Here is a 53,613-nt window from a genome sequence, read left to right on the forward strand (position 1 = left end):
AGAAAAAGTGCTGGTCCAGGTGTTCGGAATAAACCGAAACAAGCGTTCGCAATCACCGAAATACGCATTCTCATCTTTTATTTCTTGAATAGATGCTAAAACCGTTTTATAAATATTACTATAATGACCAGTTATATCTTTAAGCAAAACACTAGAGTATGAGATATCAAAACCATCGGAAAATCGTCTTATAGGCTCTCGTTTCAAAGTAACCTTACTATTATCATGTTTTACTTGGTAACCACATGCCTTCCAACTCTCATCACTCAACCATTGCAATCTCTTTTTTTCAAAAAGCCCCATACCCATTGAATGAGCAAGCATCAGAGTCCTTGGATCAGTTCTATAACATTTATTTAAAGTATACTTAGGAGTTATATCAGACTCTTCAGGCTCATCAAAAATACTCTGAAATATATCACCAGAGATATAAACACTTTCACGTGTAGAAACATTTAATAAACCTATAAAACTTTCTGGAAAATCTTGACTTTCATCTAAAAAAGAATAATCGAAAGCATATAAATCAGGATGGTTTTTCTTAATATGTTCAGCAAGTCTAAAATAAACACCTGAAACATCTATTCCGCGATAAAAAGTCTCATAATCATAATTATAAAAATCACAAAGGTACCTATATGTACCTGAGTTTATATCACCTTTCCCTCCCCATCCATGGATACACCAGAGCCTTTTTTGCCAATGTATTTGCTTTTTAACTTGCATAAAATCAAAGAATGAAGGTATTCTTTCTCTTAAATTTTTAGCTAAAATTTTATTATGACAAGTAAAAAGAATCCTTGATTCATCTGATGATAAATAGACTTCCTTTAGTTTATGAAGTAATAGCTCAGTCTTCCCAGTTCCTGATAGCCCTTGCATTCTTATCACAGGATCTTTAGATTTATCGTAGATAAAATTAGTTTGGTCAACATCAAAAAGCATTATTTTATTTTTGACTATATCAAGAAGATTATCTTTCTCTTCAATATCAATTTTCTTGACATCATTTATACTACCTGTAACAAGAGAAATTATAAGTTCTATTTTTCTTTTTTCATTTAGATCATCAACCTTATTATTTCGCATCAATTCATCAATGCTAGTTACTTCAGAATAATCAACTTCTACAGAAACTTCTTTCCTCCATTTTTTTGGACGCCCTATTTTTTCCTTGTATTCAAAATTATCTGAAATAACACCTAAATCTTCACAAAAATCATCACAAAAATCATCAAAACTTTCTTCATCACCTAAATTTATAAAACAAATTTTATATCCAGGTGAAAGAACAACAACAACATCATCAAATTCATATTCATATTTTCTATCGAGAGATGGAGTATCAACCAAAAAAAAACTTGAGAGAGATTTTTTTTAGACCATACCCTATAGTCTTTAACTATATTCCTTTTTATTTCCGACTCTTCCAAACCAACATAAACACTTTCGCTTAACATAGAAACATCCTTTCACCAATAGAATTGAAAAAGCCAATTCTAAATAAAATTTTCTTTAAAAATTAAATATCGGCAGCCATATAATTTAGATCTTTTTCTTTCTCTATAGCTAGAATTTTAAATTTAGCATCACTTACAAAATCAGAAACATATAAAAAAGAATGATCATATGTATATATATGAGACTTATCTTTATGCCTACTCATAGCAACATACATATTAGCTCTATCCATCACTTTTGTATGGTAAACAAATGTATTTCCATCGACTGTTGTGCCCTGCGAACTGTATACTGTCAGCGCATATGCATGACACAAGTTCGTCCCTTTTTCATCCGCATATTCTGAGGATAAAAAGCTCACTTTACGGCCATCATCCGCTCTTATTGAAAACTCTACATCTTCGCTTTCAACAATTCGAATAGACTCTATAGTTCCTAACGTACCATTAGTTACACCAAGTTTTCTATAATCATTACGACAAAACTTAATACGGTCACCTTTAGAAAACTCAGTTTTAAACGACTTGTCAGCCACGCTACACGAAAGCGAAATATTTTCCTGGCCTACTCGCCCTTCTGATATGTGAATATCCCTAATTGCTTTACTAATTTCTTGAACATCAGTCCATCGCTGTGCAATGACAAGAGAGGCTTTTTCAGGGTTGGCTTTTTGATACTTATGCCAATCATCCACTAACGCTTTTTTAGTATTTTCTGCATTCTCGTGAAAATGAAGACATCCTTTCTCATCAAGCGTTTTAAGTGCCTTTTCTGCTTTTCCGTCCCTTAGATCTGCCACCACCTCACGAGCCCACGCTGTTCGTTGCCTGCGTATATTTTCAATACGCTGTGTACCAATTACTTCAGGATTTGATAGATAGCGCAGTGACCCACCTCTATTGATCGCATCAAGCTGCTTGTCTTCACCAGTAAGGATCAATTTACACTGAGCCTGATAAGCACAGTGCGTTAGCTTTTGTAGATCAGTACTCGGTAATTGACCAGCTTCATCAACAACTAAAACTCCCGTAGATGATAGAGGGTTAGTGCCATTCGTGATTTTATTAATCAGTGAGGCGACTGTTACTGATTGAATACCTGTCTCTTCTTGAAGGTTATCTGCCGCCTTTTTTGCAATACTGGCACCTAAAACCTTGTAACCCCTCTCATTATAGGCATGTCTTGCTGCTAACATTAAGGTCGTTTTTCCTGCACCAGCAGAGCCTTGCACAATCGAAATATCAGGCCCGTTTAGAGCATTGTATACAGCTTCTATTTGCTCATCATCAAAAGGGAAAACGAGCTCCGACTCAGCCTTTTTCAAAGCTCTTTGAATTTCAGGCTCAGATAGGCTTTTAGTAAAACGACGCGATAAATCACGTGCGGTTTGTATCATCATGCGCTCACAATTTAAAACCGATTTAGTAGTGTATTGAGGTTCAAACGGATTTTCTGCACTTAACTCTACAACCTCCTGATCTCTGATCAATCGCTTAACGTTTTTCTCGCACTCAGCAGCGTTACTTCCGCTCTGAACGGATTGAATAGCTGTTTGATAAAATAGGTCTTGAGGCCTAAAAGTCGCCTTTTTGTCAGTAATTGAATACAGAATTTGATCGTCTTCTGGCAATTCAGCATCCAAAAGAGCTTCAGCTTGTATAGACTGTAGAGTCTCAGTATGAAAGCCCATACTATCCATTTCACTTTGCCAACTTTTTAACAATGCTTGATGATCAACTAACCCTTTCTCTTTTCGGGTATCCAGTTTTATTAAATCTCCCGCTTTGCTAGCACTACTATCGACTCCCTGTTTTTTTAGCTCCTCACGAATAGATTTTGATCTTTTTGAAAAATGCTCGCACAGCTCTTTATCAACACCACTGACATGAAATGAATCCTCATCTCTTTCAATCTGAAAGCCTAGCTGTTTCATCTGTGCTGCTAATTCCGCTCGATATAACGCACCCGCCGCTTTTTGCCATTGATAAATTTTGCGGGACTCAACACTACCCCAACTATCATCTGCTCGTGGTGCTACATTACAGATCACAGCGTGTGTATGTAATTGCGGGTCTTGCTCTCTCGACGTGCAATGATTAAAAGTTGCAGCAACTAACCCAGCCGTGCGCTCTAAAGTCTCTCCAGCCTTTCCTCGTCTCGTAAAAGCTGCATAACGCTCTAATGCATCAATACCGCGCTTGGCAGCTATTGTTTGAGCTTCCTGCACTTTAGTTCTTAACTCATCATCAGCTCTAGCCCACACAACAGAGACCGACTTAGGCGCGCTAAACGTGCAATCCCACCCTAATCGACGTTTATCTGAATATGCATTTTGAACAAGAGGAGCGCCCGAAGGCGCACCTCCATTGATCAAAGCCTCTAAGGACTCCTTTTCTACGGTTTTACCATGCAACTTCAGACTACGACACCCTAGCCCATAAAATTCGCCAGGTGGTTCTCCTGAGCCGAGGTAGTAGTCCTCGGCTGCGAGGTTGGTATAGTATGAAATCGTTCGGATTGGAGAGATCGTAAGCATTATGAGCGCCCTCCAAACAATTTATTTGTAGGTTGACTCTCTTTTTTTGGACGTTCAGTTAACCATTTAGCAGGAACGTGCTCCTCCGCAATAGTTTTTTTCTTATAAAGCGGCCATTGCAAACGAAATACACCTTCCCAACTTGGCACCATAAGATAGCCTATAACACCTTTTTTGGTTGGCATTTCAATGTGAGTTAAATCATGTTCACTAACAACAGGTTCACTAGACCGCTGCCATGTTTTTTCTTTACCAACCTGTGATGGCCGCTCAACAATGCGATCACCGAGCATATTGGAAACATATTCAGATTCTCCCCCTGCACTACCTACGCGCATAGCAACCACAACAGAAAATAGGTTTAAAATCGTATCAGCATCATTTTGATAATTTTTCTTGATCTGTGAAATTGATTGAGTTCCAAAAACAGCTCGTCCGCCACGCGCTCGCGCTAACTCCAGCCACATTTTAATACTCGGGTTTGGTGGAAGGTTTGCCATTTCATCAATAAACAACCAAGTATCTCGAACATTTCTCATGGGTTGAGATAAAAAGTGCTTTGTCATCAGCGACAATAACGCGTTGCACAATGGTGCTCCAATCGATTTATATCGCGGATCAGACTGCACAATGAGCGTATTTCTTACTTTTTTATGATTGCTATTCACCCACTCTCGAATAGAAAATCTTGGCTTATCGGAATCTCGCCACGCTACAGCCAGAGTCTCGATCCAGCTCAGCTCTGCTATTAAATTGACGTAAAAACCTTGGGTTGTTTTAGAACCTTCTACAACAAATGATGCAGCAATAGGATAATGACGTTGCAATAAAGACAGCATTTCAGATTGGGATAGCTGAATACGTTGCGTAATACTATCCCAGCCCCAAGGTTCTCCCTCTTCCAAAAGACTCACTAACATCCCAGTAAAAATTAGTTGAGCTCCCTTTATCCACATAGGGTCATTCGAACCGCTATCTGGAATTAAATTACTTGCGACCATTTCAGCATCATGTTCATTGAGAACATCGTTAGCAATATCCCACATGAATGACCGACCATCCCAAGGTGCAATCAAAATTGTTTTTTTGCTCAAGAAAAAAGAGGTAAATTCCTTCTTTTCATCATAAATAAAAACCTTGTCGCCTCTATTCATAGCCTGATCTATCATTGGTAAAATAACTGTATTTTTACCTCCACCCGCAGTACCTAAAACTAAAACATTTGACTGTTCCTCTTTTTTTGTTAGGGAAAAATTTGGATAAATATTAATGCCCCTGCTTTTTCTTCCTGCCTTTTTGAGAGTCTTTTTTGCCTTTCTCTTAGCAATAGATATCGCTCTTTTCCCTATGTAAAGCCTAGCGCCCTCAACATGTCTACTAAGATCAAGACCGCCTTCTACCCAAGCTAGTTTTTTTGTTAATTTATAAGAAACCAGCAATGAAAATAATAATGGAATTATTAAATGAAGGTAGAAATGTGTTACTAACCTTTCTCTTTCTAACCAATCCCAATAGTTATTCCAATCGTAGCCAGAGCCACCTAATACTAATTTTTTAAATAAACTAACAAAGTATTTTGAGTACTCTAAAATCCCCCCCCACCACGTTAGCCAATTCCATGTGAGCCATATAGAACCCAAAAATAAAAATATAAAAATAATTCCAAATAATAGAAAAATCGAATTCCAATCCTGTGTTTTTTCGTTTGGTGTAGTTCTCATTATTAATTACCTCCGCTTAAACGCTGTCTAGCAATCTCACACTCGTGGTCTGATAAGTTTGCTACGGCACAAACAATAGAAAACGTTTTGTGAGTGATGCGACGTTCTAGATCTACGAACCGTTGGTCTAGAGATAGCTGTTCGTCATTAGATGAAATGATGGTTCGAATATGCTCCGCTACAGACTCATTTTTCTGTTCTGCATCATTCACGATGCGGTTATAATCTGACGTTGAAAAACGTACAGTGATTGCCCTACTTACACTTTTTTTAGACATAAGAATCCCTTGAGCGTGATTTCAATGAAATCCGCTTTAAATAATTGAATTTGTTAAATTTTTAATAATAGAATTATGAAATCAATTCGCTAACTGGAATCAGTTACTCTGTAAGTAACTCAAGCGATAGCTCTGGTTTCAACAAATCACTGGATGCATCGTCAGGTGCGTTGGGGTCTGATAGAAAAACAGTTAATTTATTCATCTTTCAACTCCCCACAATGAGTAATCGTACGACGATCTAAAAAATCCTCTAGATCAGAAACACGATACATTGCTCTACGTCCAATCTTCACATAACGCAATCCATAGCGCCCATTGCAAGCCCAGAGACTCAAAGTCTGTGAGCTGACTCCAAGGTATCGCGCTGCTTGCTCACGATTGACCAAACTTGATTTAATTTTATTTGTCACAATAACGTCTCCTTCTGGTTGACGGAGATAGATTACGACCAACAACTCAGCTGCGCACTTTTAGAATGTTAAAAAAAAGTGCGCCTGACCACATAGCAGCTCAGTGAGGGAATAAATAGGAATGGCAGATTTAACCGAAAACGACCAAATAAAAAACGAACTTATTACAACATTGAACCATATTCGTACCGATGACAAAGACGTCTATATAAAAATGAGTGACTATTGCAAAGACTCGGTGGATCGGCTTATAGAATATTGTAATAAATCTGAAAACTTTTCTTTAACTCATACTCGCCAAGGAAAATATGAACCTTTTCTAAAAAGGCTAAAAAATGAAATTAAAAAAGTGATATTAGGGATAGAGAGAACTTATCTGACTTTCCATGATGAAAACCGTCAATACATGGATATAACAATGTTAAAATGGATACAAATTAAAATCGATGCCCCCGATTTTTTGACCATATCCTATTGGTCAAAACAAGATAATGAAGAGCTATACAGCATAGAAAGATATATAGATATATTTACGGATCAACTAAAGTCAAAATCAACAGAAAATTTGATAAAGATAATTTTTCAAGATCTAAGAATATTAAAGTTTTTAATTATAGATACTTACGATGTAATAAATAAGTTTAATTTCTTATCTCGAATCAACTCATCAGGAAAAATACAGCTCTCCGCCAACGCTACTCAAAACAGACAAGAATCCCTCAATCATAAGCTAAAAAAATTTGAACTATGTAAGTACTGCTACAGAACATCAGCAGGTAATGAGGTTTGTGATCTTCACAAAACTAGTCACTATGATGGAAATAAGAATTATACAATGGCGCGAAAGGTCTTTAGCTCATTGGAAGGTAAAGAAGGGGAAATAAATGAAGATCTCAAGGAAGCCTTAGAGGAATATAAATCGCTGAGAAAGGCAGTCGGTTTTAAAGAGTTTCAGTTAATTGGAATTAATACTCCCATTGATAAAATCATTGGTATTTCATTCCAAGTTAATGAAGGCATAATTTTTATAGTTGACTCTTTACTTTATGGAGATTGGGATAAAACCGGTAAGCCTATCTTGTTGAAATTTGTGAGTTCTCTAGCTCACCTAAAAGAAACTCTTAGTCAAATCATCGCAAATTCAGTATCTTTTGAAGATGTCACAAAGAAGCTCTATTCAGTGGACGGACTGCACAATACTTACGAAACTTCACTTCACCCTTACTGGTTGCTACAGGCTCTCAATATCGAAAACCTCGTGCTCCAAGTTGCAAATACGAAAAAATTAGAAAGAAACGAAAGGGATAAGCGTTACTACTCAAAACACACAGAACAAAAAATGACCTATATTGATATAGTAAAGTCCGAAATCAGTGAAGGATATATGGAACTAAAACCCAGCCAAACAATAAAAAGTAAAGCTTCAAATGTACGCAAACGGATCAACACTTACAAAGACTCAATAGAGATGTAGCACCCATGTAGCACGAACAATAAAAAAACCCCGATAAGTCAGTCTTCACCAACCTATCGGGGCTTATTTTATATGGTGGGCCTGCCCAGACTTGAACTGGGGACCTGCCGATTATGAGTCGGATGCTCTAACCAACTGAGCTACAGGCCCTAAAAGCGTTGCAGATTATATCGACATGATCGCCGCTTGCCAAGAAGTCGATGCCATTTATATGTAATAATTTTTCGAAAGTGGTTGATTATCTGACGTTTTTTCAACCAATCACTTTGTCTATCTACTACACCACTGTCTTCAACTCGGCTTTTGATTCGCTCTTACTTATCAATTAACACGCTCAAATGCGTGCTGAATGTCGGTATAGGTCACTTTTGCTTGAATCGCTTCTAGGGCAATAAAATGCAGCAGTTCTTCACGGGTGGTGCAAGCGTCTGGCAGGATGCTGACTTGGTAAGGATCAGCAGCATCTGAAATCGCCGTGTGTGTCACGCAGTTTTGCGTCATCATGCCGCAGATCACTAGGCGATCTACCGCTAGCTCTTCTAGTACTTGCGTCAGGTTTGTCTCTTGAAACGCATCGGCGTGTGTTTTTGTGACGATAGGCGCATCTGGTGCGGCGTCTAAAATGGCTTGATGCAATTTAACCCCTTCGCTGCCTTCAGCAAATAGTGGTGATTCACTTTCAGCCACATGTTGCACCAGGACTACAGCGGTATCTTGCTCTTTCGCGGTTTGAATGGCGTTAAGGATTTCTTTTAAGACCTGCTCTGTATTCCATAAAGGAAAGCTTCCATTGTCGAAATAATCGTTTTGTACATCGATGACTAATAATGCGGTGCGGCTCATGGTCGACTCCTATTCTGTTGTTTGCAAAGATCGTTATCAAGAACCCTAGCATCGCAAAACGATGGGTTCCATTACAGTGTCAAATTTGCCATATTAAAAGCCAAAATTGACAAAATGAGTATTTCCCTTGAAACATTATCAAATCGCTGTGCTTGCTTATCCTCATTCTCTCTTGTCGGCGGTTTATGGTTTTGCCGAGACGTTCGAACTTGCCACTGAAGCCTGCACAGAGATAGGCTTAGAAGTTCGCATCACCACGCATATTTTGTATGAAGCCGACCTGCTCAACAAACAAGCAACCCAACAACCTTATCACGCGGTGTTATTGCCTCCCAGTTTGGAGAAAGCCAGTTACAGCGAGAAAAATGCCAGCATCAATGATTTTTTAATCGCACAACATCGACAAGGCGCCATGCTTTGCAGTGCCTGCGCTGGGGCGTTTTTCTTGGCTTACACAGGTATTACGGATAAACGACTGATGACAACACACTGGGCGCTGGAAGGTTTGTTTAAAGAACACTTCCCCAAGCAAGCAATGGACACGTCGAAGATATTGATTAACCAAGGCGATGTGATCAGCGCCGGTGGCATGATGTCTTGGGTGGATTTGGCGATGGAGCTGGTACAAGCCTTGATGAATGTCAATATTGTTCGTCAGCTAGGCAAAACGTTAGTCGTTGATACCGGCAAAAGAGAACAACGCTATTATCAGCAATTCCAGCCAAATTTCGATCATGGCGATGCGGCGATTCTGGCGGTTCAACATCATTTACAAGGGCATTTTGCCGAACTGCAACGCACCGAAAGCATGGCCGCTCTCGCCAAACTCACACCGAGAACCTTTTTAAGACGTTTTTCCAAATGTACTGGATTCAACCCCAATGAATATTTGCAGCGACTTCGTATTCAAGCCGCTTGCGACAAGTTGGAGGAAACAACACAGCCGTTCGAAAGCATCGCCCTGGAGGTAGGATATGAAGATGTAGGGAGTTGTCGTAAAGCCTTTCAAAAAATTATGGGGCTAACGCCCAGCGCTTTTCGGCAACGTTTTGTGTCTTCTATAACAGCCAATTAAGCGATTAAGGAGCATAAAATATAAAAGCAAAATCACCTACGTGGTTTTGCTTTTTTCTATCTATTAGTCGTGCTCAATCTACAACTATCAGTCAACAATAAACAGAGTTGCGCCTTCTGTTGTGGAAGAACGATGCGGTTCGGCATCGTCGGCCACTTGATAGCTCATGCCTGCGGATAAAACAAAGGTACGACCGTCTTTTAAGACCGTTTTCAGCTCGCCACTCATGCAAAAAAGAATGTGACCTTTGGTACACCAGTGGTCGGCTAAATAACCCGCCGAATAAGTCACGATCCGCACACGAATATCGCCAAATTGTTTGGTCTGCCAGTAGGCAAAGCCACTTTCACCTTTGTGGGTGGTTTTTTCCACGCCTTGCCAATCGGTAACACCAAAGGGTAAATCGGTAATCTTCATATTAACGCCTTAAAGTCTTTCTATTCGTTACAAAATACCGCCCATTTGCACGGCATAACATAACCAGTAGTAAGCGTTAGCAAGCGGCGTTGGTCAAGCACTATCTTAACGGTTTAAGTAATCTCGATTTGATAACAAAATGTTTCAGCAGCACCATGGGAAATACGGTATTCCAAGGGCGTTTTATCGTAACCATAAGCCACCCGCTCAATCACCGCAACGGGGCTGTTTTCTGCGATGTTTAACGCTCCCGCAATGCGCGTATTGGCCGATTGGATCGTTAAGGTTTCTCTTGCTGAGGCGATAAGTTGGCCACATTCTTGTTCGTAAAATGGGTATAACAAATTACCAAATTCGGATAAATCTAAATCGATCAGTCGGGAAAAAAGTGACTCAGGTAGCCAAATTTCTTCCGTTAGTACCACACGCTCTTCCAAAAATCGCAGGCGTTCGAGACAAATGGCGTGGTCCCTTGTATTAAGGTTTAACGCATCAGCAATGTGCTTAGACGGTTGTTTCATGGTTTTTGATAACAGTTGGCTTTTCGGCATGACAAAACGGCCATCCGACGACATTTGACGGAAAAAACGAAACAACGAAGCGTTGAAATCTGGTCGACGCACAAAGGTGCCACGACCTTGGCTTCTATAAAGCAAACCATCGTTCACTAGCGTATCCACCGCCTTACGGATCGTACCAATGGCCACGCCATAGCTTTTGGTTAATTCACTTTCTGTCGGAATGGGCTTCTCCGGCAACCAAATTCCTGCGCTGATGTTCTCTAGCAATTCATCACGTACCTGTTGATACAGCGGCAAACGTTTATCCCGCCCATGCTTGAAAAAAGTCATTGTCGTCTCTTGTTTGTAAGCTCTTATTAGCAAGCTCTTGTTGGTGAGCTCTGTTTAGTAAGTTCTTGTTGATAAGTAAGGCCCATTCTAATGCTCTGTTTACAGAACGTCCACGATTGTTGACTTGTTGGTCATATAAACATATATTCATATATATGAATTACAAAAAATTACACTAACCTTTCACATTGAATAATAAAAATGACAAAACACGATTCTCCGATGACGCATCAATCACCATTAATAACAGGCATTGATACTCATGCGCACCTATTTCGCACCGACCTTCCCATGGCCGAACAGCGTCGATACGCACCTGAATACAATGCACTGGCCGAAGATTTTTTAGGCCAATTAGCCAAACATAATGTGTCTCACGGTGTGTTGGTTCAACCGAGCTTTTTGGGTACAGACAACCGCTTTATGCTGGCCGCGTTGCGCGAATACGCGACACAGTTAAAAGGCATTGCCGTTGTCGATCCAAGCATCAGCGATACAGAGCTGGACGATTTGAACGCAGACGGCGTGGTTGGCATTCGTCTTAATCTTATTAAAAAGCCGCTGGAAGATTACACCTCACCGCTTTGGCAGACTTTTTTTGGCAAATTGGCACAGCGCAACTGGGTGGTAGAAATTCAGCGAGAAATCGACGATTTAGCCAGTTTTCTACCGGCTATTTTAGAATCAGGCGTAGAGATCATTGTCGATCACTTTGGACGGACTTCAACGGGCATTCAAGTATCCAATCCAGCCCATCAAGATTTCTTAGACTTATTAAGCAGCGGTGCACCTATCTGGACCAAGGTGTCAGCGGCCTATCGCTGTGATGCCAACCTTGAGCAAGCACAAACCATGTTAGCCACTTTGCGCTCAGCTTATGGACACTCAGAGCTTTTATTGTGGGGCAGTGATTGGCCACATACCCAGTTCGAATCACAAACCGATTACCCAGAACAATACCAGTTTATGGAAGCATTACTGCCAAACATGGATGAACGCAAGCAGATCCTGATAACGAACCCAAGCAAGCTATTTAAATTTTAATTGCCAACCAGGCAGTGTAAAAAGGAATCATAAAAATGAGTCTACTTGTTGTTGGAGCCATTCTACTCTCCATCATTCTCGGCTATAAAACCCGTATTAATATCGGACTGTTTGCCATTGCCTTTGCCTATTTGATTGGCAGCTTTGCACTGGGACTAAGCCCAAACGACATCATTAAAATGTGGCCGCTGAAGATCTTCTTTATTATCTTCTCTGTGTCTTTGTTTTATAGCTTCGCCATCATCAATGGCACCTTGGAAAAACTGGCCGAGCATCTCATGTATCGTTGCCGACATTTCCCCCATCTGTTGCCTTACGCCATTTTCATTACCACAACGATTATTTCGGCTTTGGGCGCAGGCTACTACACGGTATTAGCCTTTATGGCACCCATTACCCTACTGCTTTGCCAACGTACTGGCATGAGCATGGTGATTGGCTCAATGTCGGTGGGTTATGGGGCGCTAACGGGGGCAAACTTTATGTCTAGTCAGAGCGGCATTATTTTCCGCGGTATCATGACGAACGCCGGCGTCACGGAAAACCAAGCCTTTATCAACTCCATTGGTATTTTTCTAAGCACGGCAATCATACCTTTCATCGTGATTACGGCGCTGATTTTCTTCACCAAACACCGTAGCACGATCGCCAAAGGCGGCTTTCAAATAGAAGCGCCCACGGCGTTTAATAAAGAGCAACGCCAAACACTCATACTAACGCTTGTTATGATGGGCTTAGTATTGCTTGCGCCAATTTCACATCTGGTATTCCCTGATAATCAGACGATTACCTTCATTAATTCAAAAATGGACATTGGCTTAATTGCCAGTGTGTTCTCTGTCATCGCGCTGTTGCTGAAACTAGGTGATGAACGCAAAGCCATTGCTTCTGTGCCTTGGTCAACGCTTATTATGATCTGTGGTGTGGGTATGCTGATCTCGGTTGCTATCAAAGCCGGTACCATTGACGACCTTGCCTCTTGGATTGGCACGTCTATTCCAGCGGTATTCGTTCCTGTTGTGTTTGGGGTTGTTGCCGCGTTTATGTCTCTGTTTGCCAGTACCTTGGGCGTGGTGACACCTGCGCTTTTCCCAATCGTGCCATCCATTGCACAAAGCTTGTCATTGGATCCTATGATGCTGTTCATCTGTATCGTTGTTGGTGCACAGGCCACGGCCATTTCACCTTTTTCTTCCGGTGGTAGTTTAATGCTGGGCGCTTGTCCAACAGAAGAAAGCCGCACCAAGCTCTTTCCACAGCTTCTGTTCCGTGCCGCACCATTGGGATTTGCCGCCGCTTTATTCTTTAACTTGCTAATCACCTTCGTGCTTTAGCGCACCTTAAACCTCTTTGGGCGTAAGCATTACTAAGGTGCTGCGCCCTTTTTTTATAGGAGATACCTGAATGACTCTTTCTCTGCGCACTCGTTTATTGAGTGTCAGTATTTTAGCGGTCGTCATCACAACGGCCTACCTCATTACCGAAACGACTTTGTCGCTCACCCAACAAATGCGTGACTCTTTATTAAAAGACGTGCGTCACTTTGCTGGTGCCTATGGTGACAACACCAGTGAGTGGTTAAATAGCCGCAAAGTCATTGCTGCATCGCTTGCCAATACCTTGGAACGCACGCCTGAACAATCCCCCTATATCGCGATCAAACAAGCCTTTGATAGCGGCCAATTTGCGCTAACCTATTACGGTAATAACGACGGCAATATGTATCGCCAAGATCCCGCCCTAGATGCCAAACGACCTGACTATGATCCTCGCGCGCAAAGCTGGTACATTGACGCGATCAATAAAGGCAAGGCCAGCATACTTGGACCAAATCTAAGCTCTACCACCAAAGATTTGGTGATTATTCTAACGAACCCAGTTAACCGAAATGGACAACTATTTGGTATGGTGGGCGCCAATCTCAGTTTGGATCAGCTGTCTAAACAAGTTGGCGAGCTTAACGTCCCAGGGTCAGGCTTTGCCATGATGGTGGCGTCTAACAACGACATTATCGCCCACCCAGACAGAGATATGGTGATGCAGAAAGCCGAATCTATCTCTTCGATTTTTGCCCCTAAACTTCTGTCTAATTTGATCAAAGAAGACAAGTTAGTGGAAGAAACCCTAGACGGTAAAGAAGTGTTTGCCTACGGACAAGCCATTCCAGGCACCGATTGGTCATTGGTCTTTACTATGGACAAAAGTGAACTCATGGCACCTGTCTATAAAGTCTTGGTTCGCCAAATGGTCACCGCCTTGCTTCTTCTAGTTGGTTTTATTTGCTTTTTATACTGGTTGTTCAAAGTCCTCTTTAGTGACCTAAATCGGGTTTCTAATGCGTTACAAGATATCTCAAAAGGCAAAGGCGATTTACGCGCTCGCATCGAAGTAAAACGCGACGATGAAATTGGCGTATTGGCACAAGGTTTTAACGATTTTGTTGGCCATATGCACGGTGTGGTTGAACGACTGAAAACACTGTCCAAAGACGTGGCAGACGAAGCACACAAAGTATCGAATTCCTCAACACAAAGCGCTTCGCGTGTGGCGACTCAGCAACAAGAAATCGACATGGTGGCGTCTGCAGTGACTGAAATGGCAGCGGCTACCCACGAGATCGCTGGCAATGCAGAGCAAACCGCTAAAGCTGCGGGTCACTCTGTGGAACTGGGTAACAAAGGCAGTGCGCAAGTACAAAAAAGCCGTCATTCTACCTATGAACTGGCCAACGAAGTCAGCGCCGCAACACAACAGATAGCCGATCTAGATAAGCACGCCCAACAAATCAGCGGCATTCTCGCTACTATTATAGGCATTGCGGAGCAGACCAACTTATTGGCATTAAACGCCGCTATTGAAGCCGCACGGGCAGGTGAACATGGTCGTGGCTTTGCTGTGGTCGCCGACGAAGTTCGTACCTTGTCACAGCGCACCCATGCCTCGACCGAAGAAATTCAAAAAATGATCGAGTTACTGCAAGAACAAACATCGAGAGCCGTTGTGTCGATGCAAAACAGCAGTGCAAAAGCTCAAACCAGCGTGGCCGATGCCGATGCTGCCACACAAAGTCTAGAAGAAATCGCTAACGCCATTATTAGTATTTCTGACATGGCGACACAAATCGCCACTGCCGCCGAAGAGCAAACCGCTGTTACCAATGAAATCAGCCAAAACAGCGAGATCATTCGTCAAGTCGCTGCGGACTTAGCCTCAGAAAGCCAAACCGGTGTGGAACAATCGAAACGGCTTAGTCAACTGGCCAAACAAGTCGACACCGAAGTGGGCCAGTTCCAGATCTAAGCAGCCTTTCTTCAAGAGGATAACTTGCTTGTCGAGCCTTTAGTCCGACAAAAAACTCGTGACGACAAATCACGTCTTGTCGGGCTGAAGCCGCGACCTACAAAACCCTATACAATTCAGTTAGTTACTTACCTAAATATACCTTACTTCAAGTCATCAATATTGGTTAATACCCACGCACTGTTGTGCTGGGTAAAGCCAATTTTAGGGTAATACGCTACGGCTTGCGGCGCAGACAATAAAATCAAAGAGCACTTAGACTGTAAGGCTTCCTTGGTCATTCGAATCAGGGTTTTACCGATCCCCGATGCCTGTACGGATTCATCCACCGCTAAGTCTGATAAATAGCAGCAAAAGGCAAAATCTGTCACCGAACGCGCCACACCAACAAGCGCCTCACCCTGCCATGCGGTAATCAGCAGATTAGCGTGTTTCAACATGGCTTCAATGGTCTCAGTATTATCAATGGGACGACGCGCGCCCAACGTCGTTTTCGCCAGCAACTCAACAAATTGCTGAGCCGTAATAGCCTGATTAATCTTGTACTGGATAGACATAAAAAAACACCTTTGGCGATGCGATAAAAAAGCAGCATAGAATAATCTGTGCGTTTATAAAATACGTAAATGCTTACCTAAAGTTAAGAGTTTAAACAACAGCGCACACTCAACAGGCATCATCAACGCTCTGCCGACAACACTCGCAATGCCACCCCTGCGGCGGAAGTACGGTTTTCGACACCGAGCTTTGGGAAGATTTGCTCGAGGTGTTTGTTAACCGTGCGCGGGCTCATTTCGAGAATTTCCGCGATTTCGCGGTTGGTTTTACCATTGGCAATCCAGTGCAATACTTCCGATTCTCTATCAGTCAAATCCAGTGCCTGCTTCAGTAATGCTGGCCCTGAGAGTTTATCGCCGTCTTCCAGCCTTAAAAGCACTTCTTTTTGCTCGGTGACGCCCATCATTTTCAGCGCCAGAGGATAGTCCAAACCACTGAGTTTCAAGACATTCCCCAACTTTCCAACAGGCAAAGGGGGCTGATGAGCCAACCAAAGGCGTATTTGCAACGCCAATTGTGTGCTTTGCCACTCACTATTGGCCCGTGCTTTCGCGAGTAACGCGTACGTTTGTGGTGTGGCCCAAGTAATTTCACCGGCGTAATTGGTTGTCATTAAATATTGCCCCATGCTATCAAGGGCCGATTGCGCGTTGTTACTCAAACGCGCATTCGACAAATGCACACGCATGCGAGCAATCAGTTCATTGGGCTGAATCGGCTTGGTGAGATAATCTACCCCACCCGCTTCCAAGCCGCGCACAATATCGTCTGTGTCACTTAATCCCGTCATAAAAATAACCGGAATCGACGCCAAACTTTGGTCGGCTTTTAATGCTCGACAGGTGTCAAAACCGTCCATATTGGGCATGATGGCATCGAGCAAAATAATGTCAGGACGAATCCGTTTCGCAATGGTTAACGCCTGTCGGCCTTCAAGAGCGACCAGTACATCCATATGAGCCGCTTCCAAGGTGTCATGAATCAGGCTCAACGCATCTGGCGAGTCGTCGACCACTAAAACAATGTCACTCTTACTACTGGGATTCATCATTCGGTTTCTCACTGACATCACACATTAACTGTGAGTTTGTTTGTATATATTGAGCAATCGCATCGAACTGAAAACCTTGATACAAGCTTTCCAATTGCTGTAAATGACTTGGGGCAATCACGTCTTTTTTGGCCAGCAGATCCAACACACCACGCACGCCTTTTTTGTAGCCCATTTCGGCAAACGCCATCAGCTCTCGCACGCTTTCATGGTCTGGAATCCGAGCAGGAGAACCATGATAACCCTCACTTTGTATCGGAATCGGTTCGGTTGCCAAAGTAGTTGAACCGCTCTCTTGGGTCTCTTGATACAGCCACTCCAACGCTAACCAATGCTTGATTGCGTCCAGTAAGGCGCTGTTGTTGACCGGTTTAACCAGATATTGATTAAACGCCGCTTGCTCATCAGGTTGACGCAGACTTTCTTGGGCATCAGCGGACAACATCACTATCGGCACTCTGTAACCTAAATCACGCATTTTTTTTGCTAATGTCAATCCATCCATTCCCGGCATAGACACATCCAATATAAAAAGATCCGGCGAGCAGGATGCCAGCTCATCCAGACAGCTTTCTGCGTCTGAGGCTTCCAATACATTAAACCCAAGCGGCACGAGAATATCAGACAGCAATCCGCGCACCACAGGATCATCGTCGACCACCATCAAGGTACGCTGATAACCTTGGTAACTCACAATACGCTTATGTTCATACATACTGGCATCGCCTTGACTCACCCAAGGCAACATCAGACTGACACGAAACTCACTGCCCGCGCCCACCACCGAATGCACTTGCAAATCGCCGCCCATAATATCGGTCAATAATTTAACGATAGTCAGACCCAATCCGGTGCCGGGTAAATTCCCCGTACTGACATCTCGAACCCGTTCAAACGGATCAAAAATACGCTGCAAATGCTCTTCTTTTATGCCCAGCCCCGTATCTCGAATCACAAACTCCGCCACTTGGTTGCGATAATTCACTTCAAATAAAACCGACCCTTTAGGCGTGTATTTCACCGCATTTGACAGCAAATTAATTAATATTTGCCGCAAACGCTTTTCATCCGTAATAACATGCTGAGGCAAAGGCGCCAGAATTTTTGCCTGAAATTGCACCCCTTTACTGCGCGCTTGCATGGCAAACATACTGTTAAGCTGATCGATGAGTTTGGGCAAATCCACCGTATTGCGATACAGATCAAAACGCCCGGCTTCAATTTTTGAAATATCCAATAAGCCTTCAATCAAATCCGCCAAATACAACCCGCTACGATGGATAATATCCAAACCATTTTGATGCCCAGAGGGCGTATTGGCTTTTTCAGACAAAAGCTGTGCATAACCAATAATGGATTGCAGCGGCGTGCGTAACTCATGGCTAATACCAGTAAGATAACGACTTTTCGCTTCATTTGCCCGCTCGGCTTGCTCTTTGGCGTGCTGTAAAGCTTTGTCGGTTTCTTGGTGAGCATCGACCTCGCGAATCAACTTTCGTGTTTGTCGATTCGACTCTTTCTGCGCCACAACTCGACTTTCATGAGCCAATAAAAACAACCAAGACAACACCCCAGAAACAATTAATAAAGTGAAAAACAAAGCCAACATGGTGTCTTGTAAGAGTATTTCCTCACTCACTGACTCTGGTGCCATTTGTCGATAAATCAGCATCATCAGTGCCGCGTTAATAATGTTAATCACCAACAACAAAGACGCAAACCGTCCCAATCGTGAACGCACGGCTTTTACCAAGCTCTTTGGTAAAAATAGTCTTAAAAAATAATCACTCTGCTGAGCAATGCCTGCTTGAGGCTTGCAACTGTCCAAGCAGCGCACATCCAAAGAGCAGCACAACGAACAAATTGGTAACATATAGGCTGAGCAAAAACTCATGTCTTCCGTTTCGAACGCATTTTCACAGATCCCACAGGTCAAAGTGACATAGCTGGGATTGCGCTGCTTTGCTAGCTCGATCATTGGAATCAGTTCTGGGCTTTGACGCGCAAGGTAATATTTGCCCTTGGTGAGCCACGCAATCAGTGGCACAAACACGAAACAAGCCCCCAGTGAAATAAAGTGACACAAGCTTTTCGCCACCTCCCCAAAGACACCTAAATAACTCACCAAACCCAAGGTGGTGGCGATCAACATGGAACCCGTTCCCACTGGATTAATGTCGTATAAGTGCGCCCGTTTAAACTCCACATAATTGGGACTTAATCCCAAGGGTTTGTTGATCAATAAATCCGCCGACAAACTGCCAAGCCAGCTCACCGCCGCGATGGCAAACACGCCCAAAATCGCGCCCAACGCTTGATAAATGCCTAATTCCATCAGCAATAAGGCAATGGTCACGTTAAACACCAACCAAACCACACGACCCGGATGAGAATGGGTTAAACGCGAAAAGAAATTCGACCAAGCAATAGAACCCGCATAGGCGTTGGTTAAATTGATTTTCATCTGACAAATGAACACAAACACCGCCGCCAAAATCAGTGCTGTGGTGGGCGATGTGGTTAAAAAGAAAAAGATGCGCTGATACAAATAGGTTGGATCAGTGGCTTGAATATCAGTAGCGCCATCGGAAATGGCCAAATAAGCCAAGAACGAGCCCAATAACATTTTGATGGCACCAATGAACACCCAACCAGGACCTGCCAAAATCAGCCAAAACCACCAGCGACGACGGTTATGCTGCGTTTTTTTAGGGAAAAAACGTAAATAGTCGACTTGCTCGCCAATCTGCGCCATTAAGGCAAACAACACAGAGGCCGCGGCACCAAACAAAATCCAATCAAAATGCGTACTGTTCGGTACATCTACTGGCGCATACTGGGTCCAGCCTTCAAAGTTTTGATATTCCTGAGTCACTACCACGCCAATCGCCGCGACTTGCAACACCAGCCAAATCCATTGCGTGCCATTTTGAAAACGACTGATTGCGCGAATACCGTGTGTCACAATGGGAATCACAAAGATGGCCGAGAGTGCATAACCCAAGGCCAAGGGGATGCCTAACAACACCTCCATGGCCGACGCCAAAATAGCCGCTTCAATTGCGAAAAAAATAAAGGTGAAAGTGGCGTAAATCAGCGAGGTAACGGTCGAGCCAAGATAGCCAAAACCCGCGCCTCGGGTCAGTAAATCTATGTCCAAGCCATGCTTGGCGGAATAATAGGCAATCGGGAAACCCGTCACAAAAAACACCGCCATCACGGTGAGAATGGCCGCTATCGCGTTGGTAAAACCGTACGCCAGAGTAATAACCGCGGCCAACCCTTCAAGAGCCAAAAACGCCGTCGCACCGAGCGCCGTATGACCAACTCGCTCGATGCTCATGGCATGACCTTGCTTAGAAGAACTGTCATGCCTAGAGGTATAACGCAAGGCATAGTCTTCCATGGTTTGGTCGGCCACCCACTTATTATAATGGCGTCGCACTTTAAAAATCTTTTGCGCCGCCGTCATAAAATCTTACGCTCAAGCCATAATATGCAGCTCATAGGCTTATACAAAAGCAAGCACCAAACCCGCCACGGCAATCACAGAACCACTCACACGAGTCACTAAAGAGGTACCAATTTTTGCCATCCACTGACCAAAACCTAACCCCACCACATGCAAGCCAGCCGTTGCCAAAGCAAAACCCAGCGCATATTGCAGACCATTAGCATTCAACGGCATTTCCATACCGTGAGCGGCACCATGAAACAAGGCAAAACCACCGGCAATCGCCATGCAAACCACTGTTGGTAAACGCTTAGCGAACAACACCAAAGCGCCCAATACGATGACAGACAAGAGAATCCCTTGCTCAACAAATGGCACGCTCAAACCCGCCACGGCTAAGCCACCACCTAACAACATAGTCATAACAAACGCGGCCGGAATCGCCCACAAAGCGCGACCACCCATGCTCGCTGCCCAAAGACCAATCGCCACCATAGCTAAAAGATGGTCCAAACCACCCATTGGGTGAGCAAAACCCGTCATAAAGCTAGAAGCCTGTTCATGCCCCGGATGAGCCAGAACAGCACCTGACGCCAATAGCGAAGCCGCAACCAATAACCCTTTTGTTTTCAATGTACTTTTTTTCAGTGCATTCATAATCTTTCTCCAAATACTTGATCAATCTGAACTAAACAACCGCTTTCGCCGCTGGTAACTCTTTTGCTTCCAACATGCCTTCCGACACAATAAATTTAATGATGTCGTCCAAGCCTTGGGCTTTTTTAAGATTCGAAAAAATAAACGGACGCTCACCACGCTGGATCTTGGCATCGTGCGCCATCACATCCAAAGACGCGCCAACCAAAGGCGCCAAGTCGGTTTTGTTAATAATCAACAAATCGGATTTGGTAATACCTGGGCCACCTTTACGAGGAATCTTATCCCCCGCAGACACGTCGATCACATAGAGAGTCAAATCCGACAGTTCAGGACTAAAAGTCGCACTTAAATTGTCACCACCGCTTTCCACAAACACCAGATCCAATTCACCATGGCGTTCTAACAATTGATCAATCGCCGCCAAATTCATCGACGCGTCTTCACGAATCGCCGTATGCGGACAACCGCCCGTCTCAACCCCTAAGATACGATCTGCATCCAAGGCTTGATGCTGGGTTAAAAACTTCGCATCTTCTTGGGTATAAATATCATTGGTCACCACGGCAATGTTGTAGTGGTCACGCATCGCACTGCATAAAGAACGCAGCAACGCGGTTTTACCCGATCCAACCGGACCACCCACACCAATTCGTAACGTTTGTTTTTTCATACTAGGTTCCTTTTAAAAATACATTAGAAATCTTATGGTTGTTATTTCTGTTCACAACATTACAAAACCAAAAACGTAGGTCAGATGAGCCGAGGAACGAGGCGTAATCTGACAATGCGTATACGACCAAAACGGCACATTACGCTGCGCTTATGATGCCCTACCAAACCAAAACAGCATTTAACCCAATCAATCCAAACGCACCAAACACGTAGGCCGGATAAAAATACACTTAAGAACGAAACAGCCGCGAATATTGTGTTTCGTGTTGCGCACTGGCAATGGCGATGGCGGGTAAGCCTGCGCCAATGCGGTCTTCTTCAATGGTTAACGACATGGCAATGGCCTGTCGAATATCTGTCTGTAACTCCCCTAACAATTCTTGCGCTTGGGTTTGCCCAAGGGGAACCAATTTGGTCGCGGCGGCGATTTGGTTTTCCAACCAAGACCAAGCAAAGCCCAGTGAAGCCAGATCGGCTTTCAGGTTCCAATGGCTCGCGGCAATGGCAAACAAGGTGACAAAGCTCATCTGATCTAAGCGCTTAAACGGTGTCTCTATGTGCAAACTGCCCATTAAACGAAACAAGGCTTCGCCCATGGCGGTGTCGTTTAAACGCAGCTCTTTGGTTTCTCGGCAAGCCAAAACCAAGTCATTTAGCTCGAACAGTCGCTCGGCATCATTGTGTTTTGCCGCCACCATGCAACGCTGCAATACGGGCAAGTCGATTCGCGCCACAGATTGCTGCAGCTGCAAACCAATCCAGTCGGACACCTCGGCTTTGTTTTTTACCCAGCCTTGGTCAATGGCGTATTCCATACCTTGGGAAAAGGCGAAACCGCCCACTGGCAAACCGACGCTGCTTAACTGCAAAAGCCGCAACAAACTAATATCAGTGGTGGCAATGTTAGTGGTGACTATGCCCATGACTATAAGCTCCAGATTCTGGGACAAACACGCCCTCTTCATGGGTCACGATCAAGCCCAGCATGTGCAGCATGTCTTCTAAAACGTGGTCAGGTTTGATACGCAACCAGCGTTCGCCAATCTGGATTTTGGTGTGGCGATTGCCTAAGTGATAACAAGCTTTCGAAAAAGCTTCCCAGTCTTCGCAGCTAGCATGAGCCACGTCTTCCACCGCGCCATTAACTTGCACTATCTTGCCGCATTCAGACTTTAAAAATTCACCAACTAACAAGGGCTTACCACGCTCAAGAAAAACACGAACTTCTTCGTTGTTATCGCCCACCAGCTTTAAGCGCCCACGATCACGCTGTTCGTGCGTTAAGGTTACTGTGGTATGAACGGGATCGTGACAATGAGTACCTAATCTTTCGTAAATATCTAGCATCGTATGTTCCTAAAAAAACGTTCCTAAAAGAGTCTCTAAAAAAGACTTCTCTAGAATAATGTATACAGCTGAGCCAAGGGCAAGACTTCCGCAGGCTCACAGGTTAATAATTCGCCATCCGCGCGCACTTCATAGGTTTGCGGATCGACGGTAATGTTCGGCAGCCAGTCGTTGTGAATCATGTCGAGCTTGGAAATATTGCGCGTGTTTTTACAGGCCACCAAAGTACGATCCAAACCAAGGGATTCTTTTAGACCATTATTCAGTGCCGCCTGAGAAACAAAGGTCACGGAGGTCGCCGCCGCTGCCTTGCCGAACGCGCCAAACATAGGACGATAATGCACGGGCTGTGGCGTCGGAATAGAGGCATTTGGATCGCCCATTGGCGCACTGGCGATCATGCCGCCTTTGATGATCATCGAAGGTTTCACTGCAAAAAAGGCAGGACGCCATAAGACCAAATCCGCCAGTTTGCCTGGTTCAATCGAGCCCACTTCGTGGCTGATGCCGTGGGCAATCGCTGGGTTAATGGTGTACTTAGCAATGTAGCGACGAGCACGGAAATTGTCCGCCCCCAGCGCTTGGTCTTCTGGCAATAAACCAAACTGCTGCTTCATTTTGTGGGCGGTTTGCCAAGTACGCGTCACCACTTCACCGACTCGTCCCATGGCTTGGGAATCAGACGAAATCATACTGAACGCGCCACGATCATGGAGAATGTCTTCTGCGGCAATGGTTTCTTTGCGAATACGCGAATCGGCAAAGGCCACGTCTTCTGGAATATTGCTATCTAAATGGTGACACACCATCAGCATGTCTAAATGCTCGTCTACCGTGTTGCGCGTATAAGGGCGCGTTGGATTGGTCGACGATGGCAAAACATTTGGATTACCCGCCGCGCGAATAATATCGGGAGCGTGACCGCCGCCTGCGCCTTCTGTATGGTAGGTGTGAATCACGCGATCTTTAAAGGCATCAATGGTGCTGTCGACAAAACCCGATTCGTTCAAGGTGTCGGTGTGAATCGCCACTTGCACATCGTATTTTTCCGCCACACTCAAACAACAATCAATCGACGCGGGCGTGGTGCCCCAATCTTCGTGTAGTTTCAGACCACAAGCACCCGCCTCCAGCTGCTCTTCTAAGGCTTCTGGCAAACTGGCGTTGCCTTTACCCAAAAATCCCAAGTTCATCGGCATGCTGTCGGTAGCTTGTAACATCTTGCCAAGATACCAAGGACCCGGCGTACAAGTGGTCGCTTTGGTTCCCGTTGCAGGCCCTGTGCCACCGCCAATCATGGTGGTGACGCCAGAGGTTAAAGCTTCTTCAATTTGTTGCGGACAAATAAAGTGAATGTGCGCATCGATGCCACCGGCGGTCAAAATAGAACCTTCGCCAGCGATAACTTCGGTACCCGGCCCAACCACAATATCGACGTTATCTTGCACGTCTGGGTTGCCGGCTTTACCGACTTTAAAAATGCGGCCTGCTTTGATGCCAACGTCGGCTTTCACAATGCCCCAATGATCCAGCACCAAGGCGTTGGTAATCACCAAATCTACGGCAACATCATTGGTCACTTGGCTTTGTCCCATGCCATCGCGGATGACCTTGCCGCCGCCGAATTTCACTTCGTCGCCATACACGGTGAAATCTTTTTCCACCTGAATCCAAATATCGGTATCGCCTAAACGCACGCGGTCGCCCGTGGTTGGGCCGAACATTTGCGCGTAACTGTGTCTATCCATCTTTGCCATTATTGCGCTCCTGCCAGTTTGCCCATGACGTCACCACGGAAGCCATAAATGGTTTTCGTGCCGGCGTATTCGACCAACTCCACTTCGCGGCCTTGGCCGGGTTCAAAACGCACCGCCGTGCCAGAAGCAATGTTCAGACGAAAGCCTTTCGTCACAGCACGATCAAAGGACAAAGCGGGATTTACTTCGTAAAAATGATAATGGGAGCCAATTTGCACAGGACGATCACCGGTATTTTCGACACGAACTTTCACCGTTTTGCGGCCCACATTGAGTTCAATATCACCCGCGGCAACCTGTATTTCACCTGGAATCATGGGGGTTCTCCTTCCCTAATTTATAGGATTATGAACAGTGACTAACTTGGTCCCATCAGGAAACGTCGCTTCCACCTGCACTTCATGGATCAATTCCACTACGCCGTCCATCACTTGTTCCGCGCTTAATACGGTTTTGCCATAGGCCATTAACTCCGCCACGGTTTTGCCATCGCGAGCGCCTTCGATAATTTCCATAGTGATGTATGCCATGGCTTCGGGATAATTCAATTTAAGGCCGCGATTCAAACGACGTTCTGCCAACAAGGCCGCGGTAAATACCAGCAGCTTGTCTTTTTCTCTTGGGAGGAGTTCCATTTTTATGCTCCGTTACTTCACTTTATGATTGTTTTTGTTGAACCAAAAAAGAGCAGCCGCCCCCTTTTAGGTCGACCGCGCTTTTTTTAGGTCGACCAGATCCTCGGTTCATTGGATTCTTTGTTCATTAATGCGGGACGAATATCGCGCCAGCACTGAATAAATAGCTGTTTTACTTGTTCTGAATCATCGTGAAGGCTACGAACTAAGATGTACTCGCCTACCATGCTTACGCCACTTAATGATCCATGTTGGGTACAGTGCTGACGTAAAGAATCGATCAATTCGTCGTGATTGACTGAATCAAACGGCCCCGCAATCATCAAACCATTGATCGGCTTGCCATCCAGTCCGGCTTTGGCGGTAAAAATGGCTCGACTGTTATCATCTATCACCAAGCGCTCTCGCACTTTAAGACGACCGTTCTGACGAATCTGAAAGCCTTGCTCTGCGTGGCCTTCGCCAAAATCTTCTTTATTGGCAGGCAAGCCAAAACAGGTGATTTCCCAGCCGATGAACTTGGCGTTGTCAGCCAAATCAATGCAGTTTTCTAGACGAGTATGCGCATTCGGATAGAGGATGGTTTCTTGTGGCAACCATTCCATTAAGCTGTTCTCAGCGACGTTCAACTGGGTAATTTGATGTTGTAAGGTTTTGTCTTTACGAGCACGATAAACACGACCAGCCCCCGGCGTAGTAATTAAAACGTGTGTATTTTCAGCTAAGTTCGCTGTAATCGTGAGGCGATCTCCCGACACCAAACCGCCCGGTGGATGCAATAAATAGACATGCGCCGTGTCTCGACCTTCTGGGTAAAAGGGCTTCTGCACATACAAAGGCCCCTTGTGATCACAGGTTTTCAACACGGTACCGCGAGTTGTTTTACCAAAGCCTAAGGTCAGAAACGCATGCCAGTGTGAAGCTTCCCCCATCACTGACATGTTTGTTTCTGGCAACGGCTTTGGGTCGTATTGTTCTGCCAAAGCAAGATTATGTTTATTATTCATGGATGCCCTATAAGCGTCTTTCGCGTGGCTGCTGATTCCACTTAATGCAAAAATCACACCGCCAAATACTGCTTTATCAAAGTATCATTAAGGTTTTCCATTTTATCCGCCGCCACAATGCGCCCCTTTTCCATCAGGCGAAATTCTTTCCCTACGCGACGAGCGAAGCCGAGCTTTTGTTCTACCAAGATAACGGTCAAACCTTCCTCTGCATTGAGCTTTAAAATCACATCGCCAATTTGTTTCACAATGTTGGGCTGAATGCCTTCATTAGGTTCGTCCAAGATTAAGACTGTTGGCTCTAACACCAAGGCACGACCGATGGCCAGCTGTTGTTGTTGACCACCGGATAAATCGCCACCACGACGATGCAACATGTCTTTCAGTACTGGAAAAAGCTCAAAGATTTTCTCTGGGATGTCTTTCGGGCTGTCTTTGGTACGTTTACTTCGCACTGGCAAACCAATACGCAGGTTCTCTTCTACCGTGAGCATGGGAAAAATATCTCGGCCTTGAGGCACATAACCAATGCCTGAATACGCGCGCTTCTCTGCGCTTTGCTTATTTAGGGTTTCGCCTGCCATGGTGATCTCACCATTTTGGATGGGTAACAATCCCATGATGGCTTTTAGCAAGGTGGTTTTACCCACACCGTTGCGTCCCATGATGCAAGTAATGGAGCCAGGGACTATCTCTAAATCCAAGCCCCAAAGAATTTGCGTACCGCCGTAAAGTTGATCAACCTTGTTAATGGATATCATGCATGTTCTCCTGCCGCAGCCTCTTCACCAAGGTACACTTCAATCACGTCTTTGTTACTTTGAATCTGATTCATGGTGCCTTCGGCCAACACAGAACCTTGGTGCAATACCGTTACCGTGCGCGCAATACTGCGCACAAATTCCATATCATGCTCGACCACAATCACCGTTCGCTCTCCCGCTAAAGACGTTAGTAACTCCGCCGTGCGTTCCGTTTCTTGGGCCGTCATGCCCGCCACCGGTTCATCGATCAACAAGAGTCTTGGCTCAGCCACCAGCAACATGCCGATTTCTAACCACTGTTTTTGACCATGGGACAAGGCACCCGCCAACATAAATCTGTGCTTGGCTAAACCTATGGTTTTGAGTACCTCGTCTATGCGGTCGATTTGTGTCGGTGTTAAACGCGAGAACAAGGTTGGCAAGACACGCTTGTCGGTTTTAAGGGACAACTCTAAATTATCGAACACGGTTTGCTCTTCAAACACGGTGGGCTTTTGAAATTTACGACCTATGCCAAGCTGCGCAATTTCCGCTTCGTCTTTGTTCAATAGGTTGTGATTTTGCCCAAAGAACACCGTGCCGGAATCACACTGAGTTTTGCCGGTAATCACGTCCATCAAGGTGGTTTTTCCCGCCCCATTGGCACCGATCAAACAACGTAATTCGCCATCGTTCACGTAAAGGTTGAGATTATTTAACGCCTTAAAACCATCGAAGCTCAGATTCAAACCTTCTACATAGAGAATCACCTGATTGTCGACATTCACCGTGGCTTGCTCTGGCGCCAGAAAAGGCCAAACCTGATCACGGCGGAAGAATTCACGGGTACTGTCTAACGTTTTAGAGGGTAAGGTACTCATGCTTGCGACTCCTTATTCATAACGCTATTTCGCTTGGCCTTTAGCTGCCCGTACAAACCCATCAAACCTTTTGGCAAATACAAGGTCACCAGCACAAACATGGCACCCAAGGCGAATAACCAAGCATCTGGCATAATCGCGGTAAAACGGGTTTTCGCGTAGTTCACCAACAAAGCACCGATCACCGCACCAATCAAGGTGCCACGACCGCCCACCGCGACCCAAATCACCATCTCGATAGAGTTAATCGGAGAAAATTCACCAGGGTTGATAATGCCCACTTGCGGCACATACAAAGCGCCTGCAATGCCGGCAATCACAGCGGAATAGACAAACAACCAGACCTTGTAACGATCGGTACGATAACCAATAAAGCGTGAACGAGATTCCGAATCACGAATCGCCAACACCACCTTGCCGAGACGAGAGGACAAGATCTTCTGGCTGACTACGAAGATCACCGCCAACAGAATCGCGGTGATCAAAAACAAAGCAACCCGCGTGCTATCCGCTTGTAAACTGAAACCAAGGATTTCTTTAAAATCGGTTAGACCATTGTTGCCACCAAAGCCCATTTCGTTGCGGAAGAACGCCAGTAACAAGGCATAGGTTAAGGCTTGCGTCATGATGGACAGATACACGCCAGTCACCCGAGAGCGGAACGCCAACCAACCAAACACAAAAGCCAACAACCCAGGCACCAATACTGCCATCAGCATCGCGAACCAGAACTGATCCATGCCCAGCCAAAACCATGGCAATTCTTTCCAATCCAAAAACACCATAAAGTCAGGCAGTAAAGGATTACCATAAACCCCGCGATCACCGATTTGGCGCATCAAATACATGCCCATCGCGTAACCGCCCAAGGCGAAAAACGCCCCGTGGCCTAAACTCAAAATACCGCAATATCCCCAAATAATATCTACCGCTAACGCCAACATGGCGTAGCACAAATATTTACCCAAAAGCGTGATGGTGTACGTGCTGACATAGAAGGCCGAGTCGGCGGGTAAAAACAGATTCGCTGCCGAAGCAAGAATCGTCACACTCAATAAAATCACCACAAATGGCAGAGTGTGCTTGCCCGTCGAGCGTCCTTCAGAAAACCAAGCTGTAAGACGTGTCATTCTGCCGCCCTCCCTTTTTGTGGAAAGAGTCCCTTAGGACGTTTTTGGATAAAGAGAATAATGAACACCAACACCAGAATCGCAGCGAGCACCGCGCCCGTGGTGGGTTCAAGAAATTTCGTTGCGATGCCCAAAGTAAAGGCCGCGACTAACGTACCCAACAAGTTACCCACGCCACCAAACACCACCACCATGAAGGAATCGATAATGTAAGATTGTCCCAAGTTAGGTCCTACGTTGGTCAATTGACTCAAGGCCACACCGGCAATACCCGCGATACCAGACCCCAAACCAAAGGTCATTGCATCCACCCAATGGGTTTTCACGCCCATAGCCTTTGCCATGTTGCGATTTTGCGATACCGCACGCACGTTTAGACCAAGAGAGGTTTTCTTCAAGACGATCACCAAGACGATGAACACCAGCAAAGCAAAGGCCAGAATGTACAAACGGTTCAATGTCAGAGACAGCACAGGGTTAATTTCCCAAGAGCCACTCATCCAGCTAGGCGTGGACACCTGACGGTTAAGCGGTGAGAAAATCGTCCGTACCAACTGCTGCAAAATCAGACTGATACCAAAGGTCGCCAGCAAGGTTTCCAATGGACGACCATGCAAGCGGCAAATAACCAATCGCTCAATCAATACGCCCATCAAACCAGACACCAGAAACGCCGCAGGAATCGCCACCCAAATCGAATAGTCGATGTAATTCGGCATGATCAACTGCACCACGTAGGTGGTATAAGCCCCCAACATGATCATTTCGCCGTGGGCCATATTGATCACGCCCATCACCCCAAAGGTAATCGCCAAACCGATGGAAGCAAGCAAGAGCACTGACCCTAAACTCAGGCCAAAAAATAACTGATCGACAAAGGCAAAACGATTCACTCGTTGCGCGATTTTCTCTAACGCCGCATTCGCCGCACTTACCACCGCGGCATTGCCGTCACGAGTCAATTGCGTCAGAAGATTTCGTACATCGCTTTCTAAGCTGGTAGACAGGGTGTCAATCGCCGCAATGCGATTAGACGGCGCTAATTGCGTTTGCGCAGCGGTATTCATCGCCAGCGCCAATGCCATGGCTTCTTTGACTTTCTTGTTGGTTTCGTTGGGGTACAAACTTTCCAATGTCGCCACCGTCTCTTGATCAAGTTTAGACAAGAGTGAACGTACCGCACTTTCACGAACGCTCGGTGACTTCGCACTTAACTGAATACGAGCAATGGCATTGCGCAAATAGACGCGTAAGGTGTTATTAACTCGAATCTTATCCACATCGGATTTACTAAGATCAGCAACAACTTGCCCCGTTAACAAGTCTTTGTAACGAATTACTCCACTCACCTCAACTTGCGCGACAAGCTGTTTACTTGTCTTGATATAGTGCAGACTGCCCTCAACTAAATATTGAAAAATCGGCAACACGGCCTCTTCTGATGTCGCTTCTATTTCGACTAAAACAGGCACCATATCGTTCATTTTCACCTCGGCTAACTTTATCAACAGAGGATCAAGATCGGTCGATTCAGCCGCAAAAGTAGGCAGGGATAAGAGCCCAAAAAGACAGCAACAAAGTGCAATACAATGTCTCAAGGTGATACGTCTTAAGGTCATATGTCTCAAGGTCATACTCCGTGGGTCGGAAAGTTTATTGCGCAAGCACTCAAACGCTGAGGCTAAAAAAAGATAAAAAATAAAAGATAAAAAGCATGCATGGCTAAAAAAGCTCTCTGACTAGACATTCTCACGTGCTAGACAGAGAGCAGACATCACCCTGGGAGGGTTAAGTTAGTAATTTTGTCCAGAACAAGTTTTTGTGACCGTGTTGTAGTTACCGCACTTGATCGGTGCCGTCCAATCTGAAATCAGATCTTTAGAACCTGGCAAGAAGTCAGACCAAGCATCACCCGGCACCACACCATCGGTTTTCCAAACCACTTCAAATTGACCATCGTCTTGGATCTCGCCAATCAGTACAGGTTTGCTCAAGTGATGGTTTTTGTTCATCACCGCAACACCACCGGTTAGGTTTGGCACGGTTTGCCCTATCATGGCTTGTTCCACCGCATCAACGTCTGTGGTACCGGCTTTCGTTACCGCGTTAGCCCACATTTTGAAACCGATGTAAGTCGCTTCCATTGGGTCATTGGTGACGCGGTCAGAATTTTTGGTGTACGCATGCCATGCTTTGATGAAAGCTTCGTTTTCAGGTGTTTCCACACTTTGGAAGTAGTTCCACGCCGCCAAATGCCCCACCAGCGGTTTTGTATCTAGACCAGAAAGCTCTTCTTCCCCCACAGAGAACGCCACCACTGGGATGTCTTCAGAAGACACACCTTGATTACCCAATTCTTTGTAAAAAGGGACGTTGGCATCACCATTGATGGTGGAAACCACTGCGGTTTTCTTGCCTTCGCCACCGAATTTTTTGATATCAGACACAATCGATTGCCAGTCAGAATGACCGAACGGCGTGTAGTTAATCATGATGTCTTGTTCAGCAACGCCTTTGCCTTTTAGATAAGCTTCAAGAATTTTGTTGGTGGTACGAGGATAAACGTAATCGGTACCGGCCAGCACAAAACGCTCTACGCCCAAGTCGTTCATCAAATAATCCACCGCAGGAATCGCCTGTTGGTTTGGCGCCGCACCAGTGTAGAACACGTTTTTAGACGACTCTTCGCCTTCGTACTGAACTGGGTAGAACATCAAACCGTTCAACTCTTCCAATACAGGCAGCACCGATTTACGAGAAACCGATGTCCAACTACCAAAAATCACATCCACTTTGTCTTTGGTTAACAACTCACGACCTTTTTCTGCAAACAATGGCCAGTTTGAGGCTGGATCAACCACCACAGCTTCGATCTTCTTACCTAACAAACCACCCTTTTTGTTTTGCTCATCCACCATCATCAAGACAGTGTCTTTTAACGTGGTTTCAGAAATCGCCATGGTGCCAGACAAGGAGTGCAACACACCGACCTTGATCGTGTCTGCCGCTAGCGAAGGAAGCGCAATAAGCGTTGCACCAGAGAGCACAATCGCAGAAGTAAGCGTTTTGATTTTCATAATTGGAGCCGTCCTATTGTGATTTATAATATTGTTGAGTGTTTAGACGAGGTTTGAAAACCTCAAATCCGTAACACCAGTATTAAAAAATCACCACTAGAAAGGTATGCGCGAAATGACTTAGACCTATACGTCATTTGACGTATAGGGCGGTTTTGTGTCTTTGGAAGGCTAGGGAGGGTTTGCCCCCCCCCTTATAAACAAGGAGAAGGGGCAGACTGTAGTGTCGCTCAGAGGGTCTTGTTCTCAGGTAACACCATTGGTGGTTCCATGCGGAGGCATTAATGAACGTCATGTTGATTTGCGACCATCCACTAACACCTCGAACTCACTTCATCCTTCAACGCTGGATCACGCCACTTCCCTTGGGGAGGCAATACGTCGACCTTCATAACGCACCAATATCACCCGAAAACGCATAATCAAGATCACCGCCAACAAGGTCAACCCCGCCCCCAAACCAATGTAAAAACCGCGCAGCGATAAGGTCTCCGCCCAAGGGCTGTAATGGGACAACCAAAAACCAAACGGAATACTCAAACCGAACAAAGACACCGCAAACGCGATCATGGTAGAACGCGTATCACGGAAGCCTCGCAACGCCCCGGTAAACACCGTCTGCAACATATCAGGGAATTGATAACACGAAGAGATCAACAAGATACTCGCCGCCAGCGCCACCACTTCCGCATTATTGCTGTAGATAAATGGAATCTGCTCATGAAACACCTGAGTAATCACAAAACAGCTACTCACATAAGTAAGACCTAACCACACAATCACACGAATGCGCTTTCTCACCCCATCAACGCCTTCTTTCGACATGGCCTTCGCCACCACAATCGCCGTTACCGCACTCATCGCCATCATAGGGGTAAACAAGAAAGACGTATAAGACATCACAATCTGCCCGCCGCCTAATGCCAAATCACCAAAAGACGAAATCAGCCACGTCATCGACGAAAACAGACCCACCTCGAAAGCAAAAGCAAAGCCCGCCGGCGCACCAACATTTAAAAGAATCGAAAATTTACGCGTATAACGCCATACCAAGCGCGTAAACAGAGGCGTTTTATTAAGAAAACGGTCATACACAAAAAACAACGCCACCGCCAAATACAAAGACAAGGCAGACGCCAACGCCGCGCCTTTTGCCCCCATTTCAGGGAAACCGAAATTGCCGAAAATGAGCACATAGTTAAACAAGATATTCAGTACTAAACCAAAGCTCGCCACAAACAAAGGAAAGCCCGGACGCCCTGCCGCTTCAAACAAATTCTTGTACGCCGTCATTAACGCCAACATCGGCAACGCAGGGGCAAAAATATACAAATACGTCACAGAAACCTGTCTCGTCTCTTCTTCTGTGGCCATCAGTCCCGCAAAATACGGCAAAATCGTAATGGCAACTAAACTTGCCAACACCCCAAGCCCAACAGACAACCCCACCGCTTGCGACATATACAAATTAACCAACTTTGGCTGACGACCATGCAAATGCCGCGTCACCAAAGGCGTAATGCCAAACGTTACCCCAATCAAAAAGCACCCAACCGGCAACCACAAGCTCGACGCCAAGCCAACCGCCGCCAAATGCAAAGCGCTGTAATGGCCCAACATAATGGTATCGACCACACTGATCGACAACTCCAATGTCATCGTCAACACCATAGGAAACAACAAATGCAACACTTCACTCAACACCGGAAAACGCTTAACCACAAACCACCACCGACTATCCATAGAAAACGCAAAAAAACAACCGAGTAATTTACCATTGATCGCCATCCATTGCACCGTTGGTCAGGTTTATTTCACTTTCCCATGAAAGTAGGTCGGATGAGAGGAGGAACGAAGCGTAATCCGACGTTTACCCTAGACACAACACACAACTTGTATTTACACCGCAATACCGAGAAAATGCCGCTTCAACACCATACCAATCAAGATTTCTTATAACGCCACATTCGCGACTTTCAACTTTTCCGTAATTTGCAGAAAGTAATCTACAGACCATAACGCCAACGAGTCGGGATCCGTAATAAACCGGACAACATCTTGTTTAGCACTGGCGATATCCAATTGTGTAATTTTGCTTACTAACAATTGCTTAAACATATCCTCATTCAAATCAATATCCGCAATATCACCGCTTTGCCTAGCTCTATTGGCAAAATGGGAGAGATTAATAGGGATGCCACGCCGAACGTACCATTCAAAATCATACCAGTCACGGCCTTTTACCCTATTGAGCCAAGGCCTAAACAATAGAGCATGCATCTTACCGGCAAATAAATCAGATGGTTGGAAACACTTCACATAAAATGAAAAGGGTTCCAATAACAACTTTTCTTGTGTAACAAAACCCAAAGGTGGATCAATATCCACTTCAAACTTGATCTTAACAGGCCGATCTGTCAGCAACGAAATATCAAAAATTTGGCTATGGCTTTTCAAAAAAGCAGATTCAATCTGATTGGTCGACCTTCTGGCTTTTTGAGTAATATCAACTTCAATACCAAGTGACATAAACTCGTCTTTAACCGCCTTAAAATAAGGATCAAGGGTAAAACTATTATCAGGAGCAAGTAATGAAAAATCTAAATCTTCAGAAAACCGGGGTAATCCATGAAAAATACGTAAACAAGTGCCGCCATAAAACGCCGCTTTCTGAAAAAAACCACCTCTATACAACCCCGCCAGCGCAATTTCTTGCATGACTTCGCGTAACGCTTGATCTGCCTCTGCCTCGCTGGAAAGTGAATATTTTTGCAGCATTTGCTTTAACACGATAACGACTCCAATAAGTTAACCAATAACCCCAACAGAGCCGTCTTGGTTCCGCTTTCTGCGAGATTCTTTACCAAAGTAACATCAAACTGCGCCAACTCAGAAAAGTCCAAACGCAAATCCTGCTGCAAATAATTCTCCAAACCTTTAACAGAATAGACTCTTAAATTACGTGTTAATAAAAGGGTATCGCACAGAGCTTTTTCTGGTGACGCCATTAAATAACGCACATTGTCAGCCGATGTTACTTGAATGATCCCCAACGAGTAATAAGGTAACGGCAAATGGGTATACGAAAAACGGCCAACATCACTTTGATAAAATGTCGAACGCCTAGTCGTCACCGAAGAAACCTCAACCACTCGTTCAGGAATCAGCCCATGATAAAACAAAGCGTAATCCAGAGAGACATAAGAAGGTCCATACAGTACATTCGCAATCAACGGTAATGACCACAACTCACCGCTCGTCTGTGGCGAAACGACATACAGCCCACGCTTAATCTGCAACAAACAACCTTGTTGCAACCAACGATGTATTTTGTCATTTGGCGTTTTGTAATCATGTAATACCGCCAACAAACTACTATGCTGGATAGGCACACAACCAAACGTTTTTAAAAGATCTTCGCTCACTAGAAAAACCTACATTTTTACATGGTTAATCGGATTTTATCAGATTAACCATGTAAAAAATACGATATCAAGCATCAATAAACACAAACAAAATCCCCCCAACCCCAATCACCCGTAGGCCGGATGAGATGAGGAACGAGTCGTAATCCGGCATTTACCTTAAACACAACACCAAACTTGTATTTACCAGTAAATACCGAGAAAATGCCGCTCTTATTTTTATCAAGTACCTTCTGTCTAGGAAGACCATGCCCACATGACTATTATCGCGACACTCGGCCCACTACTCATCGCATTACTCTTTGGCTACTGGGTAAACATCAAACTCTTCACCCCAGCTCGCGTAGCAAAAGGACTCGAACAACTTGTCTATCTTATACTCGGACTCATCGGTTTCAGTTTGGGAGCCTTGGACAACCTTGCCGAAAAGTTATTCATTGCCGGCTACCAAGCATTGGTTTTCTTTGCCCTCATTAGCGTCATCAGCCTAACAGGGCTCTATTTAAGCGGCTTACGCTTTGGTGGCACACACGCCGACAGCTTGGCCCAAGGCCCAAGTGACAGCAAAACTCATGCACTGATTGACGCACTCAAAACCATCGCTTGGGTTATTGGTGGCGTCGTGATCGGCATGTTTGCCAAAGACTGGCTCACAGGTGTTGATGAACTGGTCACTGGCTTGCTTTACGTACTGCTGTTTTTGATTGGCTGCCAACTGCGCCAGGGCAACCATCGTTTGCGCAAACTTTTCCTCAACGTTCAAGGCGTCATCATCGCCCTCGTCACCATCGTCACCACCCTATTAGCAGGCTGGATTGGCAGCCTAATTCTAGGACTGAGCTGGAACCAAGGACTCGCCGTGGTCTCTGGCTTTGGTTGGTATAGCCTATCAGGCATCCTCATTACTGGCTTAGGCGACCCAGTGCTCGGCACAACGGCTTTCTTGCTCGACCTAAGCCGGGAAATCCTTGCCCTTATGCTGATTCCTTTCTTAGCGCGCCTCAACAGCCACATGTCAGTCGGCTATTCCGGCGCCACCGCCATGGACTTCACCCTCCCCATGCTAGGCAAATTTCATGGTGCACAGATCGTCCCCGTCTGCATCGCCAGCGGCTTCATCATGAGCATACTCGTGCCAATACTGATTCCGCTGTTTATGGGAATAAGTTAAAAAAACACGACCTTTTCGCGTTTGTCGGCTTTTAGGCCGACAAAAACGAATCATCTTACTTAGGCCAACAGTCAACAGACTGTAAAGACTCACGAATAAACAAAACGGCTTTAGCAAACACTGTCATGCTTGTGTAAAAGCGATTGTCTCAGCAAAGAACAGAGGATTAATCTCATCAAACGTCTTGTGCTTTGTGGAACCGTTCTTGGAATGAAACAAGATCTTTTGGAACTCAAACTAAAGTGTGCAGGTGAAGGGGTCGCTTTGGTAGTGTAAGAACATATAAATTGGCGTAAGCAGCCCATTTTATGTTAGAACACTTACGTTAAACAGAAACGACGGATCTAATTTTGCAAAGTACAAGGCGTATATCATTGTTCCTGCTTTGTTTTCGCCCCATGAAATGTGAATCAACAATAAGCAAATCAAACTCCGTCTAAATGCTTTACATCACTGAGTGATACATCAACAAACAATGGAACACCTTTCCTTATGAAAAAAATAGTTATGAAAAAAACGCTTATTGCGGCGCTGGTCATGTCTTCCGTTTCTCTTGCGTACGCAGAGGACAGTGCAGTTAAACTCGACTCAAAAGAACAACGCCTTGGCTACAGCATAGGTACTATGTTTGGTTCACGTATGTCACAAGACTTTTCGGACTTAGACATGAAAACCTTTATGGCAGGCTTCCAAGACGCTTTTGCTGGCAAAGAAGGTCAAATGACCATGGATGAAGTAACACAAACCATCCAAAGCTACCAGCAAGAACAAATGGCAAAAGCACAGCTTGAAGAAGAAAAAGCAGCAGAAGAAGCCAAAGCCGCCTCTGCAGCGTGGCTGAAAGAAAAAGAAGCCGAAAAAGGCGTGAAGAAAACAGAATCTGGCTTGCTCTATAAAGTTATCACCGAAGGCAAAGGCGATAAGCCAAACGCCAATGATACGGTAGAAGTGGACTACGAAGGCAGCCTAATTGACGGCACCGTATTCGACAGCTCATACCAACGTGGTGAATCCATCTCTTTCCCTCTTAATGGCGTGATCGCTGGATGGACAGAAGGCCTACAATTGATGACAGCGGGCTCTAAATACGAGCTTTATATCCCAGCAGACCTAGCTTATGGTCCTGGCGGAACAGGCCCTATTCCACCGAATGCCGCACTGAAATTTGTGGTTGAACTACACAAGGTAGTAAACGAAGAAAGCGAGACAGAAGCTGCCAAGTAATTGCTTTGCGGTGAAAAATACATTGATTTAAAAATGGCCATCATTTGATGGCCATTTTTTTGTTTATATAGTCCTGCTAAAAAGCTCAACTCCAAGCTATTTTGCCAATTCTTTTCGTTCAGCCCAACGCACAGCCGCCCAGAAATACACAATTGGAAAAACATACATCATCACGCCAATGTTGTGGGAAAACATAGCCTGTGATAGACCAAAGTCCATATAGCACATAGGGACTAAAGCCCCAGCCATGGCATAAGACCGAATACCCCAGTTATCAGGATGCTGGCGCATTTTTTTCAAGAAAAGTCTCAATGGCAACAGATAAACAATCATTAAAAACAGCAAACCAACCAGCCCTCTTAAACTCAAAGCGTTGATAAACTCATTATGTGCGTGACTGAAGTTCAGAACTTCAGGTATCACAACTCCCTGCTCAATTAATCTCTCTTTTACAGCAACACTGCCATACTCACCCACACCCAATACAGGTTCTTGCTTAAACATCTGCCAAGCCGCTTTCCACATTTCAAATCGAAGGCCCACAGAGGTGTTTTTATCGGTGCCAGCCTGATAAAGCTGAACATCATGAACAGCATCCATGATCCGGCCTTGAACACCTGTTTGTGGAATCGACACCACGCACGCAAGCACCACAATAGCCGCAATACTCCCACCCAAAACAAGCTTCTTTCCCAATAAAAAGCGACTTTGCCACAACAAAAAAAGACCAATCAAAGGCAATGCAACCCAACCACCTCGTGAACCAGACAAAAGAGAAGCACCAATGCCTGACAAACAACCGATAAGTGCAAGTGCCATCCAAATATAACGCTGCTTTGCAAAATAGAACATAGACGCCACAAGGCTTATTAGACCCAGTAGTACGCCAGTATTACCAAACATAATCGGATGTTCACTACCCTGTGCACGATCTAAACCAAGACTTTGGCGCTCATACAAAGCCAATGCAAAAGCCCCTATCGCACCCACTATACAGCCAAGCCAGAGCCACTGTTCCCGTCCCACTGACTTAAGCAACAAAAACATAACTGGCAATACAAAAATAAAACGAGAAGGTCGATCCAGTTCTCTTGTGTACCATCCATCTAAATAAACAAAGACAAACATACTAAGGGCAAATAATACGAACACCCAAAACAACACCCGGTCATCCTGGCTTAACTCACACCATCTGGCTTTCAGTACAAACAACCCCAACAAGGACAATAAAAAGATAAATGTCGTACCAATTCCGTAGCCACTGGGCAAGGCGATAGACAAAGCAAAAGTCAGCGCTGCGGCAAGCCACGCTAAAGTACCAAAAACACGATTCAACATATTACAAAAAATCCCTTACTGAGTATCATCACTGGAAGATTAGCCTGCCCTTCCGCTACAATAGGCAACGTAAGGAGTACATAGCGACAATTAGATTACTTTTCAGCGTTTGCTGCTATCATACAACGGATATAAGTGTTTGATTATACCTAATATACGAGACGAGAAAGAAGTGAAAAAAGGTTTAACCCTAAAAGAACACAGTACCTCAATCAGTATTTCCCATAGAGCACTAGATGTGCTTTGTTTATTTGTCACAGGTTTGTTAAGTTATTGGATACGTTTTTCACATTTCGACCTAAATATCGCCTACAAAAATGTCTTATTGCTAGGTGTTATCATTGGCGCTACCTTGCTGTCGATTTTTGGCGGCTACCGTGCATGGCGAGGATCTTCATTCACTAGCGAAATTAGATGTGTTGTCACTGCCACCTTTGGTACATTCCTACTACTCGTATTAAGTGCTTTTGCCACACAAACATCGGAGCTTTATTCCAGAATCTGGGTCGCTACCTGGCTTGCTTCGTCAACTATCTTAATCATCGGTTACCGTCTTATTTTAAGACAAAGTTTAGGGGCGTTAAGAGCAAAGGGTTACAATATAAGAAATATTATTGTTATTGGAGATGGATTACTCGCCCAACAAGTAGCGGAACGCCTAGAACAACATCCAGAAATGGGGTTGGTCGTACAGGGTATCGTGAGTACACACGGAAAAATTAGCGGCTTAACCACTCAAAAGGGTCACCTTATACCTTACTTAGGAGATCTCAAAGAGTTAGAGAGTATTTCTAAAAAGCACAAGACAGATCAAGTCTGGATTGCACTTCCCATGAGCGAAGTAGAAAAGATGGAGCAAGTACAAGCGGCACTTTGTAACAACTCTATTGTCATACGAATGGTACCTGACATCTTTGGTTTCAGACTTCTTAATCATTCTGTGACGGAAGTAGCAGGGTTGCCTGTTATTAACTTATCCACCTCGCATATGCTAGAAGGCAAGAACCGTTTTTTAAAATCAGTTGAAGACAAAGTGCTATCTTTTTGTATTTTAATTTGCATTAGTCCAATTCTAATAGGGCTAGCTATGGCAGTAAAACTTACCTCAAAGGGACCTATTTTGTTCAAACAATATCGCACTGGTGCAAATGGACAAGACTTCAAAGTCTATAAATTCCGCTCCATGGTGGTACACGATGAAGAAGATGGAAAAGTGACGCAAGCCAAAAGAGGCGATAGCCGAATCACCCCAATCGGCGCTTTTATGAGAAGAACTTCTCTCGATGAACTGCCGCAATTTATAAACGTCCTGCAAGGCAGAATGTCAATTGTAGGACCCAGGCCGCATGCTCTCGCACACAATGAGCACTACAAAACTTTGGTGGAATCATACATGCAGCGCCATATGGTCAAACCTGGCATAACTGGCTGGGCACAAGTAAACGGCTTTCGTGGAGAAACAGACACCATAGACAAAATGGCAAATCGAGTCGAATATGACCTTTATTACATTGAAAATTGGTCAGTCTGGTTTGACCTGAAAATCATTTTATTGACCATACTCAAAGGCTTCATACATAAAAATGCAGCGTAATAAGCTGAATTTTTATAGTTTTAAGAAAAACATCTCGTCAACCAACAAGGTTTACATTCTGACACTTCATTAAAGCCATCCTGCGATGACCTCACTATAACGTTGGGTACGGATAACTGTAAGCCTTTGAAGTGCTCTTAGTCGCTACGAGTGTTGTAGAAATGCGACTCAAACTCGGTTCCAATAACTTTTATACATAGATAAACGTCGAGACAATGGTACACCTAGTCGCTTATGTTTTTTCCCAAGCTTATAGCCAATATACTTTGCCATAGAAGAAAAAATTGAAGGAATGAACCAAAGATACTTATTCGTTTTACACACATAAAATAACTGATCGACAGCAAATTTCACCCCCTCTCCTTCAACAGAACCTAACGCGTCGATCATCCAAGATTGAGTCGAGTGAAAAACGCCAATATCAAAATAGCGCTGAAATTCTTGTTTTGCAGAATAATTATGAGAATGCCTCACACACGCCTCGGAAGCATAAGCCACTTTTTTATTATCAAGCAATGCTCTTGCTGCAACATAAGCATCTTCACCCAAAATCAAATGCTCTGGGAACCCACCAATCGAACGTAAAAAATCAACACGGTAGGCCGAAAAAGAGTTGGATAAAAATGACTTGCGAAACCCTACCGGAAAATCCGCTGCTAAACTAGTAACATAACTATTCGACTTATAGCTATTATGCCGAGCATGTTGCGCTAATGGATTGGCATCCAAATGCGGCAATTGACGACCATAAACACAGACTACCTCTGGCTCCTTATCAAAAATAGAAACCAAATTGGAAATAGCATCTGCCCCTTCCAAGAGGGCATCCTGAGTTAAAAATACAACCAACTCCGTTGTGATGTCAGCCAAAGCATAAGATCGTGTTCCTCCATGATCAAAATCTTTTTGCTCAATCGTCGCCACCTCGAAATTGAAGCCTCGTGCGGTATCACGTGTATCATCTTTTGACGATGAGTCAACGATCTTCACTCTTAATGGAGAAGGCATCTGTTCAGCTAAACGCCGTGCAGACTCTTTCCACAAGATGCCACCATTATAAGTAGGCACAACAACAGTTACATCCATCATACTGCTAACCTGCGTAATACCATATCAAGGCTGGAACGCCAAAGTGAAGCCTGCACCCCAATATCAGCCAGTGCCTCTGTCGACATTACCGAATATTCAGGCCGCTTCGCAGGTGTTGGATACTGATCCGAGCTAATCGCTTTAAGCTGTGGACGCTTAGCAATCACACCAGACCTCTCCGCTTTAAAAAAAATAACGCGCGCAAAGCCGTGCCAACTAATTGGCGAGTCGCCACAATAATGATAAATCCCCCAAGCCAGCACTTTACCCTGCTCATACTGTTCACAAATGCGCAAAATAGCTTTTGCCAAATCACCAGCGTAAGTCGGGCAACCGTATTGATCGGCCACCACATTCAAAACGTCGCGCTCTTTCGCCAAACGTACCATGGTTTTGACAAAGTTATTGCCGTATTCGCTAAACACCCAAGCCGTACGCAAAATAATGTATTTCTCACATTCAGCCTTGACAGCCTGCTCACCCGCTAATTTAGAGGCACCATAAACCCCTTGCGGGTTGGTCTCATCGGTCGGCAAATAAGGTTCGACCGCCGCCCCGTCAAAAACATAATCCGTAGAAACGTGAATCAAAGGAATATCTAAATCAGCCGCTTGTATTGCCAGTAATTTAGGCCCTGTTGCATTCACTAAATAAGCATTCTCTGAATCGGTTTCCGCTTTGTCCACCGCCGTATAAGCCGCAGCGTTTACAATAATGTCCGGTTTTACTTGCTGGATAATAGCCGCCACAAGCTGAGCATCGGCAATATTCAACTCAGCCGAATCATAAGCAAACAACTCATGATTCGCCCTTGTTAATACATCTTGAAAGCAACGGCCCAGCTGGCCATGTTTACCCGTCAGTAAAATACGCATTTACAACAACTCACCCAATGCATGACCCAGTTGGTCTTTTGCCGATAAAATCGGCTCAATACCTTCTGGCCATTCTATGTCGACGGTTGGATCATTCCATATCAAACAACCTTCGTCACTCGGATCATAATAATCCGTGCACTTGTATTCGAAATCCGCCACCTCCGACAACACCACAAAACCATGAGCCAAACCGGGTGGCACCCAAAACTGACGTTTGTTTTCTTCTGATAATAAAACCCCAGCCCACAAACCATAAGTAGGAGAACTTTTTCGTATATCTACTACCACATCAAACACTTCACCGCGCACCACTCGTACTAACTTACCCTGAGGTTTGGTCTTTTGAAAATGCAAACCACGCAAGACATTTTTTCCTGAGCGAGAGTGATTATCTTGAACAAAGGGCAAATCAATACCAGCCAATTCTTTATAGCGTTCCGCCTGAAACGTTTCCAAAAAAAAGCCTCGCTCATCACCAAACACTTTAGGCTCTATAATGACCACCCCATCGATAGCGGTTTTAATAACATCCATCATACTTACCTTTTATAAATAGCCTTTTATTGATGACCTTTTATTGATAACCGTCAGCCACTTTAAGCAAATACTGACCATATCCGGTTTTTTTCAAAGCGGTACCAGACGCAACCAGCTGCGCTTTGGTAATCCACTTCTGGCGGTAAGCAATTTCTTCCAAACACGCCACTTTCAGGCCTTGACGATGTTCAACTGTCTGAACAAACTGCCCCGCTTCCAGCAAAGAATCATGTGTCCCAGTGTCCAGCCAGGCAAAGCCTCGCCCTAACAAAGACACATGCAAATCACCACGCTGTAAATACGCTAAATTCACATCGGTAATTTCTAACTCACCACGTACCGAAGGGGTAATCTGCTTGGCTATTTCGACCACGTCGTTGTCGTAAAAATACAGCCCCGTCACAGCATAAGAAGATTTAGGACTAGTGGGCTTTTCTTCAATACTGATAGCTTTGCCTTGCTCATCAAATGCCACCACACCAAAACGCTCAGGATCAGACACATGATAACCAAATACCGTCGCGCCTTTTTCAATGAAGGCGGCTTCTTTTAGTTTCTCAGAAAAATGCTGACCAAAGAAAATATTATCACCCAACACCAAGGCGACATTATCATCACCAATGAAGTCTTCACCAATAATAAAGGCCTGCGCCAACCCATCTGGAGATGGCTGTACAGCATAAGTTAGTGCCACACCAAACTGGCTACCATCGCCCAGCAAATGCTGAAAGCTCGCCTGATCTTCTGGTGTGGTAATAATCAATATCTCACGAATACCAGCCAACATAAGCACAGACAATGGATAATAAATCATCGGCTTATCATAAATGGGCATCAGTTGTTTTGACGTAGCCAATGTCAGAGGATGCAAGCGCGTGCCACTGCCCCCCGCCAAAATAATGCCTTTACGTTTTGTCATAACCCAACCCTTAGGCGTTTGCGCCTATACGATGTAATTGGTAATCACCACTTAGTACGCGCTGCCACCAATCCTGATTGTCTAAATACCATTGTACTGTTTTGCGCATGCCAGTCTCAAACGTTTCTTCCGGCTTCCATCCAAGCTCCTTAGCAATCTTACTCGCATCAATGGCATAACGCACATCGTGACCTGGACGATCTTTCACATAAGTGATCAAATCTTCATAGGCATTTACGCCCTGCGGTTTGGTTGGCACCAGCTCTTCCAGCAGAGCACAAATGGTTTTCACCACCTCGATATTACGCTTCTCATTATGACCACCGATGTTATAGGTCTCGCCGACTTTGCCCTCTGTCGCCACTGTCACCAAAGCCCGTGCGTGATCTTCCACATATAGCCAATCACGAATTTGCGAACCGTCACCATAAACAGGCAAGGCTTTACCAGACAAGGCATTCAAAATCACATGAGGAATAAGCTTTTCAGGAAAATGATAAGGCCCATAATTATTAGAGCAATTAGTCACAATAGTCGGCAAACCATAGGTGCGCAACCAAGCGCGAACCAAGTGGTCTGAGCTGGCTTTACTGGCAGAATAAGGCGAACTCGGTGCATAAGGCGTGGTTTCTGTAAACAAAGTCAACTCCCCCTCCACGTCATCAGGGTGCGGCAAATCCCCATACACCTCATCGGTCGAAATATGGTGAAACCGAAACGCGGACTTTTTATCGCCAGGCAGTCCCAGCCAATACTTACGGCTCGCCTCCAATAAAGTATAAGTACCCACCACATTAGTCTGAATAAAATCCCCAGGGCCATCGATAGAACGGTCAACATGGCTCTCCGCCGCCAGATGCATCACCACATCTGGCTGATGCGCATGAAACACTCGATCTAACTCAGACGCCTCACAAATATCCACCTGTTCAAAAGCATAACGCGCATCCTGCAATGATGCAGGAATAGACTCTAAATTCCCCGCGTAGGTCAGTTTATCTACGTTAACAACTGAATGCTGAGTGCTGCTCAATAAATAACGTACAACGGCACTACCTATAAAACCAGCGCCACCGGTCACTAAAATTTTCATATCATATCTCTAGTACTGTTTTTAAAAGAATACATTATAATTTCTTCAGCAGGTCATAAACGTCTCAATGGAGACTAAGCTTTTTCAGAAAGAAACTATGCCAGCTTAACGTTGGATCAATGACTTTTGCTTGACGCCAAGCTTTTTTACGAACCTCTTCATCGAAAACACTATTAATACAACGTAGCATAAAACCCAAAATAGAGTTTTTCTTGGTTCCTACTGAATTAGAACTATGCTGGCGATATTGGATTAAAGATTCGTCTATAAATCCGATAACCCCTTGCTGCTTAATCACATTTGCGGCGATCCACCAGTCATGCATAACAGCGCAAGCGCTCATAGGCAAAGCTGAGGAAATAGCACGGCGATTAATCATCATAGTACAACCGGTAACCGTATTTTTTGCCAAAATTTGCAACAGCCCATCTATTGACCTATTTAACCCTTGATAGTCAAACATAGATGGAGCAATACTACCGAGCGATTCGTCCACAACCATAAGGTCAGTATGAACTACAATGGGTAAGCCCTTATGCAACCCTTCAAGCTGTTGCATTGTGTAAAAAGTTTTTGCAATTTTTTCAGGCAACCAAACATCATCTTGATCACAAAACATCACATATTCTGCCGTGGATGCTTCAAGCAAATAGGTAAAATTATCACGGGCACAACCAAATGTTACACCGTCCTCTAATATTTCGATAATGTCTGGGTATTGGCTTTGATAAGCACGAAGAATGTCACAGGTTTTATCGGTTGAGCCATCATCATGAGCAATCAGTGTCCAATCGGTGTAAGTCTGAGACAATAAAGAATCTAACTGAGCCTCTAAATACTTTGCCCCATTATAAGTAGCCAACAGTATTTGAATCATCATCCCCTCCTTTAAGTAAACAAATCGTGTAGAAGACTAAGATTATTCTCACTAATAATGCCTTGAAAATAATAACAATAAAAAAAATAAACACTAAGAAGAGAACAGTATATTAACATTGCTAAGCGAGGTTTTTTAAAAAAATCCATTAATGTACAATAAGCCAACGGTGCTATGAATATTAAAGAATACCGGAAAATTTCGCTAAATCTGGTTTGTAAAACCTGAGACTGATAAAGTACCACTAAAAAAAGAAAAGACAGAAAAAGCATATTGAAAGCAATCAATTCAAAAACACTCAACTCCTTTCTGTATAGAAAATAACCCACACATGAAACAAGAAAAAGCAAAGAAAAGAATATAGAATAGGGTTGACTTAAATTGGAGTTATTCAAATATGAAATAAATTTATTAACACCTATGTAAGAAGGATCCATATGACCCGCTAAAAAAAATAAAAAATCTAAAACACCAAAACCAATAAAATATAAGCCCAAGAAAAAAAGCGTCATTACTAAAGTAAAAATTATTGATAAATGACTTCTAAAAAATGGCATAATCAACAATACCATCAAAGAATAATGAAAGAAGACACTGCTAAATACCACAACCACTAAGAATGCAATAACATTATCTTTAGACAGTAAATACACGCCCCAATAAGCTACCGCAATACCTAAACTAAGGCGAACAACAGTACCATCCATATATAAAAAGAAAAAAGCGAAATAACAAAGCAAAGACAATAGAGGGTAACGGCTCGCTTTTTCAATCAAGGTCAATTTGACCGCAAAAGAAACCACAGCATAAAGGCAAAAAAACACTAACGCAGGCAAGAAGGAAAACACTTTACTAGAGAAAACGAAGAAAAATTCATGCCCTGTTATTTCATGAAACGTATGAGAAAAAGGCGTTGTAGAATAACCTAAAAACAATTTTTGATACGCAAGAGAATCATGCGAAAAATAGGTCGAAAAAACACCGGCAAACACACCCACCAAAATATAAAAAAGGTAGGTGTTTATTTTTTTCTCATAAACCCAAGCCATTAGCGCCATGTAAAAGCCGGAAAAAAACGTCACAATAATTGCCAAAATTAACCCCTAAAAAAACCGTTTCAAAAGGTACCACGTTCAAGAAAGCTTACCAAAACGCCGACGTATAAAATCAAAAATGCCTTTGACAATAAAAACACTTTTTTTCCATTTCTGCTGTTCAAAAAGTAAAATTTTGACCCATTCCCCCAACCAGTGGTATAGCTCCTTACTAGCAAAAAAAGGAAAATGTAGTCCATGGCGACAGACCAAATCTAAGCGATTGCGAGTAATGTAATAGCGTCTAATAGCACTATGATTTGTATAAAAAATCTTACGGCCAAACCACTGTACGCAGGCCATATCACCTAAATTGTGTTCTAACACACTCGAAGTAAGCACTATAATCTGATAGCCTTTTCTTTTTAAAGCTAAACAATACTCATGATCGACACTATCAATAAAGTATTTGTCTAAAAAGCCGCCGACCCTCTGATAAGCAGCCAAATTTATGATATTACCTGAGGCCATCACAACATCTACGAATATTTTATTGGCGGCGTGAACGGCAGAAGACCCCTCTTTACCGAAAGCCACACGCACATTAGCAGTGGCATGTACAGGCGATAACACACCTACATTATGCTCACTAGGTAAAGACTTGGCCTCAGCCAACAGAGCAGATAGGGATTGATCTAAAAACACACTGTCTTGATCCATTGTAAGCAACCAAGAAGCACCTGCAGAAATCGCTCGCTGAGCCGCTATATTTAAAGCGGTTGCAATGCCTTTATTACCACCATTATCAATATAAACAATATGATCACAGGATGTCACTTGACTGATTAGATGGGTGTTTTTCACCTCCGAATTATCAACGACAAATAGTATATCCACCTGAGCCAAATACGATTGTATATTTCGCCAAACACTATCATCAGGCTGATACAAAACGACCACGCCATGTAATTTAAACACACCACCAATCCTTTCTAACTAAAACAAAAAAAGCCAACACAATAAATATCTCCGTCACCAGTAATGCAATGGTCGTTCCTTGATAAGAAAAAAAGTAGGTCAAGGTAACGCATAGCACCAAACTCAAAACGGCGGCAGCAAGTAAAATATAGAAAAAAGATTTCTCACGCCCTGTATTCAATAATATTTGAGTACCAAAAATATTATTTAAAAAAATAAATAAAGGAATGATCAACATTACCTTGAGCACCCAAGTGCTTGCCTGCATCTCTTCACCATAAAAAAGAGTAATAATGCTATCTGAAAAGAAATAAACACTTCCCAAAAGACAGAGATAAAGCACACTGCCCATATAAGCAATTTTTTTCAGCTTGGTGATAGCCGCCACCTTATCCGTTGCCATCTTCTTGGCTATCAATGGGAATAATGCGCTGGTGATAGGCGTTTGTGCCAAGGCTAAAGTACGCATGATTTTTTCTGCGGCCACATAATAACCTACAGCAACTGGGCCAACCATCATCCCAAGTATGACAATATTACTGGAACTGAACAGTGTAATTTTCATTTGAGACAAAAACACAAACCAACCTTCAACCAAAGACTGGCGAATTTCCGCCAAAGGCGGCCATTGAAACGAGACCTGATATTTCACATGAATCAAATAAAGTGCCACCAACACCGACAAGAAAAACCCTAAGGCTGTCAAAACAGGCACCCAAAGATAATCTTCTGGACCAGAAATAAAAATAAAAACACCCGCGGTTAAAACCACTTTAGCGGAAACACTCAGATAGGAAACATACTTCATCGCTTCCATGCCCTGAAAAAACCACACTGGAAACAAAGCCTGACACACAACAACAACGAAAGAAGCGAGGTACAGAGGCCAATACTCAAAAAAAGAAGGCACCAGAAGCACACATGTTAGCGAGCAAAAAAAGCCAACAATGAGCAGCAGTGATTTAATGACCATCACATTACTATAGATATGATTGATTCTATTGCCATCATCTCGATGGATTGAGATATCTCGAGTGGCCGTAAGATTAAAACCATAATCTGCTAGTACGACAAAGTAGTACATAAAAGCAGTAACAAAGGCCAATTGACCAAACAACTCTACCCCCAAGACTCTTACCAAAAAGGGAAGCGTCAATAAAGGTAAGAAGGTGTTAGCCGCCTGCATTAAAGCCAAAAAAGAAGCGTTGACTAAAAAACTTCGGTTTTCAGAGTTCACAGCAAACAGTTTCATTTAACGTTAATCAAGGCAAGCATCCAAAAGACTCTATATAACCACATCATAAGGGAACAACAAATCCACTTCCAAATTTAAAAAATAGAGAACAGCCATAACAAACAATGCGCGCAGAATCTTACCAGAATTGCCAAAGACATAACCTACATCCATCAGAATAAAATCGACTCGCTTTCGGTCACTAAATACCGCCTGTCACCACAGATACGTTTCATCTGCTGGCGCTTAGCCCCAAGAGCACAGTCCTATTAAGCTATGCTAGGCCTTATGCCTAAATAACCTAGGCATCATTTCCCCCAATTGTCGACTCTCAAACTGTCGATATAATCAGACAAGGTTCGCTTGGCAGACCAACCGAGGGCTTTGGTTTTATCCGCAATCACATCGGCCGTCATTCGGTTCCCCTTACGCTCTGGCAACATTTCAATCTGACCACCAAACATCTTGGCAACCTCTACGATACTGAAACCTTCTTCGCTACCAATACCAAACTCATCACCATAACCATTCTCTCCCACCAACACCAGACCATCTATAATGTCGTCGATGTGAGTAAAGTTACGCTTTTGAGAACCAGGGCTTACTACAGTCAAAGGCTCACCTTTGCGCATTTTTTCTTTATACAAGGCAATCAAGGTCGCGTATTTACCAGTTTGGATTTCACGCTCACCATACACGTTATAAAAATACGTGATCGCATAGGGAACGTTGAACCAATTGCCATAGTTCATCACCAGCTCAGTATTGGTCGCTTTTGTCCAAGCATAAGGGGAAGCGCTACGCCCAAAACCACCATCACCAAATTTAGTACTGCTGCCCGCATACAGAATCTTGCAGCCCACTTTGCGAACAAACTCTAGTACCGAAAAAATGCCGTCTTTATTGTATGCCCATACTTTCTCAATATCGTCAAAACTTTGCTCTACCCGCGAATATTCACCAAGGTGATACACCATATGAGGCATAAAATCGACCAACATGGCAATGTCTTTTGTCTCGCCACGAATATAGGTCACACCTGCCACATGATTGGCTTCACTCCCTGTAAAGTAATTATCCAGTGAATACACTTCGTAACCACCCATTGCCACCAAACGCTCACATAAGTGACTGCCAACAAAACCAGCACCACCAGTCACTAATACTTTTTTATCTTTCATTTTTAATCCTTAGCAAACAAATCGCGTGTGTAAACTTTTGCTACGACATCTAATAGCTCGTCACTCATGCGATTCGCAATAATCACATCGCTCTCTGCTTTGAACTGCGCCAAAGAACGCAATACTTTTGCCTCGTGAAACTCAGTGTCATCCAACTCAGGCTCGTAAATCACCAACTCAACCCCCTTACCCTGTAGACGATACATAATCCCCTGTATCGCACTGGCACGAAAGTTATCAGAGCCCGCCTTCATAATCAGGCGGTACACACCGACTTTTTTCGGCTTTTTCTTCAGAATTTGATGCTCTACAAAGTCCATACGTGTGTCGTTTGACTTTACAATGGCGCCAATCAATGCCTGAGGCACCATTTCAAAATTGGCCAATAGTTGCTTGGTATCCTTTGGTAGACAATAACCACCGTAACCAAAAGAAGGATTGTTATAATGCCCACCAATACGAGGGTCGAGGCTAATGCCTTCAATAATCTGTCTTGACTCTAAACCATGCATTTCAGCGTAAGTGTCCAGTTCATTAAAAAACGCCACTCGCATAGCCAAATAGGTATTGGCAAATAACTTAATAGCTTCTGCTTCCGTTGCATTGGTAAACAACACAGGTACATCTTGTTTGATCGCCCCCTCTACCAGCAAATTCGCAAAAATGGTCGCTCGCTCCGAGACTTCGCCAACAATAATACGAGAAGGATGCAGGTTGTCATACAGCGCCTTGCCTTCGCGAAGAAACTCTGGAGAGAAAATAATATTGTTTACACCAAACTTGGTTTTTACTCTTTCTATATAGCCAACAGGGATGGTCGATTTAATCACCATAACAGCCTTTGGATTAATCGCTAACACATCCGTAATCACAGATTCAATCGACTTAGTATTAAAGTAATGGGTTTCGGCATCATAGTCGGTTGGCGTCGCGATAATGACATAGTCAGCATCTTGATAAGCCTGCTGTTTATCCAATGTAGCGACAAGATTCAATGACTTATTCTGAAGAAAGTCTTCAATTTCAGCATCATGAATGGGGGATTTTTTGTTGTTTAAAAGAGCTACCTTCTCGGGTATCACATCGAGCGCAACCACTTCATGGCGTTGTGCCAAAAGCACAGCAAGCGATAAACCAACGTAGCCAGTACCCGCGATTACGATTTTCATTGGAGAATAATTTCCTTTTTCATAGTGAACGCGCTTCTTACAAGATTAACATTCAATAAATAGTCGAAAAAATCGATTATACAGCGACTTATTCTATCAATTAACATTTAACGACCATAACAATCACTGAAACGCACAATGTCGTCTTCGCCCAAATAACTGCCCGACTGCACTTCCACCAACTCTAATGGAATCTTGCCAGGGTTTTCCAAGGCATACACCACGCCCACCGGAATATAGGTCGACTCGTTTTCAGTTAACAGAATTTCACGTTCACCATTGAGCACTTAGGATCCGCTACGTCCAACGACAAAGTACGCAGCATAGTCTGCTGCAAAAGACTGTAGTGAGCATCTACTAATGCATAACGCTGTTTAGGAAAATGATCACGCGATAACGGCCAAAGGCGACTTCCTATCCCACCGGATAAAATGACAGGAATAATTTTCAAAACAGATCCAGCGCCTATAACAAAATAATCTCGCCAGTGTAACAAAACCCAACAGCAAGAAATATAAAAATGCGGAAATAAAGGACAAACGCGACAAACGACACGACCTACAAAAATCACTACCAACTCTTGTAGGTCAGATGAGACGAAGTACGAGGCGTGATCTGACACACAAAGCGGTTACTTCCTACTATAAAAAACCAACCCTACCCGCTCAATGTGTTCAATCAACTGATTATTTTCCAAATGATCAAACATCGACAAATCTATTTTGTAAGGTAACAACAGATCATCCAAGGCATTCTCAACCTCTGTGAAAATTGACCAATCCAAATCGCCCACCAACGTTAAATCGATATCTGAACTAGGACGAAAATTACCTTTCGCTCTAGAGCCATACAAAATCACCGTCTTAATCTGAGGGTATAACTGAAAAACACCGTTAATACTGTCACATTCAGCGCGACTCAACCCTCCCATGTCAAACATCGCCATTTTCCATTGAGTCACGAGTGTCATCCGCTAACGACTGAAATTTACACCGAAACGCCATAAACAACCCCGCATAAACCAACCGCAACTGCCCGAGTATTTGATTCGCCGTTTCTTCATTATAAGTGTGAACGGTACGGTTACGGTCTTGCAACATCGACAGCCAAGCCCCACCATCCGCAATAAGATCACGCTTAAACGACTCACGAATAGCGTCTCGTGACCCAGAAATCGACTCAATCCCCTGCCAAACCAAGTAATCCCTTAACACATTCCAAGCCAACTCATACGTAAACTCAAACGCCTGAATAGTACCCTGCTTCTCAAGATTACTCAGCGGTCGTTCAGCCATCAAACGCAAAGCATCAGCCAATTGATCATGCGCCAGTGTAAAATGTTCGAAACGCTGCAGCCAACGAATATCAACACTCATAAAAATCCTTATTTAATATCAAAAACCAAAAAAACAAATCACTTGTAGGTCAGATGAGACGAGGCACGAGGCGTAATCTGACGCAAAAACCGTGACCCCACACTCCCAACC

The 53,613-nt window shown here is 44.0% G+C and carries 50 protein-coding genes, 1 tRNA gene and 1 pseudogene; 8 read left to right on the forward strand and 44 right to left on the reverse strand.

The features are described 5' to 3' along the window. The 5 genes from DK187_RS18695 to DK187_RS18715 form a co-directional block, all read right to left on the reverse strand. Positions 1–1,353, reverse strand: a 1,353-nt coding sequence (locus DK187_RS18695) for an STM2767 family DEAD/DEAH box helicase (RefSeq protein ID WP_204355660.1), incomplete at its 3' end; no start/stop codon positions are given. 169 nt (positions 1,354–1,522) lie between these two features. Further along, on the reverse strand, positions 1,523–3,997 hold the full coding sequence (mobF, locus tag DK187_RS18700; protein WP_111608844.1) for a MobF family relaxase: 2,475 nt from the start codon (positions 3,995–3,997) through the stop codon (positions 1,523–1,525). Then, positions 3,997–5,718, reverse strand: a complete 1,722-nt coding sequence (locus DK187_RS18705; protein WP_111608845.1) for a type IV secretion system DNA-binding domain-containing protein — start codon at positions 5,716–5,718, stop codon at positions 3,997–3,999. Before DK187_RS18705 ends, mobF begins: the two co-directional genes overlap by 1 nt. Positions 5,719–5,720: 2 nt before the next feature. Further along, on the reverse strand, positions 5,721–5,996 hold the full coding sequence (locus tag DK187_RS18710; RefSeq protein WP_111608846.1) for a hypothetical protein: 276 nt from the start codon (positions 5,994–5,996) through the stop codon (positions 5,721–5,723). A 197-nt stretch (positions 5,997–6,193) separates the two neighbouring features. Then, positions 6,194–6,409 carry a helix-turn-helix domain-containing protein gene (locus tag DK187_RS18715; protein ID WP_204355661.1) on the reverse strand — a complete coding sequence of 72 codons (216 nt, stop codon included), beginning with the start codon at positions 6,407–6,409 and terminating at the stop codon, positions 6,194–6,196. 121 nt (positions 6,410–6,530) lie between these two features. Here DK187_RS18715 and DK187_RS18720 point away from each other — a divergent pair, with 121 nt between their 5' ends. Continuing rightward, a complete protein-coding gene (locus DK187_RS18720; RefSeq protein ID WP_111608847.1) occupies positions 6,531–7,883 on the forward strand; it encodes a hypothetical protein in 1,353 nt (450 codons plus the stop codon). 73 nt (positions 7,884–7,956) lie between these two features. Here the strand turns inward: DK187_RS18720 and DK187_RS18725 are convergent. Together DK187_RS18725 and DK187_RS18730 are read right to left on the reverse strand one after the other, a co-directional pair. Beyond that, a tRNA-Ile gene (locus tag DK187_RS18725) sits at positions 7,957–8,033 on the reverse strand. Positions 8,034–8,204: 171 nt separating this feature from the next. Next, positions 8,205–8,726 carry an isochorismatase family protein gene (locus DK187_RS18730; RefSeq protein ID WP_111608848.1) on the reverse strand — a complete coding sequence of 174 codons (522 nt, stop codon included), beginning with the start codon at positions 8,724–8,726 and terminating at the stop codon, positions 8,205–8,207. A 127-nt stretch (positions 8,727–8,853) separates the two neighbouring features. On the opposite strand from DK187_RS18730, the gene DK187_RS18735 reads away from it, so the two are divergent. After that, entirely contained in the window at positions 8,854–9,801 is a 948-nt protein-coding gene (locus DK187_RS18735; RefSeq protein WP_111608849.1) for a GlxA family transcriptional regulator, read from the forward strand. A gap of 87 nt (positions 9,802–9,888) precedes the next feature. On the opposite strand, the gene DK187_RS18740 is transcribed toward DK187_RS18735, so the two are convergent. Both DK187_RS18740 and DK187_RS18745 read right to left on the reverse strand, forming a co-directional pair. Further along, the gene (locus DK187_RS18740) at positions 9,889–10,218 is read right to left on the reverse strand and encodes a DHCW motif cupin fold protein (protein ID WP_111608850.1); all 330 of its coding nucleotides are present in this window, start codon (positions 10,216–10,218) and stop codon (positions 9,889–9,891) included. Positions 10,219–10,331: 113 nt separating this feature from the next. Continuing rightward, entirely contained in the window at positions 10,332–11,069 is a 738-nt protein-coding gene (locus DK187_RS18745) for a GntR family transcriptional regulator (protein WP_111608851.1), read from the reverse strand. Positions 11,070–11,270: 201 nt separating this feature from the next. Here DK187_RS18745 and DK187_RS18750 point away from each other — a divergent pair, with 201 nt between their 5' ends. The 3 genes from DK187_RS18750 to DK187_RS18760 all read left to right on the forward strand — a co-directional run bounded on the left by DK187_RS18750 (position 11,271) and on the right by DK187_RS18760 (position 15,413). Beyond that, positions 11,271–12,113 carry an amidohydrolase family protein gene (locus tag DK187_RS18750; protein ID WP_223232231.1) on the forward strand — a complete coding sequence of 281 codons (843 nt, stop codon included), beginning with the start codon at positions 11,271–11,273 and terminating at the stop codon, positions 12,111–12,113. Between the two features lie 35 nt (positions 12,114–12,148). Further along, positions 12,149–13,447, forward strand: a complete 1,299-nt coding sequence (locus DK187_RS18755; RefSeq protein ID WP_111608852.1) for an SLC13 family permease — start codon at positions 12,149–12,151, stop codon at positions 13,445–13,447. Between the two features lie 70 nt (positions 13,448–13,517). Next, positions 13,518–15,413 carry a methyl-accepting chemotaxis protein gene (locus tag DK187_RS18760; RefSeq protein WP_111608853.1) on the forward strand — a complete coding sequence of 632 codons (1,896 nt, stop codon included), beginning with the start codon at positions 13,518–13,520 and terminating at the stop codon, positions 15,411–15,413. Positions 15,414–15,556: 143 nt separating this feature from the next. Here DK187_RS18760 and DK187_RS18765 read toward each other — a convergent pair whose 3' ends face one another. From DK187_RS18765 to DK187_RS18855, 19 genes are all read right to left on the reverse strand, one after another. Next, on the reverse strand, positions 15,557–15,970 hold the full coding sequence (locus DK187_RS18765; protein WP_111608854.1) for a GNAT family N-acetyltransferase: 414 nt from the start codon (positions 15,968–15,970) through the stop codon (positions 15,557–15,559). Positions 15,971–16,092: 122 nt separating this feature from the next. Then, positions 16,093–17,022, reverse strand: coding sequence for a response regulator transcription factor (locus tag DK187_RS18770; RefSeq protein ID WP_111608855.1), 930 nt, complete (start codon positions 17,020–17,022; stop codon positions 16,093–16,095). After that, positions 17,006–20,494, reverse strand: a complete 3,489-nt coding sequence (locus tag DK187_RS18775; protein WP_111608856.1) for a hybrid sensor histidine kinase/response regulator — start codon at positions 20,492–20,494, stop codon at positions 17,006–17,008. Before DK187_RS18775 ends, DK187_RS18770 begins: the two co-directional genes overlap by 17 nt. Before the next feature lie 39 nt (positions 20,495–20,533). Next, positions 20,534–21,133, reverse strand: a complete 600-nt coding sequence (locus DK187_RS18780; RefSeq protein WP_111608857.1) for a HupE/UreJ family protein — start codon at positions 21,131–21,133, stop codon at positions 20,534–20,536. 31 nt (positions 21,134–21,164) lie between these two features. Beyond that, positions 21,165–21,806 (reverse strand): urease accessory protein UreG, encoded by a 642-nt coding sequence (gene ureG, locus DK187_RS18785; RefSeq protein ID WP_111608858.1) that lies wholly within the window; start codon positions 21,804–21,806, stop codon positions 21,165–21,167. Positions 21,807–22,038: 232 nt separating this feature from the next. Next, a complete protein-coding gene (locus DK187_RS18790; RefSeq protein WP_111608859.1) occupies positions 22,039–22,731 on the reverse strand; it encodes an urease accessory protein UreF in 693 nt (230 codons plus the stop codon). After that, on the reverse strand, positions 22,712–23,155 hold the full coding sequence (locus DK187_RS18795; protein ID WP_072840222.1) for an urease accessory protein UreE: 444 nt from the start codon (positions 23,153–23,155) through the stop codon (positions 22,712–22,714). The genes DK187_RS18790 and DK187_RS18795 overlap by 20 nt, the downstream gene beginning before the upstream one ends. 50 nt (positions 23,156–23,205) lie before the next feature. Beyond that, positions 23,206–24,912 (reverse strand): urease subunit alpha, encoded by a 1,707-nt coding sequence (gene ureC, locus DK187_RS18800; RefSeq protein WP_111608860.1) that lies wholly within the window; start codon positions 24,910–24,912, stop codon positions 23,206–23,208. After that, positions 24,912–25,229 (reverse strand): urease subunit beta, encoded by a 318-nt coding sequence (locus DK187_RS18805; protein WP_111608861.1) that lies wholly within the window; start codon positions 25,227–25,229, stop codon positions 24,912–24,914. Before DK187_RS18805 ends, ureC begins: the two co-directional genes overlap by 1 nt. Before the next feature lie 15 nt (positions 25,230–25,244). Then, positions 25,245–25,547 (reverse strand): urease subunit gamma, encoded by a 303-nt coding sequence (locus DK187_RS18810; RefSeq protein WP_072840219.1) that lies wholly within the window; start codon positions 25,545–25,547, stop codon positions 25,245–25,247. Between the two features lie 86 nt (positions 25,548–25,633). Next, positions 25,634–26,554: an urease accessory protein UreD gene (locus DK187_RS18815; RefSeq protein ID WP_111608862.1), complete on the reverse strand. Its 921-nt coding sequence runs from the start codon at positions 26,552–26,554 to the stop codon at positions 25,634–25,636. A 53-nt stretch (positions 26,555–26,607) separates the two neighbouring features. Beyond that, positions 26,608–27,315 (reverse strand): urea ABC transporter ATP-binding subunit UrtE, encoded by a 708-nt coding sequence (urtE, locus tag DK187_RS18820; RefSeq protein WP_111608863.1) that lies wholly within the window; start codon positions 27,313–27,315, stop codon positions 26,608–26,610. Then, positions 27,312–28,178 (reverse strand): urea ABC transporter ATP-binding protein UrtD, encoded by an 867-nt coding sequence (urtD, locus tag DK187_RS18825; RefSeq protein ID WP_111608864.1) that lies wholly within the window; start codon positions 28,176–28,178, stop codon positions 27,312–27,314. Before urtD ends, urtE begins: the two co-directional genes overlap by 4 nt. Then, positions 28,175–29,308, reverse strand: a complete 1,134-nt coding sequence (gene urtC / locus DK187_RS18830; RefSeq protein WP_111608865.1) for an urea ABC transporter permease subunit UrtC — start codon at positions 29,306–29,308, stop codon at positions 28,175–28,177. The genes urtD and urtC overlap by 4 nt, the downstream gene beginning before the upstream one ends. Next, a complete protein-coding gene (gene urtB, locus DK187_RS18835) occupies positions 29,305–30,927 on the reverse strand; it encodes an urea ABC transporter permease subunit UrtB (protein WP_111608866.1) in 1,623 nt (540 codons plus the stop codon). Before urtB ends, urtC begins: the two co-directional genes overlap by 4 nt. Before the next feature lie 174 nt (positions 30,928–31,101). Next, positions 31,102–32,385: an urea ABC transporter substrate-binding protein gene (urtA, locus tag DK187_RS18840; RefSeq protein WP_111608867.1), complete on the reverse strand. Its 1,284-nt coding sequence runs from the start codon at positions 32,383–32,385 to the stop codon at positions 31,102–31,104. 351 nt (positions 32,386–32,736) lie between these two features. Continuing rightward, entirely contained in the window at positions 32,737–34,173 is a 1,437-nt protein-coding gene (locus tag DK187_RS18845; RefSeq protein ID WP_223232232.1) for an MATE family efflux transporter, read from the reverse strand. A 165-nt stretch (positions 34,174–34,338) separates the two neighbouring features. Further along, positions 34,339–35,175 carry a nucleotidyl transferase AbiEii/AbiGii toxin family protein gene (locus DK187_RS18850; RefSeq protein ID WP_204355662.1) on the reverse strand — a complete coding sequence of 279 codons (837 nt, stop codon included), beginning with the start codon at positions 35,173–35,175 and terminating at the stop codon, positions 34,339–34,341. Further along, positions 35,169–35,810, reverse strand: coding sequence for a type IV toxin-antitoxin system AbiEi family antitoxin domain-containing protein (locus DK187_RS18855; protein ID WP_111608868.1), 642 nt, complete (start codon positions 35,808–35,810; stop codon positions 35,169–35,171). Before DK187_RS18855 ends, DK187_RS18850 begins: the two co-directional genes overlap by 7 nt. Positions 35,811–36,066: 256 nt before the next feature. Between DK187_RS18855 and DK187_RS18860 the strand changes: the two genes are divergently transcribed. Both DK187_RS18860 and DK187_RS18865 read left to right on the forward strand, forming a co-directional pair. After that, positions 36,067–36,981 carry a LysO family transporter gene (locus DK187_RS18860; protein ID WP_111608869.1) on the forward strand — a complete coding sequence of 305 codons (915 nt, stop codon included), beginning with the start codon at positions 36,067–36,069 and terminating at the stop codon, positions 36,979–36,981. A 492-nt stretch (positions 36,982–37,473) separates the two neighbouring features. Then, positions 37,474–38,205: a BamJ family beta-barrel-assembly machinery protein gene (locus tag DK187_RS18865; RefSeq protein ID WP_111608870.1), complete on the forward strand. Its 732-nt coding sequence runs from the start codon at positions 37,474–37,476 to the stop codon at positions 38,203–38,205. 96 nt (positions 38,206–38,301) lie between these two features. On the opposite strand, the gene DK187_RS18870 is transcribed toward DK187_RS18865, so the two are convergent. Then, entirely contained in the window at positions 38,302–39,543 is a 1,242-nt protein-coding gene (locus DK187_RS18870) for an O-antigen ligase family protein (RefSeq protein WP_111608871.1), read from the reverse strand. 172 nt (positions 39,544–39,715) lie between these two features. Here DK187_RS18870 and DK187_RS18875 point away from each other — a divergent pair, with 172 nt between their 5' ends. After that, positions 39,716–41,137 (forward strand): undecaprenyl-phosphate glucose phosphotransferase, encoded by a 1,422-nt coding sequence (locus tag DK187_RS18875; protein ID WP_111608889.1) that lies wholly within the window; start codon positions 39,716–39,718, stop codon positions 41,135–41,137. A 168-nt stretch (positions 41,138–41,305) separates the two neighbouring features. Here DK187_RS18875 and DK187_RS18880 read toward each other — a convergent pair whose 3' ends face one another. The 15 genes and pseudogenes from DK187_RS18880 to DK187_RS18950 all read right to left on the reverse strand — a co-directional run bounded on the left by DK187_RS18880 (position 41,306) and on the right by DK187_RS18950 (position 53,502). Beyond that, the gene (locus DK187_RS18880) at positions 41,306–42,226 is read right to left on the reverse strand and encodes a glycosyltransferase family 2 protein (RefSeq protein ID WP_111608872.1); all 921 of its coding nucleotides are present in this window, start codon (positions 42,224–42,226) and stop codon (positions 41,306–41,308) included. After that, on the reverse strand, positions 42,223–43,101 hold the full coding sequence (gene rfbD, locus DK187_RS18885) for a dTDP-4-dehydrorhamnose reductase (protein WP_111608873.1): 879 nt from the start codon (positions 43,099–43,101) through the stop codon (positions 42,223–42,225). Before rfbD ends, DK187_RS18880 begins: the two co-directional genes overlap by 4 nt. After that, complete coding sequence (gene rfbC, locus DK187_RS18890) at positions 43,102–43,638, reverse strand: dTDP-4-dehydrorhamnose 3,5-epimerase (protein WP_111608874.1); 537 nt, start codon at positions 43,636–43,638, stop codon at positions 43,102–43,104. A gap of 40 nt (positions 43,639–43,678) precedes the next feature. Next, complete coding sequence (gene rfbA / locus DK187_RS18895) at positions 43,679–44,560, reverse strand: glucose-1-phosphate thymidylyltransferase RfbA (RefSeq protein ID WP_111608875.1); 882 nt, start codon at positions 44,558–44,560, stop codon at positions 43,679–43,681. Positions 44,561–44,570: 10 nt separating this feature from the next. Then, positions 44,571–45,653, reverse strand: a complete 1,083-nt coding sequence (gene rfbB, locus DK187_RS18900; RefSeq protein ID WP_111608876.1) for a dTDP-glucose 4,6-dehydratase — start codon at positions 45,651–45,653, stop codon at positions 44,571–44,573. 64 nt (positions 45,654–45,717) lie between these two features. Beyond that, positions 45,718–46,530, reverse strand: a complete 813-nt coding sequence (locus DK187_RS18905) for a glycosyltransferase family 2 protein (RefSeq protein ID WP_162623560.1) — start codon at positions 46,528–46,530, stop codon at positions 45,718–45,720. An 11-nt stretch (positions 46,531–46,541) separates the two neighbouring features. Next, a complete protein-coding gene (locus DK187_RS18910; RefSeq protein ID WP_111608878.1) occupies positions 46,542–47,624 on the reverse strand; it encodes an EpsG family protein in 1,083 nt (360 codons plus the stop codon). 39 nt (positions 47,625–47,663) lie between these two features. Then, positions 47,664–48,542, reverse strand: a complete 879-nt coding sequence (locus tag DK187_RS18915; protein ID WP_162623561.1) for a glycosyltransferase family 2 protein — start codon at positions 48,540–48,542, stop codon at positions 47,664–47,666. Then, entirely contained in the window at positions 48,535–49,794 is a 1,260-nt protein-coding gene (locus DK187_RS18920; RefSeq protein ID WP_111608880.1) for a flippase, read from the reverse strand. Before DK187_RS18920 ends, DK187_RS18915 begins: the two co-directional genes overlap by 8 nt. Before the next feature lie 290 nt (positions 49,795–50,084). Continuing rightward, entirely contained in the window at positions 50,085–50,957 is an 873-nt protein-coding gene (locus DK187_RS18925; RefSeq protein ID WP_111608881.1) for an NAD-dependent epimerase/dehydratase family protein, read from the reverse strand. Between the two features lie 2 nt (positions 50,958–50,959). Then, positions 50,960–52,126 (reverse strand): nucleotide sugar dehydrogenase, encoded by a 1,167-nt coding sequence (locus DK187_RS18930; protein WP_111608882.1) that lies wholly within the window; start codon positions 52,124–52,126, stop codon positions 50,960–50,962. A gap of 107 nt (positions 52,127–52,233) precedes the next feature. Continuing rightward, positions 52,234–52,413: pseudogene (gene cpsB / locus DK187_RS18935) on the reverse strand (mannose-1-phosphate guanylyltransferase/mannose-6-phosphate isomerase); the annotation flags it as partial. After that, positions 52,383–52,748 carry a sugar phosphate nucleotidyltransferase gene (locus DK187_RS18940; protein WP_111608883.1) on the reverse strand — a complete coding sequence of 122 codons (366 nt, stop codon included), beginning with the start codon at positions 52,746–52,748 and terminating at the stop codon, positions 52,383–52,385. The gene DK187_RS18940 and the pseudogene cpsB, both read right to left, overlap by 31 nt. Before the next feature lie 9 nt (positions 52,749–52,757). Beyond that, the gene (locus DK187_RS18945) at positions 52,758–53,066 is read right to left on the reverse strand and encodes a nucleotidyltransferase domain-containing protein (RefSeq protein WP_223232233.1); all 309 of its coding nucleotides are present in this window, start codon (positions 53,064–53,066) and stop codon (positions 52,758–52,760) included. Further along, the gene (locus tag DK187_RS18950; RefSeq protein ID WP_111608884.1) at positions 53,059–53,502 is read right to left on the reverse strand and encodes a nucleotidyltransferase substrate binding protein; all 444 of its coding nucleotides are present in this window, start codon (positions 53,500–53,502) and stop codon (positions 53,059–53,061) included. The genes DK187_RS18945 and DK187_RS18950 overlap by 8 nt, the downstream gene beginning before the upstream one ends. Positions 53,503–53,613: the final 111 nt, after the last annotated feature.

The organism is Marinomonas arctica, from assembly GCF_003259225.1.
GTDB classification, from domain to species: Bacteria; Pseudomonadota; Gammaproteobacteria; order Pseudomonadales; family Marinomonadaceae; genus Marinomonas; species Marinomonas arctica.

Bases quoted from the DNA above. Each gene is read 5' to 3' on its own strand.
- DK187_RS18755 (WP_111608852.1), top strand. From the start codon at position 12,149: ATGAGTCTACTTGTTGTTGGAGCCATTCTACTCTCCATCATTCTCGGC.
- rfbD (WP_111608873.1), bottom strand. From the start codon at position 43,101: ATGCGTATTTTACTGACGGGTAAACATGGCCAGCTGGGCCGTTGCTTT.
- urtA (WP_111608867.1), bottom strand. From the start codon at position 32,385: ATGAAAATCAAAACGCTTACTTCTGCGATTGTGCTCTCTGGTGCAACG.
- DK187_RS18865 (WP_111608870.1), top strand. From the start codon at position 37,474: ATGAAAAAAATAGTTATGAAAAAAACGCTTATTGCGGCGCTGGTCATG.
- DK187_RS18810 (WP_072840219.1), bottom strand. From the start codon at position 25,547: ATGGAACTCCTCCCAAGAGAAAAAGACAAGCTGCTGGTATTTACCGCG.
- DK187_RS18745 (WP_111608851.1), bottom strand. From the start codon at position 11,069: ATGACTTTTTTCAAGCATGGGCGGGATAAACGTTTGCCGCTGTATCAA.
- ureC (WP_111608860.1), bottom strand. From the start codon at position 24,912: ATGGCAAAGATGGATAGACACAGTTACGCGCAAATGTTCGGCCCAACC.
- DK187_RS18845 (WP_223232232.1), bottom strand. From the start codon at position 34,173: ATGGCGATCAATGGTAAATTACTCGGTTGTTTTTTTGCGTTTTCTATG.
- DK187_RS18860 (WP_111608869.1), top strand. From the start codon at position 36,067: ATGACTATTATCGCGACACTCGGCCCACTACTCATCGCATTACTCTTT.
- rfbB (WP_111608876.1), bottom strand. From the start codon at position 45,653: ATGAAAATTTTAGTGACCGGTGGCGCTGGTTTTATAGGTAGTGCCGTT.
- DK187_RS18720 (WP_111608847.1), top strand. From the start codon at position 6,531: ATGGCAGATTTAACCGAAAACGACCAAATAAAAAACGAACTTATTACA.
- DK187_RS18705 (WP_111608845.1), bottom strand. From the start codon at position 5,718: ATGAGAACTACACCAAACGAAAAAACACAGGATTGGAATTCGATTTTT.
- DK187_RS18925 (WP_111608881.1), bottom strand. From the start codon at position 50,957: ATGAAAGATAAAAAAGTATTAGTGACTGGTGGTGCTGGTTTTGTTGGC.
- DK187_RS18870 (WP_111608871.1), bottom strand. From the start codon at position 39,543: ATGTTGAATCGTGTTTTTGGTACTTTAGCGTGGCTTGCCGCAGCGCTG.
- DK187_RS18790 (WP_111608859.1), bottom strand. From the start codon at position 22,731: ATGGGCATAGTCACCACTAACATTGCCACCACTGATATTAGTTTGTTG.
- DK187_RS18815 (WP_111608862.1), bottom strand. From the start codon at position 26,554: ATGAATAATAAACATAATCTTGCTTTGGCAGAACAATACGACCCAAAG.
- DK187_RS18780 (WP_111608857.1), bottom strand. From the start codon at position 21,133: ATGAATGCACTGAAAAAAAGTACATTGAAAACAAAAGGGTTATTGGTT.
- rfbC (WP_111608874.1), bottom strand. From the start codon at position 43,638: ATGGATGTTATTAAAACCGCTATCGATGGGGTGGTCATTATAGAGCCT.
- DK187_RS18760 (WP_111608853.1), top strand. From the start codon at position 13,518: ATGACTCTTTCTCTGCGCACTCGTTTATTGAGTGTCAGTATTTTAGCG.
- DK187_RS18750 (WP_223232231.1), top strand. From the start codon at position 11,271: ATGACAAAACACGATTCTCCGATGACGCATCAATCACCATTAATAACA.
- DK187_RS18730 (WP_111608848.1), bottom strand. From the start codon at position 8,726: ATGAGCCGCACCGCATTATTAGTCATCGATGTACAAAACGATTATTTC.
- DK187_RS18795 (WP_072840222.1), bottom strand. From the start codon at position 23,155: ATGCTAGATATTTACGAAAGATTAGGTACTCATTGTCACGATCCCGTT.
- DK187_RS18920 (WP_111608880.1), bottom strand. From the start codon at position 49,794: ATGAAACTGTTTGCTGTGAACTCTGAAAACCGAAGTTTTTTAGTCAAC.
- urtE (WP_111608863.1), bottom strand. From the start codon at position 27,315: ATGATATCCATTAACAAGGTTGATCAACTTTACGGCGGTACGCAAATT.
- mobF (WP_111608844.1), bottom strand. From the start codon at position 3,997: ATGCTTACGATCTCTCCAATCCGAACGATTTCATACTATACCAACCTC.
- DK187_RS18710 (WP_111608846.1), bottom strand. From the start codon at position 5,996: ATGTCTAAAAAAAGTGTAAGTAGGGCAATCACTGTACGTTTTTCAACG.
- DK187_RS18775 (WP_111608856.1), bottom strand. From the start codon at position 20,494: ATGACGGCGGCGCAAAAGATTTTTAAAGTGCGACGCCATTATAATAAG.
- DK187_RS18945 (WP_223232233.1), bottom strand. From the start codon at position 53,066: ATGTTTGACATGGGAGGGTTGAGTCGCGCTGAATGTGACAGTATTAAC.
- DK187_RS18905 (WP_162623560.1), bottom strand. From the start codon at position 46,530: ATGATTCAAATACTGTTGGCTACTTATAATGGGGCAAAGTATTTAGAG.
- DK187_RS18930 (WP_111608882.1), bottom strand. From the start codon at position 52,126: ATGAAAATCGTAATCGCGGGTACTGGCTACGTTGGTTTATCGCTTGCT.
- ureG (WP_111608858.1), bottom strand. From the start codon at position 21,806: ATGAAAAAACAAACGTTACGAATTGGTGTGGGTGGTCCGGTTGGATCG.
- DK187_RS18805 (WP_111608861.1), bottom strand. From the start codon at position 25,229: ATGATTCCAGGTGAAATACAGGTTGCCGCGGGTGATATTGAACTCAAT.
- DK187_RS18950 (WP_111608884.1), bottom strand. From the start codon at position 53,502: ATGAGTGTTGATATTCGTTGGCTGCAGCGTTTCGAACATTTTACACTG.
- urtB (WP_111608866.1), bottom strand. From the start codon at position 30,927: ATGACCTTAAGACGTATCACCTTGAGACATTGTATTGCACTTTGTTGC.
- urtC (WP_111608865.1), bottom strand. From the start codon at position 29,308: ATGACACGTCTTACAGCTTGGTTTTCTGAAGGACGCTCGACGGGCAAG.
- rfbA (WP_111608875.1), bottom strand. From the start codon at position 44,560: ATGACAAAACGTAAAGGCATTATTTTGGCGGGGGGCAGTGGCACGCGC.
- DK187_RS18740 (WP_111608850.1), bottom strand. From the start codon at position 10,218: ATGAAGATTACCGATTTACCCTTTGGTGTTACCGATTGGCAAGGCGTG.
- DK187_RS18765 (WP_111608854.1), bottom strand. From the start codon at position 15,970: ATGTCTATCCAGTACAAGATTAATCAGGCTATTACGGCTCAGCAATTT.
- urtD (WP_111608864.1), bottom strand. From the start codon at position 28,178: ATGAGTACCTTACCCTCTAAAACGTTAGACAGTACCCGTGAATTCTTC.
- DK187_RS18770 (WP_111608855.1), bottom strand. From the start codon at position 17,022: ATGATGAATCCCAGTAGTAAGAGTGACATTGTTTTAGTGGTCGACGAC.
- DK187_RS18880 (WP_111608872.1), bottom strand. From the start codon at position 42,226: ATGATGGATGTAACTGTTGTTGTGCCTACTTATAATGGTGGCATCTTG.